At 69.9% G+C, this 43,781-nt stretch carries 43 protein-coding genes, 1 tRNA gene, 1 other RNA gene and 2 pseudogenes; 14 read left to right on the top strand and 33 right to left on the bottom strand.

Going from position 1 to position 43,781, the window contains the following annotated elements; genetic code table 11:
* From ABR571_RS03870 to ABR571_RS03850, 5 genes are all read right to left on the bottom strand, one after another.
* On the bottom strand, nucleotides 1-1,004 hold a 1,004-nt coding region (locus ABR571_RS03870), incomplete at its 3' end, for a flavin-containing monooxygenase (RefSeq protein ID WP_409451872.1).
* A gap of 77 nt (nucleotides 1,005-1,081) precedes the next feature.
* On the bottom strand, nucleotides 1,082-4,132 hold the full coding sequence (locus tag ABR571_RS03865; protein ID WP_409451871.1) for a bifunctional [glutamine synthetase] adenylyltransferase/[glutamine synthetase]-adenylyl-L-tyrosine phosphorylase: 3,051 nt from the start codon (nucleotides 4,130-4,132) through the stop codon (nucleotides 1,082-1,084).
* A complete protein-coding gene (locus ABR571_RS03860) occupies nucleotides 4,125-4,979 on the bottom strand; it encodes a type 1 glutamine amidotransferase (protein ID WP_409451870.1) in 855 nt (284 codons plus the stop codon). The genes ABR571_RS03865 and ABR571_RS03860 overlap by 8 nt, the downstream gene beginning before the upstream one ends.
* Before the next feature lie 98 nt (nucleotides 4,980-5,077).
* On the bottom strand, nucleotides 5,078-6,436 hold the full coding sequence (glnA, locus tag ABR571_RS03855; protein WP_409451869.1) for a type I glutamate--ammonia ligase: 1,359 nt from the start codon (nucleotides 6,434-6,436) through the stop codon (nucleotides 5,078-5,080).
* 116 nt (nucleotides 6,437-6,552) lie between these two features.
* A complete protein-coding gene (locus tag ABR571_RS03850) occupies nucleotides 6,553-7,842 on the bottom strand; it encodes an Ig-like domain-containing protein (RefSeq protein ID WP_409451868.1) in 1,290 nt (429 codons plus the stop codon).
* A gap of 335 nt (nucleotides 7,843-8,177) precedes the next feature.
* On the opposite strand from ABR571_RS03850, the gene ABR571_RS03845 reads away from it, so the two are divergent.
* The 5 genes from ABR571_RS03845 to panB all read left to right on the top strand — a co-directional run bounded on the left by ABR571_RS03845 (nucleotide 8,178) and on the right by panB (nucleotide 14,836).
* Complete coding sequence (locus ABR571_RS03845) at nucleotides 8,178-9,902, top strand: NAD+ synthase (protein WP_409451867.1); 1,725 nt, start codon at nucleotides 8,178-8,180, stop codon at nucleotides 9,900-9,902.
* Between the two features lie 111 nt (nucleotides 9,903-10,013).
* Nucleotides 10,014-11,690: a PEP-utilizing enzyme gene (locus tag ABR571_RS03840; RefSeq protein WP_409451866.1), complete on the top strand. Its 1,677-nt coding sequence runs from the start codon at nucleotides 10,014-10,016 to the stop codon at nucleotides 11,688-11,690.
* A complete protein-coding gene (locus ABR571_RS03835; RefSeq protein WP_409451865.1) occupies nucleotides 11,687-12,508 on the top strand; it encodes a PEP/pyruvate-binding domain-containing protein in 822 nt (273 codons plus the stop codon). Before ABR571_RS03840 ends, ABR571_RS03835 begins: the two co-directional genes overlap by 4 nt.
* Nucleotides 12,501-13,886, top strand: a complete 1,386-nt coding sequence (locus ABR571_RS03830; RefSeq protein ID WP_409451864.1) for an MFS transporter — start codon at nucleotides 12,501-12,503, stop codon at nucleotides 13,884-13,886. Before ABR571_RS03835 ends, ABR571_RS03830 begins: the two co-directional genes overlap by 8 nt.
* 113 nt (nucleotides 13,887-13,999) lie before the next feature.
* Nucleotides 14,000-14,836, top strand: coding sequence for a 3-methyl-2-oxobutanoate hydroxymethyltransferase (gene panB, locus ABR571_RS03825; RefSeq protein ID WP_409451863.1), 837 nt, complete (start codon nucleotides 14,000-14,002; stop codon nucleotides 14,834-14,836).
* Here panB and ABR571_RS03820 read toward each other — a convergent pair.
* The 3 genes from ABR571_RS03820 to ABR571_RS03810 all read right to left on the bottom strand — a co-directional run bounded on the left by ABR571_RS03820 (nucleotide 14,827) and on the right by ABR571_RS03810 (nucleotide 17,493).
* Nucleotides 14,827-16,242, bottom strand: a complete 1,416-nt coding sequence (locus tag ABR571_RS03820) for an RNB domain-containing ribonuclease (RefSeq protein WP_409451862.1) — start codon at nucleotides 16,240-16,242, stop codon at nucleotides 14,827-14,829. The two genes, panB and ABR571_RS03820, sit on opposite strands and share 10 nt — an antisense overlap.
* Before the next feature lie 32 nt (nucleotides 16,243-16,274).
* A complete protein-coding gene (locus ABR571_RS03815) occupies nucleotides 16,275-16,673 on the bottom strand; it encodes a histone H1-like repetitive region-containing protein (RefSeq protein ID WP_409451861.1) in 399 nt (132 codons plus the stop codon).
* A gap of 337 nt (nucleotides 16,674-17,010) precedes the next feature.
* Nucleotides 17,011-17,493, bottom strand: coding sequence for a MarR family winged helix-turn-helix transcriptional regulator (locus ABR571_RS03810; RefSeq protein ID WP_409451860.1), 483 nt, complete (start codon nucleotides 17,491-17,493; stop codon nucleotides 17,011-17,013).
* A gap of 136 nt (nucleotides 17,494-17,629) precedes the next feature.
* Here ABR571_RS03810 and ABR571_RS03805 point away from each other — a divergent pair, with 136 nt between their 5' ends.
* The gene (locus ABR571_RS03805; protein WP_409451859.1) at nucleotides 17,630-17,800 is read left to right on the top strand and encodes a hypothetical protein; all 171 of its coding nucleotides are present in this window, start codon (nucleotides 17,630-17,632) and stop codon (nucleotides 17,798-17,800) included.
* Between the two features lie 189 nt (nucleotides 17,801-17,989).
* Here ABR571_RS03805 and ABR571_RS03800 read toward each other — a convergent pair whose 3' ends face one another.
* The gene (locus ABR571_RS03800; RefSeq protein ID WP_409451858.1) at nucleotides 17,990-18,469 is read right to left on the bottom strand and encodes a phosphatase PAP2 family protein; all 480 of its coding nucleotides are present in this window, start codon (nucleotides 18,467-18,469) and stop codon (nucleotides 17,990-17,992) included.
* A gap of 87 nt (nucleotides 18,470-18,556) precedes the next feature.
* Here ABR571_RS03800 and ABR571_RS03795 point away from each other — a divergent pair, with 87 nt between their 5' ends.
* The gene (locus ABR571_RS03795; protein ID WP_409451857.1) at nucleotides 18,557-18,961 is read left to right on the top strand and encodes a DUF1801 domain-containing protein; all 405 of its coding nucleotides are present in this window, start codon (nucleotides 18,557-18,559) and stop codon (nucleotides 18,959-18,961) included.
* Nucleotides 18,962-18,986: 25 nt separating this feature from the next.
* On the opposite strand, the gene ABR571_RS03790 is transcribed toward ABR571_RS03795, so the two are convergent.
* The 4 genes and pseudogenes from ABR571_RS03790 to ABR571_RS03775 all read right to left on the bottom strand — a co-directional run bounded on the left by ABR571_RS03790 (nucleotide 18,987) and on the right by ABR571_RS03775 (nucleotide 21,418).
* On the bottom strand, nucleotides 18,987-19,835 hold the full coding sequence (locus tag ABR571_RS03790) for a choice-of-anchor P family protein (RefSeq protein WP_409451856.1): 849 nt from the start codon (nucleotides 19,833-19,835) through the stop codon (nucleotides 18,987-18,989).
* Between the two features lie 288 nt (nucleotides 19,836-20,123).
* A complete protein-coding gene (locus tag ABR571_RS03785; protein ID WP_409451855.1) occupies nucleotides 20,124-20,546 on the bottom strand; it encodes a hypothetical protein in 423 nt (140 codons plus the stop codon).
* Nucleotides 20,480-20,755 (bottom strand): annotated as a pseudogene (locus tag ABR571_RS03780) (hypothetical protein); the annotation flags it as partial. The gene ABR571_RS03785 and the pseudogene ABR571_RS03780, both read right to left, overlap by 67 nt.
* Before the next feature lie 99 nt (nucleotides 20,756-20,854).
* Nucleotides 20,855-21,418 (bottom strand): hypothetical protein, encoded by a 564-nt coding sequence (locus ABR571_RS03775; protein ID WP_409451854.1) that lies wholly within the window; start codon nucleotides 21,416-21,418, stop codon nucleotides 20,855-20,857.
* A gap of 66 nt (nucleotides 21,419-21,484) precedes the next feature.
* Between ABR571_RS03775 and ABR571_RS03770 the strand changes: the two genes are divergently transcribed.
* A complete protein-coding gene (locus ABR571_RS03770; RefSeq protein ID WP_409451853.1) occupies nucleotides 21,485-21,799 on the top strand; it encodes a cupin in 315 nt (104 codons plus the stop codon).
* Between the two features lie 74 nt (nucleotides 21,800-21,873).
* Here the strand turns inward: ABR571_RS03770 and rnpB are convergent.
* An RNA gene (gene rnpB / locus ABR571_RS03765) (RNase P RNA component class A) lies at nucleotides 21,874-22,292 on the bottom strand.
* A gap of 38 nt (nucleotides 22,293-22,330) precedes the next feature.
* Here rnpB and ABR571_RS03760 point away from each other — a divergent pair.
* Both ABR571_RS03760 and ABR571_RS03755 read left to right on the top strand, forming a co-directional pair.
* Nucleotides 22,331-22,846, top strand: a complete 516-nt coding sequence (locus tag ABR571_RS03760) for a VOC family protein (RefSeq protein WP_409451852.1) — start codon at nucleotides 22,331-22,333, stop codon at nucleotides 22,844-22,846.
* 42 nt (nucleotides 22,847-22,888) lie between these two features.
* The gene (locus ABR571_RS03755) at nucleotides 22,889-24,136 is read left to right on the top strand and encodes an SLC13 family permease (RefSeq protein ID WP_409451851.1); all 1,248 of its coding nucleotides are present in this window, start codon (nucleotides 22,889-22,891) and stop codon (nucleotides 24,134-24,136) included.
* A gap of 10 nt (nucleotides 24,137-24,146) precedes the next feature.
* Here ABR571_RS03755 and ABR571_RS03750 read toward each other — a convergent pair whose 3' ends face one another.
* The 3 genes from ABR571_RS03750 to ABR571_RS03740 are packed head-to-tail and all read right to left on the bottom strand — an operon-like array spanning nucleotide 24,147 to nucleotide 27,137.
* Nucleotides 24,147-25,247 carry a bifunctional RNase H/acid phosphatase gene (locus ABR571_RS03750; RefSeq protein ID WP_409451850.1) on the bottom strand — a complete coding sequence of 367 codons (1,101 nt, stop codon included), beginning with the start codon at nucleotides 25,245-25,247 and terminating at the stop codon, nucleotides 24,147-24,149.
* The gene (locus ABR571_RS03745; protein WP_409451849.1) at nucleotides 25,244-25,981 is read right to left on the bottom strand and encodes a zinc ribbon domain-containing protein; all 738 of its coding nucleotides are present in this window, start codon (nucleotides 25,979-25,981) and stop codon (nucleotides 25,244-25,246) included. Before ABR571_RS03745 ends, ABR571_RS03750 begins: the two co-directional genes overlap by 4 nt.
* Before the next feature lie 13 nt (nucleotides 25,982-25,994).
* The gene (locus ABR571_RS03740) at nucleotides 25,995-27,137 is read right to left on the bottom strand and encodes a Nif3-like dinuclear metal center hexameric protein (RefSeq protein WP_409451848.1); all 1,143 of its coding nucleotides are present in this window, start codon (nucleotides 27,135-27,137) and stop codon (nucleotides 25,995-25,997) included.
* Between the two features lie 83 nt (nucleotides 27,138-27,220).
* On the opposite strand from ABR571_RS03740, the gene ABR571_RS03735 reads away from it, so the two are divergent.
* Nucleotides 27,221-27,616 (top strand): PLDc N-terminal domain-containing protein, encoded by a 396-nt coding sequence (locus ABR571_RS03735; RefSeq protein ID WP_409451847.1) that lies wholly within the window; start codon nucleotides 27,221-27,223, stop codon nucleotides 27,614-27,616.
* Nucleotides 27,617-27,626: 10 nt separating this feature from the next.
* Here the strand turns inward: ABR571_RS03735 and ABR571_RS03730 are convergent, their stop codons facing one another.
* Together ABR571_RS03730 and ABR571_RS03725 are read right to left on the bottom strand one after the other, a co-directional pair.
* Complete coding sequence (locus ABR571_RS03730) at nucleotides 27,627-28,556, bottom strand: phosphotransferase family protein (protein ID WP_409451846.1); 930 nt, start codon at nucleotides 28,554-28,556, stop codon at nucleotides 27,627-27,629.
* A gap of 57 nt (nucleotides 28,557-28,613) precedes the next feature.
* Nucleotides 28,614-29,162 carry a TetR/AcrR family transcriptional regulator gene (locus ABR571_RS03725; RefSeq protein ID WP_409451873.1) on the bottom strand — a complete coding sequence of 183 codons (549 nt, stop codon included), beginning with the start codon at nucleotides 29,160-29,162 and terminating at the stop codon, nucleotides 28,614-28,616.
* Nucleotides 29,163-29,638: 476 nt separating this feature from the next.
* On the opposite strand from ABR571_RS03725, the gene ABR571_RS03720 reads away from it, so the two are divergent.
* Complete coding sequence (locus tag ABR571_RS03720; protein WP_409451845.1) at nucleotides 29,639-29,836, top strand: hypothetical protein; 198 nt, start codon at nucleotides 29,639-29,641, stop codon at nucleotides 29,834-29,836.
* Between the two features lie 717 nt (nucleotides 29,837-30,553).
* On the opposite strand, the gene ABR571_RS03715 is transcribed toward ABR571_RS03720, so the two are convergent.
* The 5 genes from ABR571_RS03715 to ABR571_RS03695 form a co-directional block, all read right to left on the bottom strand.
* Complete coding sequence (locus ABR571_RS03715; protein ID WP_409451844.1) at nucleotides 30,554-30,892, bottom strand: STAS domain-containing protein; 339 nt, start codon at nucleotides 30,890-30,892, stop codon at nucleotides 30,554-30,556.
* 150 nt (nucleotides 30,893-31,042) lie between these two features.
* Nucleotides 31,043-31,549 carry a hypothetical protein gene (locus ABR571_RS03710; protein WP_409451843.1) on the bottom strand — a complete coding sequence of 169 codons (507 nt, stop codon included), beginning with the start codon at nucleotides 31,547-31,549 and terminating at the stop codon, nucleotides 31,043-31,045.
* A 628-nt stretch (nucleotides 31,550-32,177) separates the two neighbouring features.
* The gene (locus tag ABR571_RS03705) at nucleotides 32,178-32,333 is read right to left on the bottom strand and encodes a hypothetical protein (protein WP_409451842.1); all 156 of its coding nucleotides are present in this window, start codon (nucleotides 32,331-32,333) and stop codon (nucleotides 32,178-32,180) included.
* A 326-nt stretch (nucleotides 32,334-32,659) separates the two neighbouring features.
* Nucleotides 32,660-32,731: transfer RNA gene (locus ABR571_RS03700), tRNA-Val, on the bottom strand.
* A gap of 42 nt (nucleotides 32,732-32,773) precedes the next feature.
* Nucleotides 32,774-34,054, bottom strand: coding sequence for an SURF1 family cytochrome oxidase biogenesis protein (locus tag ABR571_RS03695; RefSeq protein WP_409451841.1), 1,281 nt, complete (start codon nucleotides 34,052-34,054; stop codon nucleotides 32,774-32,776).
* 77 nt (nucleotides 34,055-34,131) lie between these two features.
* Here ABR571_RS03695 and ABR571_RS03690 point away from each other — a divergent pair, with 77 nt between their 5' ends.
* Complete coding sequence (locus tag ABR571_RS03690) at nucleotides 34,132-34,764, top strand: class I SAM-dependent methyltransferase (protein WP_409451840.1); 633 nt, start codon at nucleotides 34,132-34,134, stop codon at nucleotides 34,762-34,764.
* A gap of 16 nt (nucleotides 34,765-34,780) precedes the next feature.
* Here ABR571_RS03690 and ABR571_RS03685 read toward each other — a convergent pair whose 3' ends face one another.
* Together ABR571_RS03685 and ABR571_RS03680 are read right to left on the bottom strand one after the other, a co-directional pair.
* On the bottom strand, nucleotides 34,781-35,260 hold the full coding sequence (locus tag ABR571_RS03685) for a peroxiredoxin (RefSeq protein ID WP_409451839.1): 480 nt from the start codon (nucleotides 35,258-35,260) through the stop codon (nucleotides 34,781-34,783).
* Nucleotides 35,257-35,685, bottom strand: coding sequence for a DUF3052 domain-containing protein (locus ABR571_RS03680; protein ID WP_409451838.1), 429 nt, complete (start codon nucleotides 35,683-35,685; stop codon nucleotides 35,257-35,259). The genes ABR571_RS03685 and ABR571_RS03680 overlap by 4 nt, the downstream gene beginning before the upstream one ends.
* 164 nt (nucleotides 35,686-35,849) lie before the next feature.
* Between ABR571_RS03680 and aceE the strand changes: the two genes are divergently transcribed.
* Nucleotides 35,850-38,603, top strand: a complete 2,754-nt coding sequence (aceE, locus tag ABR571_RS03675; RefSeq protein WP_409451837.1) for a pyruvate dehydrogenase (acetyl-transferring), homodimeric type — start codon at nucleotides 35,850-35,852, stop codon at nucleotides 38,601-38,603.
* 94 nt (nucleotides 38,604-38,697) lie between these two features.
* On the opposite strand, the gene ABR571_RS03670 is transcribed toward aceE, so the two are convergent.
* The 7 genes and pseudogenes from ABR571_RS03670 to ABR571_RS03640 all read right to left on the bottom strand — a co-directional run.
* Nucleotides 38,698-39,582, bottom strand: a complete 885-nt coding sequence (locus tag ABR571_RS03670; protein WP_409451836.1) for an ABC transporter substrate-binding protein — start codon at nucleotides 39,580-39,582, stop codon at nucleotides 38,698-38,700.
* Nucleotides 39,583-39,591: 9 nt separating this feature from the next.
* Nucleotides 39,592-40,320 carry an endonuclease domain-containing protein gene (locus tag ABR571_RS03665; protein ID WP_409451835.1) on the bottom strand — a complete coding sequence of 243 codons (729 nt, stop codon included), beginning with the start codon at nucleotides 40,318-40,320 and terminating at the stop codon, nucleotides 39,592-39,594.
* Entirely contained in the window at nucleotides 40,317-40,739 is a 423-nt protein-coding gene (locus ABR571_RS03660) for a type IV toxin-antitoxin system AbiEi family antitoxin domain-containing protein (protein ID WP_409451834.1), read from the bottom strand. Before ABR571_RS03660 ends, ABR571_RS03665 begins: the two co-directional genes overlap by 4 nt.
* Nucleotides 40,740-40,871: 132 nt before the next feature.
* Complete coding sequence (locus ABR571_RS03655; protein WP_409451833.1) at nucleotides 40,872-41,330, bottom strand: Hsp20/alpha crystallin family protein; 459 nt, start codon at nucleotides 41,328-41,330, stop codon at nucleotides 40,872-40,874.
* 96 nt (nucleotides 41,331-41,426) lie between these two features.
* Nucleotides 41,427-42,380: an aldo/keto reductase gene (locus ABR571_RS03650; RefSeq protein WP_409451832.1), complete on the bottom strand. Its 954-nt coding sequence runs from the start codon at nucleotides 42,378-42,380 to the stop codon at nucleotides 41,427-41,429.
* A 31-nt stretch (nucleotides 42,381-42,411) separates the two neighbouring features.
* Nucleotides 42,412-43,233: a cytochrome d ubiquinol oxidase subunit II gene (locus ABR571_RS03645; RefSeq protein ID WP_409451831.1), complete on the bottom strand. Its 822-nt coding sequence runs from the start codon at nucleotides 43,231-43,233 to the stop codon at nucleotides 42,412-42,414.
* Nucleotides 43,234-43,241: 8 nt separating this feature from the next.
* Nucleotides 43,242-43,673: pseudogene (locus ABR571_RS03640) on the bottom strand (cytochrome ubiquinol oxidase subunit I); the annotation flags it as partial.
* Nucleotides 43,674-43,781: the final 108 nt, after the last annotated feature.

Below are 43,781 nucleotides of genomic sequence, written 5' to 3'. Positions count from 1 at the left end.
GTGTCGATCTCGGTCTTCGCGCCGTTGGTGGTCACGATCCCGTCGCTCTCGATCCGCGCGATGGGCGTGGTCTCGAGATGGACGTTGGGCCGGTTGAAGGTCGGGTAGTAGGTGTTGGAGAACGTCGGACGCTTGCAGCCGAAGTCGTAGTCCGGGGTGAGCTTGCGGCGCAGTTCCGGGTCGCGGATCTGGCGGTGCAGGTGGGCCTTCGCGACGAGCGCGGCGCCGCGGTTGAGCACCTGTGCCTGGCGGAAGTGCAGGACGGCGCTGACCATCATCAGTTCGAGCAGGCTCGTGTTGGCCAGGCGCGCCGCGCGTTGGGTCAGGGGCACCCGGGCGAAAAGCTTCTGTACCGGCTTGGGGATCGCGCCGTCCTGCTTGGGCGTCACCCAGATCGGGGTGCGCTGGTAGACCGTCAGCTCGTCCAGAAGCGGTGCGATCTCGGGAATCAGCTGCACAGCGGTGGCGCCGGTGCCGATGACCGCGGCCCGCTTGCCGGTGAGGTCGTAGTCGTGGTCCCAGTCAGCTGTGTGGATGATCCGCCCGGCGAAAGCGTCGATACCCGGGATGTCCGGGGTCTTCGGCTGGGAGAGGAAGCCGGTCGCGGTCAGCAGGTAGCGCGCGGATATGGTCTCGCCGCCGGCGACGGCGACCGACCAGGTGTCGGTGTCGCCGTCCCAACGGGCGCCCTCGACGGTCGTGTCGAAGCGCATGAGCTCGCGCAGTCCGTACTTGTCGGCGACGTGCGCGGCGTAGCGCTTGAGCTCGGCACCCGGGGCGAACAGCCGAGACCAGTAGGGGTTGGGCTCGAAGGAGTACGAGTACGTGACGGAGGCGATGTCCACGGCGAGTCCCGGGTACCGGTTGACGTGCCACGTCCCACCGAGGTCGCTCTCCCGCTCGAGGATCACGATGTCGTCCAGCCCGAGGCGCTTGAGCTGGATGGCCGCGCCCATGCCGCCGAATCCGGCACCGACGATCACGGCGTCGTGGATGTGTGTCATGCCGGCGTCTCCCCTGCGCGCTGGGCGATAGGTGTGACATAGCGTACCTGATACCGCGTTGGCCGCCCGTCAGCTCGTCAGCCGTAAAAGACGGTCTCGACGACGCGGCGCGCGCGGCGGGCCGCGCGGCGGTAGTCGTCGACGAGCTGGCCCGGGTCCGAGCCAGGCCGGTACCCGAGCACCCGCGCGACCGCGACGAGTTCGATCCCGGAGGTCGGCAGTTGGTCGGCCGGCTTGTCGCGCACCAACATCAGCGCGTTCCGTACCCGGGTCGCGAATCGCCACGCCGCCGCCAGGGTGTCGACCTGTTCGGACGTGACCAGACCCGCCGCTTCGGCTGCGGCGAGTGCGGCCAGGGTCTGCGTCGTCCGCAGGCCGGGAACCTCGGCGCCGGAACCGAGCTGCAGCAGCTGGATCGTCCACTCGATGTCGCCGAGCCCCCCGCGGCCGAGCTTGGTGTGCGTGGTGGGATCGGCACCGCGCGGCAGCCGCTCGCTGTCGATCCGGCCCTTGAGCCGGCGGATCTCGAGCAGGTCGGCCGGCGCGATCCCATCCGCCGGGTAACGGATCGGATCGATCATCGCGACGAACCGGGCGCCCAGGTCGGCGTCGCCCGCGACCGGGCGGGCCCGCAGCAGCGCCTGGGCCTCCCAGGCCGACGACCAGCGGGCGTAGTAACTGCGGTATGACGCCAGTGACCGGACGAGCGGGCCGCTGCGCCCCTCCGGCCGCAGGTCGGCGTCGATCGCCAGCGGTGGATCGGTGGACGAGGGCGCGGCCAGCAGCGCCCGCACCTTCGCCGCGAGCTCGGCGGCCACGCGGTTCGCCAGCTCACTCGTCGGCTCCGACCCGTCGACGTGCTCGAAGACGAACATGACGTCGGCGTCGGAGCCGTAGCCCACCTCGGCACCGCCGAGACGACCCATCGCGATGATCGAGAAGCGCACCGGCAGGTCCTCGACCGCGACGCCGTGGCTCGCGGCCACCGCCCGGACCGCGACCTGCAACGCCACCTCGAGCGTCGCCTCAGTGGTCCGGCTCAGCGCCGCGCAAACCTCGTCCACGTCGGAGATGTCGAGGAGGTCGGCGAAGGCCGTGCGCAGCAGCTCCTGCCGGCGGACGCCGCGCGCGGCGGCGACCGCCGCGGCCGGGTCGTCCTGGCGCGCCGCGGACTCACCCATCGCCGCCGCGAGTTCAGCCGGCTCGCGCGGACACAGGTTGTCCCTTGACGCGAGCATCTGCAACGCCTCGGGCGAGCGACCGAGCATGCGGGCGACGTAGCGGCTGCTGCCGAGCACGTAGGTCAGCCGGGACGCCACGGCGTCGCCGTCCCGCAGCAGCCGCAGGTACCACGGGGTGGAGCCGAGATCGTCGGACAACCGCCGGTAGGCGAACAGCCCCGCGTCGGGGTCGGGCGCGTCGGCGAAGTCGGACAGCAACACCGGCAACAGCGCACGTTGCAGCGCGGCTCGCCGGCTCAGGCCCCCGGTCAGCGACTCGATGTGCCGCAGTGCGGCCGGCGGATCGGCGAACCCGAGCGCGGCCAGCCGTCGCCGCGCCTCGTCGGGCGTCAGCCGGAGACCCTCCGACGGCACCCGCGCCACCGCCTCGAGCAGCGGACGGTAGAAGAGCTTCTCGTGCAGCCGGCGCACTTCGCGCGCATGCAGGTTCCACTCGGCCTCGAAGACCGCCCGGGCGTCGCCGCGCCGGTCCGGGCGGTAGCCCATCGCCCGGCCCAGCCAGAGCAGCTGGTCGGGTTCCTCGGGCAGGACGTGGGTGCGCCGCAGGCGCCGCAACTGCAGCCGGTGCTCGGTGGCCCGCAGGAACCGGTAGGCGTCGATCAGGCTGACCGCGTCGTCGCGGCCGACGTACCCGCCCGCCCGCAGCGCTTCGAGGGCGGGCAGCGTCTCGGGCACGCGCAGCGACTCGTCCCCACGGCCGTGGACGAGCTGGAGCAGCTGGACGGCGAACTCGACGTCGCGCAGACCGCCGCGGCCGAGCTTGATGTCGCGCTCGGCCACGCCGGCCGGGATGTGGTCGAGCACCCGCCGCCGCATCGCCCGCACATCGGCGACGAAGCCGGGGCGCGCGGCAGCCGTCCATACCAACGGCTGGATGATCTCGTCGTAGCGGCGGCCTAGTTCGAGGTCGCCCGCGACCGGTCGCGCCTTCAGCAGCGCCTGAAACTCCCATGTGCTCGCCCAGCGGTGGTAATACGCCTCGTGGCTGGCCAGGGTGCGCACGAGCGGGCCATCCTTGCCTTCGGGACGCAGGTTGGCATCCACCTCCCACGCGGCCGCGTGACAGAGGCGCATGGTTTCTCCGGCCAGCCGGGTGGCGGTGGCCAGCGCCGCGGTCGGGTCGTCGGCGGCGCCGTCGCGGTCCGCCTCGTCGGCCGCAGGCTCGCCGACGAACACGACGTCGACATCGGAGATGTAGTTGAGTTCCCGCGAGCCGGTCTTGCCCATCGCGATGATCGCGAGCCGGCACGGCGCAGCATGGTCGGACAGCCCGGCGGCGGCGGCGGCGAGGGCGGCCTGCAGGGTATGACCGGCCAGGTCCGCGAGCAGCTCGGTGACCACTTGCAGGTCGAGGTCGCCTACGAGGTCCCGGCCGGCGATCGCCAGCACCTCGCGGCGGTAGGCGTCCCGCAACGCGATCACCGCCTCCGGCCCGGTGACGGCTGCCCGCGCGCCGCCGGTGCCGGTGACGGGCCGGTCGACATCGGCGCCGACGGCAGCCGCGAGGCGGGCCGCCACTCCGACCGGGTCGAGCTCACCGAGCAGCACCTCCCAGTCGCGCGGGTGGGTGCGCAGGTGGGCGGAGAACTCGACGGACACGCCCAGGACGGCCAGCAGGCGGGCGCGCAACGGCGGCCGCGACTCCAGGGCCGCGCGCAGGTCCGCGCCGCCCGGCGCGGCCACCACGTCGGCCAGGGTCTCGAGCGCCGCATCCGGGTCGGCGCACCGGCCCAGCGCGGCGACCACGGTGGCCGCCGCGTCGCCCGTCGGACTGTTCGTGGCCGGGTCCCACCAGTGCAGCGGCGCGCCGGACAGCAGCTCAGCGGCGCGGGCGCCGTCCCGGAAGGAGAGCCGCGTCAGTCGGGCAGCGACCCGGGCCTCATTCATCGCCAGGCGGGCGGAAGGTCGGCATCGGCAGCAGCGGCATCCGGGCTGCCTGCGCCTCGGCGGCCAGCGCCTGCCGGATGGCCGCCGGGTCGGTGAGCGGCGCTGCGGTGGACGACGGCACGCCGCGCGCCGCCGGCACCGACTCCGGCGTGCGGACGATCTCGGCGAAGGCATGGGCGAACGGCCGCCACACCTCGACGAGGTCGGCGTCCAGCGCAGTCACTCGGCTCAACGTCGCGTCGAGGTCGTAACCGTCCAGCACCTCGGCGTCCTCGGCGGCCCAGGCGGCGACGATCTCGGGCGTCGTCTCGAGATGGAACTGGACGCCCCACGCGAGCCGGCCCAGGCGGAAGGCCTGGTTCTCGCACAGCGGCGAGCTCGCCAGGTTCACCGCTCCGGGCGGGAGCACGGTGACCGCGTCGAAGTGCCACTGGAGGACGTCAGGTGTGATCGGCAACGGGCCGAAGAGCGGATCGGCGCCGGCCGCCGTGCGCTTGGCGATGAGCTGGGCGCCGACTTCGGGTCCCTCGGGGTTCGGCTCCACGCGCCCGCCGTTGGCCGCTGCGAGCAGCTGCGCCCCCAGGCAGATGGCGAGCGTAGGCACCTCGGTCGCGATGGCGTCCCGGAGCAGTTGACGCTCGTGCGGCAGCCAGGGCGCGATCGCGTCGTCCATCGCGCCCATCGGGCCGCCGAGGACGACCAGGCCGGCGAAGCCGGCGAGATCGGCCGGCAGATCACGTCCGGCGCTCTCGACGAGGTCGAGACCGGCCTCGAACAGCCACGTCCCCAGCCGGGCGACCGGGTCGCCGTCGTCATTCACGACAACAAGAACCCGAGGCTTACTCACCCGAGCAACTGTAGTGAGCGCCGACTGATCACGTTTTCCTCCGCCGGCGCCGTTCCGGGCGGCGGGCAACGACGCCCACGGAGGAAAACGTGATCAGCTCAGAGAATGGGGAGGTAGCGGCGGAGCTCGAAGGGGCTGACCTCCGCGCGGTAGTCCGTCCACTCCTCGCGCTTGTTGCGCAGGAAGAAGTCGAAGACGTGCTCCCCCAGCGTCTCGGCGAGCAGCTCGGAGTCCTCCATCGTCCGCAGCGCGTCGGCCAGGTTGTGCGGCAGCTCGCCGTAGCCGAGCGCCCGGCGTTCGTTCTCCGACATCGTCCAGACGTCGTCCTCGGTGCCGGGGGGCAGCTCGTAGCCCTCCTGGATTCCCTTCATACCGGCCGCGAGCAGCACCGCGAAGGCGAGGTAGGGGTTGCAGGCGGAGTCGGGCGAGCGGATCTCGACGCGCGTCGAATTGGCCTTGCCCGGCTTGTAGCGCGGCACACGCACGAGCGCCGACCGGTTGGCCGAACCCCAGCAGATCACCGTCGGGGCCTCGACGAGCGCGCCAGGAGCGCTGAAACCCCAGAGCCGCTTGTAGGAGTTCACCCACTGGTTCGTCACCGCGGTGATCTCGCGCGCATGCGTCAGCAACCCGGCGATGAACGCCCGGGCCGTCTTCGAGAGGTTGAGCGGATCGGACGGGTCGTGGAAGGCGTTCTGGTCACCCTCGAACAGCGACAGGTGGGTGTGCATGCCGCTGCCCGGCTGATGCCGGAACGGCTTGGGCATGAAGGTCGCGTGCGCGCCATGGGCGATGGCGACCTCCTTGATGACGTGTCGGAACGTCATCAGGTTGTCGGCCATCGACAGTGCGTCCGCGTACCGGAGGTCGATCTCCTGCTGGCCGGGCGCGACCTCGTGGTGGCTGAACTCGACCGAGATGCCGAGCGATTCCAGCGCGCCGACGGCGGCCCGGCGAAAGTCGTGGGCCACGTCGTGGCTCGTCATGTCGAAGTAGCCGCCGTTGTCGATCGGCTCGGGCTCGGCGCCGTCGGACGGGCGGTTCTTAAGCAGGAAGAACTCGATCTCCGGATGCGTGTAGAACGTGAACCCGCGCTCGGCCGCCCGCGACAAGGCCCGCCGCAGCACGTAGCGCGGGTCCGCCCACGACGGCGAACCGTCAGGCATCTGGATGTCGCAGAACATCCGGGCCGAGTCGGCCGGGCTGCCGTCCTGCTCGGGCAGAATTTGGAAGGTCGACGGATCGGGTCGGGCCAGCATGTCGCTCTCGCTGGCCCGGCTGAACCCCTCGATCGCGGAACCGTCGAACCCGATGCCCTCTTCGAAGGCCCCGTCGAGTTCCGCCGGCGCGACCGCCACGGATTTGAGCATGCCGAGGACGTCGGTGAACCACAGACGCACGAAGCGGATGTTGCGCTCCTCGAGCGTGCGCAGCACGAATTCCTGCTGACGATCCAAGGTCGTGCCGCCTCCCCGGCCGTCCCGCCACCCCGGCCCTTCTCTGCTGTTGCCCGAACCAGCGCATTGTTGCGCGCCGCTGTTGCCTTTGGGTTACAGCCTACGGTTACGGGCCGCTAGAGGGCGCTGTGGGCCAGCCACTCTGACCACGGCACGTCCCACTGGCCGCCCTGCCAGAACTGGATGTGCGGCCCTCCGGAATGGATCACCTGGACGAGGTCACCGACGCGGGAGTGCTCGTAGTACCACTTCGCGTTCGTGTAGTTCAGGTTCAGGCACCCGTGGGACACGTTCGAGTGACCCTGGTAACCGACGGTGGTGTCGAGCTCGTGGAGATAGATGCCGTCCGTGCTGATCTTGGTCGCGAACGGGACCTTTTCCGGCGCGTAACCGAGTGGTGAGTTCGCCGGCAGGCCGTAGCTGTCCGACGACATGGTGGCTGGGTTCTCGTGGCCGAGGACCGTGTACGTGCCGGGCATCGTCCACAGGTAGATGGTCCCGTGGCGTCCTTGGACGGTGCCGCCCTGGCCCATCGACGTCGGCATGGTGCGCACCAGCTGGTCGCCGAAGTAGACCTTGACGTGGTGAGTGCTGGCGTCGGCGATGGACAGGCGCTTCTCGCCGATCTTGAAGGACACGCTCCGGTCGTCCTGGCCGTAGAGCCCGCTGCCGACGTCCACGCCGTAGACCTTCGCCGACACGGTCACCGTGGTGCCCGGCGTGTAGTAGTTCTGCGGCCGCCAGTAGGCGTCCTGGTCGTTGTCCCAGTACCAGCCGCCGGTCACGCTGGGGCTGGTCGTCACGTGCAGGGCCTTCTGGGCCTTGCGCCGGTTGACCGCCTCGTCGAAGTGGACCTTGACGATCATGCCGACGCCGTATGTCGCGCCGTTGTCGACGTATGACCCGTAGACGTCGTCGATGTAGGGCAGGGTCAGGTTGTTCGGCGTGACCGTGGTGACGTGCGAGGTCTTGGTGACCGGCGAACCGTCCTTGTTCTTGCCACTGGCCACGATCGTGTAGCTCTTGCTGTAGCCGAGCACCTCGGTGTTGTGCCACGACGATCCGTCGGCGGCCAGCCTGCCGGTGACCTGCTTGCCGGCCGGGCTCGTCATCGTGACGCCGGTCAGCGTGCCGTGGTCGATACCGACGGTGACCGGCTGGATCGGGCTGATGTCCGCGGCCGCCGGCATGGTGATCACGGCCGGGTCGGCCGGGGCGGAGGTCGATGTGCCGGCCGTAGTGCTGCCGGCGGAGGTGTTGTGCGAAACCGGCGACTTGCCGTTGCCCTTCCCGTTACCGCTGGTGCACGCGGCGAGGGCCAGTACGGCGACGGCCGACGCGGCGACGCCGATCGTCCGAGCGCTCGGGAACGCGCCCAGCCGTCCCGTCGTGCCTACGCGCTGCATCCGTTCCTCCGTACAAGTCGTTCAGTTCGGCCGGCGGGGCGCCTGGCGTCGCCGTGGGCTGGGTTGATCTTCTTCGATCTTCCCAGTGTCCCGCACATACCGGGACACCATGGGAAGGACGCTTCGGAATCGGCTGCCATTTCATGAGACGCAACCGGGCGGTGTCCGGTTGCCTACGTTGCGAGATCGTCACCAAAAGTCCGGCAAGTCTCAGAGTCTGCCGTATGCCACCCGGTGGCCGCGCCCGATTCGCAGCGGTTTCACATACGGTGCCCATTCCGCCTCCTGCCGCCCGCTCCGGCCGGCGCGCACCCCCGGTGCGTCACAATGGAGGGGTGACGGCGCTGCGGTTCGCTTTGGCTCAGGTGAACATGACGGTGGGCGATTTCGCCGGCAACAGCGAGACGGTCATCCGTCGTACGGCCGAGGCCGCGGCGGCCGGCGCCCAGGTCGTGACGTTCCCGGAGATGATGTTGACCGGCTACCCCGTCGAGGACCTCGTGCTGCGTCCGGCGTTCCGGGCCGCGTCGCAGGCGGCGCTGACCGGCCTGGCCGAGCAGCTCGCCGCCGCCGGCCTCGGGCACGTGGCCGTCATCGTGGGCTACGTCGACGACGACGGACTTCCGCGGGATGCCTCCGCGTTCCTTCTCGACGGGCGGGTGGTGGCTCGACAGTTCAAGCACCATCTGCCGAACTACGGCGTGTTCGACGAGCGCCGCTACTTCGCACCGGGCACGACCCTCAACGTCGTTCGCCACCTCGGCGTCGACATAGCCCTCACCGTCTGCGAGGACGCGTGGCAGGAGGGCGGACCGTTCACCGTCGCCGGCGCCGCCGATGTGGGGGTCGTCGTCAACATCAACGGCTCGCCCTACGAGCGGAACAAGGACGACGTCCGCCTACGCCTGCTGCAGCGCCGTGCGGCCGAGGCGCGAGCGCCCATCGTCTACGTCAACACCGTCGGCGGGCAGGACGAACTGGTCTTCGACGGGGACTCCATGGTGATCGCGGCCGACGGCACCACCGTCATGCGCGCTCCGCAGTTCGTCGAGGACGTCTTTCTCGTCGACGTGCCGGTGACCGACGCCCCGGATTCGCCGGCCGAGGTCACCGACGAGGTGCTCACGGTCACCCGGGTCGCCACCGGTGCATCCCCGGCGCCGCGGCGGGATCCGGAGCCGGCCGTCGTGACCGACCGTGTCCCGGACGAGGAAGAGGTCTGGGGCGCGCTCGTCGTCGGGCTGGGTGACTACGTCCACAAGAACGGCTTCCGCTCGGTCGTGCTGGGCATGTCGGGCGGCATCGACTCGGCGGTCGTGGCCGCCATCGCCGCCGATGCCATCGGCGGGGAGAACGTGTACGGCGTCTCGATGCCCAGCGCGTACTCGTCCGAGCACTCCCGGTCCGACGCCTCCGACCTGGCCCAGCGGTTGGGCGCCCATTACCGCGAGGTGCCGATCAAGGCGATCGTCGACGCCTTCATGGACCCGCTGCAGCTGACCGGACTGGCGGCGGAGAACGTGCAGGCGCGGATCCGCGGCACGACGCTGATGTCGCTGTCCAACGCCGAGGGCCACCTCGTCCTGGCCACCGGCAACAAGAGCGAGCTGGCCGTGGGCTACTCGACGATCTACGGAGACGCCGTCGGCGGGTTCGCCCCGATCAAGGACGTGCCCAAGACCTTCGTGTGGGCGCTGGCCGAGTGGCGCAACAGTCAGGCGGAGAAACGCGGCGAGACGCTGCCCATCCCGCCGAACTCCATCACGAAGCCGCCGTCGGCCGAGTTGAGCCCAGGGCAGCTGGACAGCGACTCGCTGCCCGACTACGCGGTTCTCGACGCTATCCTCGCCCGCTACGTCGACGGCGACCGCGGCGTGGACGAGATCGTGGCCGAGGGGTTCGAGGCGGACTTGGTGCAGCGGGTGGCCCGCATGGTCGACGCCGCCGAGTGGAAGCGCCGCCAGTACCCGCCGGGCAGCAAGATCAGCTTCAAGGCGTTCGGCCGGGACCGCCGGTTGCCGATCACCAACCGGTGGCGGGAAGCGCCTCGTCCGGCTTGATGCGGATTCAGCCGATTTGCCGCAGGGACTTTGTGCCCTGTCTGCGAACGACGGCGGGACGGGTGATGAACACAGAATTACGCTGTGCGCCACCTATCGAAGAGGTGGAGCATGGGGGAAGTCAGCTGGGACCCGCCCGGTAAGGGCCCGTGGGAACTCGAAGCCACACATTTCTCTCGGCCGTTGACGCACTTCGCTCAGCCCTGGTTCACCGATGCTTTCCCCCGCGCGTGGCGGGAGGGCACCGCTCGCTACGGACTGCTCCTGAGTCATCTGCAGCCCCGCTTCAGCAACAGCTTCGCCTACACCCAGCCGGTCGCTTTCGGCGCGCCGGAAGGTGCCATGGGGCCACCGCCCAAGCCGGTCCTGTGGCTGCTCCTCCGGCTGCACCCCAAGATGCGCGCCCGGCTCGCCGTCTCCGAGCGTGCCCTCGCCGATCGCCAGTGGCGAGCCGACCTCCAACAATGGGACGAGGTCGACAAGCCGGCGGCGGTAGCTCGACACCTCGAGATCCAGGCGGTCGACGTCTCGACGCTGTCCGACGCGGACCTGATCGCACACGTCGCCGAGTGTCACGAGCACGGCGCGAACATGGTCTATCAGCACCACAAGTACACGATCACCGTCATCGTTGCGATGGGCGACTTCCTCGCGGGTGCACTGGAGTGGACCGGGGCCCCGCCCGGTGAGCTTCTCGGGCTGCTCCGCGGCACGTCGCGGATCTCCCGCGGCTTCGCCGCCAACGAACTGGAGTCGGCCGGCAAGGCGATCGCCGCCGACGATGCCGCGCGCGGCACATTGACCTCGCCGGAGCCGGCGGAGGCGGTGCTGTCCGCGCTCAGCGCCAGCCCGACCGTCGGTCCTGACGTGCGCAGCTACCTCGATGCGGTCCGCTACCGCTGCGTGGGTTACGACGTCGGCGACAATAACGCCGGCGAGCTGCCCGACATCCTTCTGCAGGCGCTGCAGTCGGCCGTTGAGGGGCTGTCGGCCCCTGAAGACACCGTCGACCTCGAGCGCGTGCGGAGCCGCGTTCCGGCCGACTACCTCGACGAGTTCGACGACCGGTTCGCCGAGGCCCGGCGTGTGAACCGGCTGCGCGACGAGCGCGGCGTGTACTCCGACGGCTGGGCCAACGGTCTCGCCCGGCGGGCACTGCTCGAAGCCGGGAGCCGCCTGGCCGCCACAGACCGTCTGCACGCGGCGGATCATGCGGTGGACCTGACCATCGACGAGATCACTGATCTGCTGTCGGCCCGGCCGGGACCGAGTGCGGACGAGGTGGGCGCACGAGTGGAGTGGCGTACCACGCACACGGTCGGCGATGCGCCGCCGTTCCTGCGCGCCATGCCGACGCCGCCACCGCCCATCGATGTCCTGCCGCCCGCGGCCCGCCGGGCGGCCCGCGCGGTGGACGTGGCGCTGGCGAACCTGTTCGGCGTGCCGGAGACGCCCAATACCGACACGGTCCTCCACGGGCTGGCCGTCAACGAGGGCGTGTACGAGGGCCCGGCGCGGCTCGTCGAGAGCGCGGACGACTTCGGCCGTATCAAGAAGGGCGACGTGCTCGTGACGCGCATGACGTCGCCGTACTTCAACGTGGTGCTGCCGCTGCTGGGTGGGATCGTCACCGATCGTGGCGGTCAGCTGTGCCATGCGGCGATCGTGGCGCGGGAATACGGCATCCCCGGCATCGTCGGCACCCGCGAGGCCACGGCGAAGATCCGCGACGGCGCGCGCGTGCGAGTGGACGGCACGACCGGCGAAGTCCGTTTACTCAACCGATGAGCGGGATCTGCGCGCTGGTCGACGCCGTCGACGCCGACGCCTACGGCGGCAAGGCCGTTCAGTTGGGCGAGGCACTGCGCTGCGGCCTGCCGGTCCCCGACGGGTTCGCCGTTTCGCACGACGTCGTCTGTGCTGCCAGCTCGGGTGATGAAGGGACGGCCGTACGGCTCGCCGCCGAGCTCGAGGCGCGGTGTGCCGATTGGCCGTACTGGGCGGTCCGCTCGAGCGCCGTCGGCGAGGACTCCGCCGGCGCCAGCTTCGCCGGCATCCACAAGTCACTCCTGGGCGTGTACGGAACGGCGGCCCTGCTCGCCGCGGTGCGCGAGGTGCACGCCTCGGCCACGGACGCCGGCGCAGTGGCCTATCGCGGCCGGATGGGGCTGACGACGACGCTGCGCATGGCCGTGGTCGTCCAGCAACTCGTCGACGCCGACGTCGGCGGTGTCATGTTCACGCGCAACCCGGTCACCGGACGCGAGGAACGGGTGATCGAGGCGGCGTGGGGCCTCGGCGAGGCGGTGGTGTCCGGGATGGTGACGCCGGACCGGTACGTCGTCGACTCCGTCGGCCGGGTGGTCGAACGGCGGGTCGGCGAGAAGGACATCGCGGTGCGCGTCGCCTACGGCGGTACGCGCGAAGAGCCGGTGTCCCGAGATTCCATGTACGCGCCGTGCCTGCACGACCGTGACCTGGCCGCCCTGCACGACCTGGCGTTGCGCTGCGACAAGGCCTTCGCCGCGACCGACCATGACATCGAGTTCGCGATCGTCGCCGGAACGCTGTACCTGCTCCAGAGGCGGCCGATCACCGGTGGCTGACCCGCGGGCGACCCGCGGGCTGCTCGCCGCGTGCCTCACCGCGACACTGATGCCGCTGAACTCGACGATGATCGCAGTTGCCCTGCCGAGCATCGCCCATGCCTTCCACCACAGCTCGGCCGGCGTCACCCAGGCGGTCGTCGCCAGCTACCTCGTCGCCGCGATCGCGCTGCAGAGCGTGGGCGGCAAGCTCGGCGACCGGCTGGGTCACTGGCAGGTCGTGTCGGTCGGCCGGGCCGTCCTCGCCCTCGGGGCGTTGCTGGGCTACCTCGCGCCGAACCTGATCCTGCTGGCCTGCTCACGCGTGATCATGGCCGCCGGTGGGGCCGTCGTCGTGCCGGCCACGATGGCATTGGTGCGCGTCGAGGTCGCCGAGGAGCGGCGGGGCCGTGCGTTCGGCGCCATCGGCGCGACGATGTCGCTGGCCGCTGGTCTCGGTCCGCTCATCGGTGGCGAACTCGTGAGCCTGTTCGGCTGGCGCAGCGTATTCATGGCCAACCTTCCGGTGCTCGTGGCCGCCGCCGTCCTGGCCGGACCGAGACGGCGCAACGCGCCCAGCGGCGGTCGCCGTGGGGCGCCGTTCGACGCGGTCGGAGCGGTGTTGCTCACCGGCGCGCTCGTGGCGCTCATCGCCGGGCTGCAGGCGAAGGGCGCTGCCGAGGTCGTCCTGGTCGCGACCGGCCTGCTGCTGTTCGTGCCGTTCGCGTCCTGGGAACGGCGCGCGGCCGACCCGATCGTCGCCTTCGGTCTGTTCCGGTCAACGCGCTACAGCGCCGGTTCGCTCGTCGTCGCGCTGCTCAACCTGGTGATGTACGCCTTGCTGTTCGCGATCCCGCTGGTCACACACGCGCTGTTCCGCCTGAGCTCCGAGGCGACCGGCCGCCTGCTGATCTTCATGATGCTCGCCATGGTCGTGGCGTCGCTGATCGCCGGGCGGCTGGTCGACGCTTTGGGCGCCCGGCCGGTCGGGCTCGTCGGCACGGCCAGCAGTCTCGCCGGCGCAACGCTGCTGCTCATGCATGACCCGAGCGCACCGGGCGACTTCCGGCTGCCCCTCGCGCTGCTCGGCTTCGGGCTCGGTCTCGCGACCCCCGCCGGGCAGGCGGCATCGTTCGCCGGCGTACCGGCCGACCGCATCGGGATGGCCGCCGGCCTGGCCTCCTCGATGCGCTATCTCGGCGGCGTGGCCGGCGTGGCGATCCTGGGCCGCACCCTGCAGCTCAACGGCTCGCAGCACAGCGTGCTGGCCGCACAGCACACGATGCTCGCCCTGTTCGTCGGCGTACTCGTGGTCAGCGTCGGCTGCTCCGCACTGCTCGGCGGCCGCTTGCCCGCCGAGGAGCCGACTAACGAGGTAGTGGTCAAAAAGGCTGGGTGACTCTCATCTCACGCGCCGGGCGAGACTTACCGGCCAGTAGGTTGCACGATTGTGTCGTCCACATGACAGCCCGGGGACCGGCGCGCCGGCCTCGAGGAAGTGAGCGAGACGCTATGCCCGAGACCTCTCTGTACGGCGGCGTGACCAATCGGCGGATCACGATCCGCGACCTGCAGACAGCCAAGGAGCGCGGCGAGCGCTGGCCGATGCTGACGGCCTACGACTATTCGACGTCGCGGATCTTCGACGAGGCGGGCATCCCGGTGCTGCTCGTCGGCGACTCGGCGGCCAACGTCGTCTACGGCTACGACACGACGGTGCCGGTGTCGGTGGACGAGCTGTTGCCCTTGGTCCGCGGCGTGGTCCGCGGCAGTTCGCGCGCACTGGTCGTCGCCGATCTTCCGTTCGGCTCGTATCAAGCGTCTCCCCAGCAGGCTCTCGAGACCGCCGCGCGCTTCATGAAGGAAGGCGGCGCTCAAGCCGTCAAGCTCGAGGGCGGCCAGCGGGTCGCCGCCCAGGTCGAGATGCTGGTCTCGGCTGGCGTGCCGGTGATGGCGCACATCGGTCTCACCCCCCAGTCGGTCAACGCCTTCGGTGGTTACCGCGTCCAGGGTCGCGGCGACGAGGCCGCGCACCGGCTGCTGCAGGACGCGAAGGCGCTGCAGCACGCCGGCGCGTTCGCGGTCGTCCTCGAGGTGGTTCCCTCCGATGTCGCGGCCCAGGTCACCGCTGCGCTCACCATCCCGACGATCGGTATCGGCGCCGGCGCATCGTGCGACGCCCAGGTACTGGTCTGGCAGGACATGGCCGGACTGCGCGGCGGCGGCAAGCCGGCGAAGTTCGTCAAGGAGTACGCGAAGGTCGGCGACGTGCTGCGCGACGCGGCATCCCGCTTCGGGGCCGAGGTGTGCGACGGCGCCTACCCGTCCGCCGAATACACCTACAGCTGACTGCTGTCGGCCCGTTCGAACCTGACCTCTCGTTGGTCGACGTCGGCTGTCACCAGCCGGACCTGAATGCGCTCGCCGACCGGCAGGTCGGCGCCGGCGCAGCGAGCGCGGACGGCGGGTGAGTCCAGCACCACCGTTCCGGCCCGTTCGTCGGCGTCGATGACGACGGCCGGGAACACGTCACCGACGCGGTCGCGCAGCAGCCACGCCTCCGTTGCATCGACGACGGCGCGGTCGACTTCGTGGGCGAGGTGGTCGGCCTTCTGCATCTCCTCCGGTAGTTCGGGCAGCGCGACGCGCACCCAGTCGGGAACGGCGATACCTGCCCGCAGGGCCAAACAGATCTCGCTGCCGTAGCGGTCGACCAGTCGCCGCAGCGGCGCAGTCACATGGGCGTACGGCGCCGCGATGCCGCTGTGCAGCGGTTGGCTCGGGGGCGCGCCGTTGAACGGTGTGTAGCCCGACCCGCGGAGGAGCGCGACGGCGTGTTCGATGAACGCCACGTGACGCGGATCGGAGCGGTCGACGGAGTCGAGCACATCGCCGGCTGGCGCGCCGTCGGGCCAGCTGATGCCGAGCGCTCGCGCCGCGCGGCGAAGCGATTGCACGGCACCCTTGTCCGGCGGCGGGACGGTGCGCAGGATGCCGATCCCGCCGTCGAGCATCACCTGCGCAGCGCACATTCCGGTGAGCAACGAGATCTCGGCGTTGTACTGCTCGACCGGCAACGTGGTGCGCAACGCCAACACCCACCCGCCGGCACCGTCCCCGGTGACGGACTGTTCGGGCAGGGCGAGGTTGATGGCATGGCGTTTGCGGGCCAGCGCGAGCCGCGCGCGGCCGACATCGGGCAGCGCGGCAATCGGATCGGGCAAAGTGCCGCGGTCGAGCCCGGCTTGCACCCCGTCGTAGTCGAGCTGCGCCGTGCTGCGCACCTTGGCCCGGCGCACATCGACGCTGCGTACGGAACCGTCGCCGCTCAACTCGATTCGCCACAGGACTGCTGGGCGCACCTGGTTCGGCAGCAGGCTGGCCGCGCCCTCGCTCAGTTCGGGCGGGTGCAGCGGAACGCGCGTGTCCGGGAAGTAGAGCGTCTCGCCCCGCCGGTGGGCTTCGGAGTCGATCTCGCCGCCGGGACGGACGAAGGCAGCGACATCGGCGATCGCGTAGCTGACCAGGTGTCCGTCGCCGGACGCAGCGATGTGCAGCGCCTGGTCCAGGTCGCGGCTGCCCGCAGGGTCGATGGTGACGAACGGGACGTCAGTCGCGTCCTCGGGCGGCAGCTCGACCGTTTGCGCGCTCTGCGCGGCTTCGGCCCGGACGGCCGGAGCGAAATCGCCGGGCACCTCCAGCTGCGACCGCAAGGCCGCGAACGCCAGAGGTGCACCGGCGACTCGGTGCATCATGATTCGTTGTTCGAACTGCGGTGTTCAGTCGGTCAGCCGGACTTCTTGGCCGGTGACTTCTTGGCGGCTGACTTGCGAGCCGTCGTCTTCTTGGCGGCGGTCTTCTTGGCGGCTGCCTTCCTGGCCGGCGCCTTCTTCGCAGCTGTCTTCTTGGCGGCCGACTTCTTGGCCGGCGCCTTCTTCGCAGCTGTCTTCTTGGCGACGGACTTCTTCGCAGCCGATGCCTTCTTGGCGACGGTCTTCTTCGCAGCCGATGCCTTCTTGGCGACGGTCTTCTTCGCGGCCGTCGTCTTCTTGGCGGCGGCCTTCTTGGCCGGCGCCTTCTTGGCGGCCGACTTGCGAGCGGTCGTCTTCTTGGCGGCGGCCTTCTTGGCCGGTGCCTTCTTGGCGGCCGACTTTCTAGCCGATGCCTTCTTTGCAGGTGCGGTCATGCGGTGTGCCTCCTCGGCGGCTGTAGTCGACGAATTGCTTCGTCGCTGCGATCAAGTTGACGATGACCGCGCCTTACCGTCAACACGGCGCGCCGAATCTTTTTCTTGTGCTCATCGAGCCACATTGCGGCGCGTGACGAGCAGTGATCCGAAATTGTCGCTGATTCCCTTACTGCGTAAGGCTTTCTCCGAACGTCCACGTGCAGCGTGAGGGATTTGCGAGTGCTGCGCCAATCGAAAGTTTTTGGCGTTTCAGTGCCATACCTTTAGGTATGTTGCAGCGTTGACCGTGCTGACTCGCAGCGCCGGCTCGTTAGCACGCAAGTCGTACGCGCTGTCACAACACCGGCCACTCGTGCACGACTTGAGCATCGATCAATGGCGCGGCATGCTCAGCGAACACCTTGAACGCACGAACCGTCGCGGCTCGTTCTCCGTCGTTCAAGTGGTCGAGTATTCGTTGCACGCTGAGGCGACGACGAGCGAGCACTCGCTCCACGAGCCGGCTGCCGGGGGCCGTGACGGTGAGCAATACCTCGCGACGATTGGACGGGTTCTCCATCCGGCGCAGCAAACTGTCGGCGACGAGACGGTCGCACATCCGTGTCACGCTCGACGCCGAGGTACCGAGTCGGTCGGCCAGGTCGGCCGCCCTCATCGTGCCGACGCCGTCGAGGACGACGAGCGCGCGGAACTGGGTGAGCGAGATGCGGTCGTCGAGCTCGGCGAGTGATGCCACCGCCAACGCGACGATGGCGCGAGATGCCGAGATGAACGCGTCGATGTCGTTGTCGGGGGGCCGTGTGCCGTTCTGATCCATTGGTCCTCCGGTCGATGGTCCGGACGCGGTCAACGGGGCCGGCCAATCCTACCCGCTTGCAATGGTTGCGCGTCGCAACGGTCTGGCGCGGACTCGGAAAAGGGAAACAGACCCGCCGGCACAATGGAGGCGTGTCATGACGCACCCGAATCCCCGCCACCGGATCGCCGAACCGTGGGGCGAGCGGACTCCCTACGGATCGGGCGAGGCCTGGCCGCAGCGCGTCGACGGGCACTACGCCGACGGGGTGTCGGCCGCCGGTGTCGAGAGCTGGGCCACCTCGGCGTCGGGCGCGACCTCTACCTGATGGCCTCGGAGAACTCGTTGGCGTGGGAGATGCTCGCGCAGCACGCGCAGGCGAAGCGAGAACGCGATGTGCTGGCCGTCACCGAGCGGGGTCATCCCCCAGACGGCGCCAGGTGCGCTGGGCGAACACGATGATGAAGACGCTGTCGCCCCAAGTGCTGTCGAGCATGTAGCGAGGCGAAAGCCTCGATCAGCGCAGGGCGGGAATGCGAGATGCAGCCGCTTGAACGAGCGCGGTCGCGAGCACCGCGGCGACCGCGCCGAGGGCGAGCCCTGCCGCGACGTCCTGCAGATGGTGGACGTGCGCGGCCATCCGGGCCGCGCCGACACCGATGGCGATCAGCCACAAGAAGGCCCCGACCAGGCGATCGCGCAAGGTGACGAGCATCGCGATGAGACCCGCCGCGGCCGAGTGGTCGGAGGGGAAGCCGTTGTCCGCGCTGTGTGAGATCAGCGGATGCAGATGCGGATTCTGTACGAACGGCCTCGGGTCGGTGTGCAGCTTCGCCGCGATGAGGATGAAGAGGAGGGTCAGCCCCAACCCGACAACGGCCGACGCGGCGGCAGTCACCCTCGCCGATCCGCGCTCGCGGACGAGGCCGTGCACGAGCGCTACCGCAGCCATGATCCACAGCAGATAGTTGGCCAACCACGCGATCAATGAGTTCACTGCGCCAGCCTGCGGTACCAGCGGGCGAATCCCTCAGTCGCGTTCAGCGCCTCGACAGCCGGCAACGGCCGCTGCCAGGATCGCCGAGTGGGTTATGCGAAGGATCCGCGGGTCGACGACTACATCGATGCCCTGCCGCCGTGGCAGCAAGCGATCTGTCATCAGGTTCGCGATCTGGTGCACGCGGCCGATAGGCAGGTCGAAGAGACGATCAAGCGCAGCCGCCAGCCGTACTTCGTCCTGGCCGGCAACGTATGCGCGTTGTTGGCCGCGAAGGACCACGTCAACGTATTCCTCTACGACGGAGGAATCGTCCCCGACCCCGATGGGATCGTCACGGCCGGGCACGACAACAAGACCGCCCGTACCGTCGCTTTCCACGAAGGCGACCCCATCAACGCGCCGGCGCTCACCGCCATGGTCAAACAGATCATCGCCAACAACCGAGCGGGGGGCTGGCGCAAGCTTCAGTCCCCCCGCTCCGGCCGTTAGCTCGTTCCGGCCGTCGAGCCGCTGATCACCAGGTCGGAGCCGATCGGCAGTCCGAGGGGTTGCCCGCACCGAGCACGTACAGGTGACTGGCGTTCACGGTGATCACGTGACCGCTGCCCACGAGTTGCTCATTGATCACCAGCTGGAGCGTCCGGGTCACGTCGATCAGAACCGTGTTCGGTGCGGGATTCGCCAGCACGTTGACCAGGATCCCGCCGATCCTCAGATTGACGATCGTGCACGACCCGGTGAGCGTGGTGGTCGTCGCCGCCGCAGTCGACTCGATCGTGGTCGCGGTTAGCGCCCCGCCGAGCAGTGAAGCGCTCTCCACGTCGGCCACCGAGTGCGCCTGTCGCGGGCTCAACGTGCCGTGCGAACTGTCCGCCCCGGTCGCCGGATTGACCTGCACGATCGTCGGGCCGGTCGGGTAGGTCAGCAGTTCGTTCGCGATCACGGCAGACCCGATCATGTACGGCGCGCTGCTGGAACACCGCGTGCCGGTCGGCAACTGGGCCTTGCTCTCGGCGTGGCTCACGATGACGTCCGCCGCGCCGTTCAGCAGTCGGACCCGCAGGCCGTTGAGCCCGATGCCGCTGTTGAACAACCCGCTCTGCGGCTGTGCACCGGCGGCGCCACCGAGCGCCCCACCCGACGCGTCCACCTGCTGCAGCACGTCGACCTCGGCGCTCTGGATACCGAGCAGGTTCACCACCGAGATCACCCGCGGGCTGCTGACGTCCCCGATCGACGAGCCGTTGATCGTCAGACCAGCACCTCGGAGCCGTTCGTCGTGGACGTCGCCGTGCTGCCGGCTGCGCTGCTCTGCGACCGGGCAACGATCGCGTCGGCGTGGACCGACTCCGAGCAGGTTCACACCGATGTCCGCAGTGCTGGCAACGGCCGTATCGGTTGCCTGGGTCGATGTCACCGAATGCGAGTTGCTCGCGTTCAGGACTCCGACCGACACCACCGAACGACAGGGTCAGCAGGGATTGCGTTTCGTTACCAGTGACGTCGGGCGTCGGGCCGATAGGCAGGATGCCGAGCACGTTCGCATAGACGCCGTAGGCCCGCCCGCTCGCGCCGGCGCCCTGATTCGACACGGTGTTGTTCACCGCGTTGGACGTCGCCGACGTCTCGTTGGACGTGGTCGTCGCCGAGTTCACGAGCTGGCCGCCGGTGTTGGACGGGTTGATGCCGACGGTGAACGTCTTCGCCCCCGAGCTCGCCTTCGCCAACGTGCCGATCGTCCACGTGATGGTGGTCGATCCGCGACTCGACTCGACGAGACAACCCCTCCCCCGGCGTCGGCCACGGCCGTTCCGGCCGGGATCGTGTCCTTCAGCACCGTGTTGGTCGCCGCCGCCGATCCGGTGTTCGCGTAGCTGAGCGTGTACGAGAGCTGGCCGTTCACCGGAATCCGGTTCGTGGTGCAGGACGACTTGTTGAGCGTGAGCACCGGCATGTTGACGCAGACCGTGGCGGTCGAAGTCGTTCCGTCGGTCAGCACCGCGAGGTTCACGACCTTGAGTTGCGCGGTGGAGCAGCCCGTCCCGCCGAGCTTGCCGCTGTAGCTCGTCGGCATCTTGGCCGTGTACTGGACGGTCTGCGATTCGCTCGGCGCCAGCAGGCCCGTGGTGCAGCTGAGCGTCCCAGCGGCCAGCGTGCAGTTGCTCGGGAAGCCTGGATCTGCACGCCGGTGGTCGGAGTGTCGGTGAACGTTCCCTGGCCCGGCACCGTGCCGACGTTCGTGACGGTGACGCTGTACGTGACCACGCCGCCCGGGTCGACCGTCGCCGGACTGGCCGCCCTCGTCGAGGTGAAGTCGGGCCCGGCGTTGACGCAGACCGCAGAGGTGGTGCCCGGTGGTGCTGCCGGTCAGCTTCGCCGCGTTCAGAAAACGGAACTGGTCAGTGCTGCACGGCGCCGCGCCCTGGCCGGACGTGTCGCTGAAGCTGCTCGGCATCTTGGCCTTCTAGCTGAACGACTGGGTGCCGCCGGCCGCGATCGACGCGGTCGAGCAGGTGATCGTGCGCGTGGCGGTGTTGTCCGCGCAGCTGCTCGAAGCGACGTGTCGTCGACCACCACGCCGCTCTGGTAGGTGTCGGTGAACGACGTCGCGGCGGCGACCAAGTCGGTGTTCGTCACGGTCACCGTGTAGGTGACCGTCGCCCCGGGCGCCACGCCGTCAGAGGTGGAGTTGTTCGCCTTGCTGATGACGAAGCCCGGCCTGCGCAGGGCCGACGCCCGCGCCAGCCGACACTCGTCGAGCCCGAACTGGCCGACGACGGCGAAGGCACGAGGCAGCAGGTCGTCGAACGCCGCCGAGGTGCCGGGCGCGATCACGTCGAACTCGGCGGTCAAGGGGGCCCAGGCGCTCGGCCGGAACAGCTGCTCGAGCTGCCGGGGCGCGGCCGAGAGCAGGACGAGCGGCAGAGCCGAGCGCGGCGATGTCACCCTCGCAGTATCGCGTCGGCCCGATACTCGCTGGCGGACCCCGGGGGGGCCCGGCAGGCTCGACTCATGAGGTTCCTCGATGCCACCGACTTCACCGCCGAGCGCCCCTGGGGAGCGCTCGACCTGCTGCGGCTCGACGACGCGACCGTTCGCCTGCACTGGACGGACGCGCCCTACGTCTGGCACACGAACGACGGACCGGAGGCCTTCGTGGTGCTCGATGGCGCGGTGGACATGGCCTACCGGACAGCGGACGGCGGCGAGCGGACCGAACGGTTGACCCCGGGCCGCATCTGCATCGTCGACGTCGGCGATGAACACGTGGCCCGGCCGGCGCCGACCGCCCGCATCCTCGTCATCGAGCGAGCCGCCAGCGTGTGAGCGCCCGGCGTGAAGTTGTCCGTGCTGTACCGGGCTATGACGCCGTACAGCACGGACAACCCGCGCGGGCGGGACGGACGAGTCGACATGTAAGCCGGATCCTGTTCCCGGCACTTGCGTGCCGGGCGACGGCCATCCATCTCGGCCTGCCGTTGCCGACAGGCTCTAGCGATCTACCCGCAGGCTCGGGCGGGCCGCCCTCGAACGCCTGCGCGAGCCGGAACGAGTTCCGGCCCTTCTTGATCTTGCTCCGGGTGGGGTTTACCTAGCCGCTCCGGTCACCCGGAACGCTGGTGGTCTCTTACACCGCCGTTTCACCCTTACCGGCGGCCGGCCGAAGCCGGTCACCGGCGGTCTGTTTTCTGTGGCACTGTCCCGCGGGTCACCCCGGGTTGCCGTTAGCAACCACCCTGCCCTGTGGAGTCCGGACTTTCCTCGGCGCGACAGCCCTTCCGAAGAGTTGCCATCGCGACGCGGCCGTCCAGTCGGCTCGTCCGCCGCGCTCAGATCCTACGCGGCTAGGCTCGATCCATGCCTCAGCCCACCGGAGACGAACTGGCCGCGGTCCGAGACCGCCGCGAGAAACTGCGCGAGAAGTACCTGACCGACCGCGCGGCGCGGCCCGCCTCCACCGCCCGCGGCATCCATCACGCCGCCTTCGTCTGCAAGGACGTCGAGGAGACGGTCCGGTTCTACCAGGGGTTCCTCGGTTTCCCACTCGTCGAGCTGGTCGAGAACCGTGACTATGCCGGATCGAGCCACTTCTTCTTCGATCTGGGCAACCGGACCCTCCTCGGCTTCTTCGACTTCCCGGGCCACCCGCACGAGCAGTACTCCGAAACGATCGGCGCGCTGCAGCACATGGCGATCTCCGTGGACGCCGAGCAGTTCGCCGCCGCCAAGGCGAAGCTCGACGAAGCCGGTGTCGAGTACCTCGGCCCCGACCGCGGCGCGGACGACAGCCTCTACTTCCGCGACCCGAACGGGATGGGTCTCGAGCTGTACTGCGAAGAGCTGGGCCGCTTCGAAGGAACCGAACTTCTCTAGCCGCCGCCGCGCCGCCGACGTGTCGCACCGACACCCCACCACGTGACCGGAGCCCCCGCCGAGGTGGTCGCGGTCGCCCTGCTCGCCGCCAGCCTGGTGTTCGCCGTCCTGCGCCCGCGCGGGTTGACCGAGGCCGTCGTTGCCGTCCCGGCGGCCGGACTGGCCGTCGCCATGGGCGTCGTCCCGTTCCACGACGCGCTCCGGACGCTGCGCCAGATCGGTCCGACGGTCGGCTTCCTCGCCGCGATCCTGGTGTTCGCCCACCTCTGCGCCGAGGCCGGCGTGTTCGACTATCTGGGCGCCCGGGCCGCGGTCGCCAGCGGCGGCGACCCCCGGCGGCTGCTCGCCCTCGTCGTCGGGCTGGCCGCCGCGGTCACCGCCACTCTCACCCTCGACTCGACAGTCGTCCTGTTGACCCCTGTCGTGCTGGCCACGACCGGTCGGCTCCGCCTGGCCAGCCGGCCGTTCTCCTACGCATCGGCCCGGCTGGCCAACAGCGGTTCCCTGTTGCTACCGGTCTCGAACCTGACGAACTTGCTGGCCTTCCGGGAGTCGGGACTGTCGTTCGGACGGTTCACCGCACTCATGGCCCTGCCCTGGGTGCTCGTGTGCTGCGCCGAGTGGTTCGCCCTTCGCACGTTCTTCCGCTCCGACCTCCGGGGGGAGGCGCGCGGGACGGCCGGCCCGCCCCCGCGGGCGCCGCGGTACGCGTTGGCGGTCCTGGCCGTCACTGTCGGGTTGTTCGTCCTCGCCTCGTCGGCGCACGTCGCGCCCGCCTGGGCGGCGCTGGCCGGGTGCGCCGCGTTGCTCGTCCCCCGGCTGCGGCGGCGCGACGTCCGGGCCACCCGTCTCGTCGGCGAAGCCGGTCCGGGATTCTGCGCCTTCGTCCTCGCGCTGGCCGTCGTCGTCGACGGCGTCACCCGGCACGGACTGGGCTCCGCGCTGCGCCACGTCATCCCGTCCGGCACGTCGTTCCTCGCGCTGCTCGGCCTCGCCGCCTTGGCCGGCCTGCTGGCCAACCTGCTCAACAACCTGCCCGCGACGCTCGCGCTCGTGCCGATCGTCGGCGCCTCGCCGGTCGCGGTCCTCGCCGTCCTGGTGGGCGTGAATATCGGCCCGAACGCGACCTATCCCGGTTCGCTCGCGACCCTGCTCTGGCGGCGGCAACTGCCGGTCGGGGACAAACCTCGGGCGGCGGAGTTCCACCTGCTCGGAGTGCTGACGGTGCCGGTCCTGGTCGTGCTCGCCGTGGTCGCGCTGTGGGCAGCTGTGCAGGTCGTCGGAGTGTGAGGCCTCGGCCTCAGCGCAAGTGGCTCGTGTCGTTGACCAACTGCACCGATGAGTTGCCGTCGGCGTAGTAGTCGATGATCGACACGGACGCGGTGTCGAGGTGCAGCCGGAACATGGCCGCGGGAGGCGCGTCCAGTGTCAGCCGGACGAGCGTCTTGATCGGGGTCACGTGAGTGACGACCACGACCGTGGACTGGGGGTGCGCGGCCACCACCCTGTCGCGGCCGCGCCGCACCCGCCGCGCCACATCGGCGAACGCCTCGCCCCCGGGGGGCGCGACGCCGGGCGAGGCCAGCCATGCGTCGAGTTCGGCCGGATCCTGCGCGCGCGCCTCGGCGAACGTCAGCCCTTCCCACTTGCCGAAGTCGGTCTCGACCAGATCGTCGACGGTTTCCATTGTCAGGCCGAGGGACCCGGCGATGGCCCCGGCCGTCTCGACGGTGCGCCGTAACGGCGAACTGACCACCGCGGCGACCTCGCCGTAGGGCCTGGCGGCCAACGCGGCCGCCTGCTGCCGGCCCACGTCGTTGAGGGGCAATTCGTTGCGCCCGGAGAAGCGCCGCTCGGCCGAATGTGCGGTGGAACCGTGCCGGACGAGGACGAGCCGGGTGGCCCGAGCGGTCGGTCGCGTCCAGGTTCGGGTCATCGGGGCACCGGCGACAGCTCCGGGTGGCGCCGCCGGACCCGGCGGCACCACGGTGCCGGCGGCCCGGTCCATCGCCTCGTTGGCCAGCCGGTCGGCGTGTGCGTTCTGCGCGCGCGGAATCCACTCGAAGGTGACGTCGTCGAACTGGGCGACCAACTCGGCGGCAGTGCGAGCCAGTTCGCGAAGCGCCGGATGCTTGATCTTCCAGGCCCCGTTCATCTGCTCGACCACGAGCTTGGAATCCATCCGTACCGCGACCCGGCGCACGCCCAGTTCCTGCGCGGCGGCGAGTCCGGCGAGCAGTCCCCGGTACTCGGCGACGTTGTTGGTCGCGATGCCGATCGGCTCACCCCGCTCGGTCAGGACGGCCCGGCTCGCAGCCTCCAGGACGACCGCGCCGTAGCCGGCCGGACCCGGGTTGCCGCGCGAACCGCCGTCGGCCTCGACGACGACCGCGTCCGTCACAGACCGGACTCCGCCGTGCGGACCAGGATCGCCCGACAGTTGTCGCAGCGCATGACCGCGTCCGGGTCGGCGCTGCGCACGGCGGACAGCTCGCTGCCCGACAGCTCGATGTGGCAGGCCTCGCACCGGCGCTGGCGCAGCAGCGCCGCTCCGGTGCCGCCGTGCGCGCGAGCCTTCTCGTACAGGGCCAGCAGATCGCCCGGCAGGTCGGCCGCGAGCGCCTCGCGCTGCGGCGTACGGGCGGCGATGGCCGCATCGATCTCGGCCCAGGTGGCGTCGCGCACCGCTTCCAGCTTCTGCTGCTCGGCGGTAACCGCCTCGTGCTTCCGGGTCGCGTCGGTGAGTGCCGTCTCGGCCTCCTCGGCCCGCTCCATCACGTCGAGCAGCTCGTCCTCGAGCGTCGACTGCCGGCGCTCCAGGGTGGCGATCTCGTGCTGCAGGCTCTCCAGCTCGCGCGAGGGCAGGCCGCCGGCCTGCAGTCGCGCCTCGTCGCGGGAGCTACGGGCCCGGACGGTGTCGACGTCGCTCTCGAGTCGCTTCTGCTCGGCGGCGATGTCGCTGAGCCGGGTCTGGGCGTCGACGACCTCGTTCTGCAGCTCGGCGGCCTGGTGCGCGTGCGCGGCGATGGCCCCCAGCTCGGGCAGCGTGCGGCGGCGGTGCGCCAGCTGGGACAAGGCGGTGTCGAGCGCCTGCAGGTCGAGCAGGCGCAGCTGGGTGGCGGTGTCGGCGTTCACGTGCTGATTCGGCTCACTTCGGGGGTGACGGGACGTGCAACGTCCACGGATCGGTGACCTGGCGGGAGACTCGAACATCCACCGTAGTGCCGAACCGTTCGCGCAGTGCAGCGGCGACCGTGTCCAGCCAGGGGGCCTCGGTCGCCCAGTGCGCGGCGTCGACGAGCGCCATCGCGCCCTCGCCGAGTTCGGTGACCGCCTCGACGGCCGGGTGGTGCTTGAGATCGGCGGTGAGGAAGGCGTCCGCGCCGGCTCTGCGCGCGTCCTCGACGTGGGAAGCGCCGGACCCACCACAGACGGCGACCGTGTGAATCGGTCGGTCGGGATCGCCGGCCGCGCGCACGCCCCACTCGGTGCGGGGCAGCGCCGCGGCCGCCGTTGCGACGAACTCCCGTAAGGGCACGGTCGCGCGCAGCTCGCCCACGCGGCCGGTCCCGCGGCGGCCCGGTATCGCCGCCATGTGCAGCAGGTCGAACGCCGGCTCCTCGTAGGGGTGCACCGACCGCAGAGCCGCCACCACCTCGGCGCGGACCCGTCGGGGCACGACCATCTCGATCCGCGTCTCGGCCACCCGCTCGATCTCGCCGGCCCGGCCGATCGTCGGGTTGGCACCGTCGAGCGGTCGGAAGGTCCCGGTTCCGTCCGTCGTCCACGCGCAGCGGTCGTAGTCCCCCAGGCGGCCCGCACCTGCCGCGTCCAGCGCGTCGACAAGGCGTTCGGCATCAGCGTGCGGCGCGAACACGACGAGCTTGTCGAGCGCTTCCTCGTCCTGGGCATCCAGCGGGCGGACGTCGGCGAGCCCGAGCAGTTCGGCCAGCGCGTCCGAGACGCCCGGACGCGCGACGTCGGCGTTGGTGTGAGCGACGTAGTGCGCGACATGGTTGCGGATCATGCGGTGGACGAGCCCACCCTTGGGATCGTCGGCGGGCACGCCGTGCACCCCGGTCAGCAACAGGGGATGGTGGGTGATCAGCAGCTGGGCGCCGACGTCGATCGCCTCGCTGACGGTCGCCGGTACGGGGTCGACCGCGAGCAGCACGCGCTCGACCGGTTCGGCGGGGTCGCCACACACCAGGCCGACCGCGTCCCACGACTCGGCCCAGCGCGGATCGAACCATCCCTCGAGGACGGTGACGAGCTCGCCGAGACCGGGCACGATGGCGAACCTACCGGTAGCGAGCGGCGCACAGACCGCGCGCGTAACCTGACGGCGTCACTCCAATCCCCTGGGGGAAGCCGATGTTGTTGTTCGACGGCGGACTGGCGCTGGTCGCGTTCGCGGTCTGGGTCTTCTGCATCATCGACGTGATCACGACCCCGCCGGACGCGTGCCGCAACCTGCCCAAGCTGGTCTGGCTGCTGATCGTCGTCGTACTCGTCGACGTCGGCTCCATAGCCTGGCTCGTCGCCGGACGGTCGTGGGTGCCTAAGGCCGCCGTGCTGCAGGGCGCGGCCCGCGGCAGCGGCCACCCGTCCGCGTACGGCCGGCCGCAACGGAGCCGGCCGACGAACCCCGACGACGACGAGGAGTTTCTGGCCGGCCTGCGAGCCCGGGCGGAGGAGCAGCGCCGCCGTGCCCGCGAGGAAGGCCGCGGCGAGGCGACGGGCGACCCGGACGACGGTCCCGCTGTTTGACCGAGCGGCGCTAGGCGCGGCTGAGCAGCGCGCGCACCTGCTTGTCGTTCCACGCGAGGTCAGCCCATCGGTGCGTGGACGCGTTGTACGCGAGATGGTCGAGCCCGATGAACAGCTGGTAGGCCAGCAGGCGCCGGCTGAGGTCTGGCGTCGGCGTTCCTTGCCGGGCCCAGTGATCGCGCAGCGCGCCCTCGATGTCGATGGCCGCCCACTGCGGGTGCCAGGGCCACCAGTACACCAGCCAGGCCGCTTCGAACAGCGCGTCGCCGTACATCGCGTTGCCCCAGTCCAGCACGGCGGTGATCCGGTTGCCGGCGACCAGCACGTTGTGGTTGAGCAGGTCCCCGTGGATCAGCTGCCGATGGTTGGGCAGGCCGCCCACGAGCTCGGCCAGCTTGGCGTAGCCGAGGGTGAACGATTCCGTTCCGACGGATGACCGCTCGAGCTCCTGGCGCCAGTTGCCGATGCGCGGCCGGTCGTCGTTGATGGCCAAGAGTGCCGCGGGCCAGCTCGAATGCGAGCCCCGTCCGTCCGACGACCACCCGCCGTAACCGGTCGTCCCGGCGAGGTCCACGCCGCGGATGGCATCGAGCAGAGCGAACAGGCGGGGCAGCACCGCGCGCATCTGCGGTCCGTCCAAGGCGTCCAGGAATTCACCGCGCGCTCGCTCGGACACCGCGAAGTACCCCCACCGCGTGTCGCCGATCTCGACGACGCGCGGCACGCGCAGATCGACAAAGCCGGCGTCGCCCATGCGGGCGTCCTTCGCGAAGTCCTCCCGATGCGCGCCGAGGCGGATGACGAGTTCGCGGCGGTCGACGCGGAACGAGTAGGCCTGCGACCACTGGCCGGCCCCCAGCAGGACGGGTGTCGACGCGCGTTCGCCGTAGCGGTCGCCCACCAAGCGCGCCACGTCATCGGCCGAAGGCTGCGCGATCAACTCCTCACCCCCATCCCCGGACCGGACCGGGTGACGGGTGGAGCTTAGGACCGATGCCTACCCGCGCAGCAAGGCCCGCGCCGCGTCCGGGACGCCGGCAACCGAGCCGTGGCCGATCAGGGTCAGCTGCAGGATGTAGCCGGGCACGATCGCCAACAGCAGCCCGGCGAGCGCGTCCGCGGGCACGCCGGCCGACTGATCAGTGACCGCTCGGCGGGCAACAGCGCCGGCGAGATCGGTCCGCATTTGCGCGAGGAGGACGGCGAATCGTTCGGCGATGGCTGGGTTGCGAACCGCCTCGGCCCACACCATCAATGCGATCGAACCGAGGTCGTCGCGCTCGTTATTCTCGCTGATGAGCTCCAGCACGGTCGCGAGTGTCTCGCCGAGCGTCCCGCCGCCCGGGTTGCTGACCAGTGAGCGGATCAGGGCGCTCACCTCGCTCATGTTCTCATCGGCGATGGCGAGGATGACCTCGTCCTTGCTCGGGAAGTAGCGGTACACCGCACCGGCTGACAGCCCGGATTCGGCGAAGAGGTCTTGCATGGACGTCTCATGGAAGCCGTTGCGGGCGAAGCACCGCCTGGCGGCATCGAAGGCGCGCAGTGCGAAGGAGCTGGCGCCCGGCGACCAGAGCGAAGTGGGCCTCCGCTTCCATCTCGTGAAACGGCCAGGAGTCCGCCGGCGTGTGCACGGCCCGTCCCCTCACCTGTTCAGTCGACGCCGGTGCGCGGAACCGCGCCTTGCGAAGCGTGCCAACGACCACCCCGAGGACGTGTGACCAGCGCATGGCCCGGTAGTGCGCATCAATCTGCGCGTCCGTGGCAGGCACGCCGACAAGACTGGATCCGTCGCCGTCGGGGCTTACCGTGTATTTCGATGCCCGCCACCCGTCTCGACGAGCGCGGCCAGGTGGTCGAAATCCCGCCGGCCGTCCTCGCATGCGGTTGCCGGTTCGGGTCGGGCGTAGCCGTGATCGGCTACAACCCGCACCCGTCCGGCGCCGGCCGCGCCCCGTTCCTACTGGTGCCGCGAGCACCGCGTCTGGACGGGGGAAGAGCCGCACGCGCAAGCTTGACCGCATGGCACAGGTGGCGTACATCGACATCACGATGACCGAGGCGCACCTGGTGGTCGGCGTTTCCTCCGCTGTCACGCTGTGCGGCCGGGTGGCGCTGCTGCACGGCGACTGGCTGCCTGTCTCGACGAAGAGGTGGCCAAAGCTGCCGTGGTGCCAGCCGTGCCGCGACGCATACCGGGCCACGCCCCCGCTGCGGTAACGATCATGGCTCGAGCGACGCTCTCGGAGTGCGAGGTCCGGTCCGGACTGCCCCCCAGGCCGGACCTCGCCTGATGTGCAATTTCCGCCGCCTTTACGCTGCCTTGACTTTCGTGAAGCGGGCGTGTGATGGTGAGACGAGCGGGGCTTCACTTGGCTTCGCAAGTCGAAGAGCCGGCTCTGCCACCCCCCTATAGGCAGAGCCTGCTCTTCGACACAGCGCGAAGGAGCGGGGACGGTGTTACCCGGCAGCCGCACGCACGAGGACGAAGGTGGCTGGATCTGTCTGCTGGCGCTATTTGTAGCGTCGCTCCTCCACCGAGATACACGGCCGCCACCCACGGTGACGAGCGAACGGCCAGGCCCGGCACTCCATGCTGTCCCGCCGCGTCTCCTTCTCAGGTCAGCCGCGCCCAGCCAGCCGAGATCAAGCCGGCGCCGTCCGACCGTCACACAGTGTGTCCGGTCTCCGGATGCGCGCCCGGCGCCGCGGCCAGGCCACCGATCCCGATAAACCTCTCGTAGCCCGACCCGAAAACGCCGCTGGCCCAGCCGGACCGATTTTGGCTTCGGCGGCGGTTGCGCTCTCGAGGATTTGGAGGATCGTGAGGGCTGCTCGACGCGTCGCCCTATCCCCCTGGGGCGGCGGCCGGCTCCCGCGTTCCAGGCTGAGAAGCCAGCTTCGGGAGCAGGTCCGGACGCCCGCCGGGCCACGCTTCTAACTTGGTTCGCGTCGCCCCCTCAGCCCCAGAACCTCGGCCAGACCCGCGAGCTCGATGACTCGTGCGCAGCGCGCGCCGACGTTCACCAGGCGAAACCTCGCTCGTTGCTCGCCCGCCAGCCTCGATATCGCGATCAGGAAGCTTAAGCCGCTGCAGTCGATGAAGGTGACGGCGCCCAGGTCAACAGTGACGCTGCGGCAGTCTCGCCTGCCGATCTCCACCTCGACGATTGGGCGCATCTCTGAGACGAGGTCTAGGTCGATCTCGCCGGCAAGTCTGAGGATGATCGCGTCGCCGTCGGTGTCGAGGTGGGCGCCGCGAGCGTCTCGCTCCACGGTTTGAACGCTGACACAACCGGTCACCCACGCCGAGGGCCCAAGGTCCCGATACTGCTCGATGCGAACAGCGCCAGCTAGGCAGATTTCATCGAGAGCCCCGGCTGAAGGGATTCAGCCGGGGCAGCGTTCAGTTTGCTTACGTCCGGATCAGGTGCAGGTAATCCACATCTTGTCGAAGCTGACGACGGGTTGGTCGCTGACGGCATTCCAGGCCATGTGTGCGACCTCGTGCCCTATCTCGGTGTGCACGACCCCATCGGGGCCGGTCGCGCTGAGCCGGAAGCTGTCGGTGAAGGTGTTGTTCTGGTTCTGCTTGTTGATGTTGATGTTGCCCCAGATGGTGATGTGGCCGCTGTAGCTCAGACCGCTTTTAAGGACGGCTTGCGCGGTACCTGTCTCGGTGAAGGTGCCCCACACCTCGTCGCCGCCGGGGAAGAACGTGACGTGTTGGACGGCGTTGCCGGTGATCGTCACGGCGATGGTCTCGCCGGTGCAGAAGTCGGTGTCACCGGGCTCCAGCCAGGTTCCGTGCTGGGTGTCGGTCTGAGTGACGGTGTGACCGGTGCCTCCCGCTGCGGCCAGTGCGCTCGACATGGGGAGCGCGATGACGGCCGCGACCGCGACCGGTAGCGTCCAAAGCAGTCTCTTGTGCATTGCTGTGATTCCCTCCGGATAGAGCCGCCGTGCAAAATGCGCGGCGGCCGGCGTCCAGAACCACCACGGTGCCGAAACGCTGCCGCTAGCGTGAAGGCGCGCCCGGCCTAGCGCCAGGGACCAAGGTCCACAACGATGGACACACAACAGGCGTATCTTCCGCACACCAGGCGGAAACGACGCGACGAAGGTAACCGGACGCGCGCGTCTAAGCGCGACGCCGCTGCCCGGGCCAGACGAATCCGACGGGGGCAGCGGGTAGCGCCGTTTCACCAGCGGCCGGGGTACACCTCGATCCGCTTCTCGTCGATGTAGTCGAGCATCCATGCCCTCTCACGGATCCAGTCAGCGAACCGGCGCAGACCTTCGGCGTCCAATGTCGTCTGGTCGTTCGTCCTCGAAGAGACTCAGCTCGAGCATCACGGCGTGCTGCCTTCCCTTTTCGTCCGTGTGCTGGATCAGGCGAGAGGCGACCGGCGCCAGTGTGTAGGTCCGCTCATCGAGTCGCGGAACTCGAGCAGAGGCAGCAGCCTGTCGCTGCTCTGGTGGAACGCATAAAGCTCGCCATCGTGAGGGTCACCGTTTCCGTGGTCCTCACACCAGCGAACACCGTTCGGGCACAGAGCAGTCATCGTCCGACCTCGATCCGCCCGAGGAGCAACTGCAGCGCGTGGGACAGCTCGAGCGCCTTGCGGGGGGTGAACCTGAGACTCAGGTTCGGCCCCTCTTTGTGGTCGGCCCAGATCGAGATGCAGGCCTCGGTTTCGTAGCCGTTCTGCCGCACGTCGACGTTGATGTAATCCGGACCGGGACGTACTCGCCGCGCGTCTCGTCGTAGTAACTCTCGGCGACCGGGTCGTGGCGCAGCAACTCGACCCGCAACTGTCCGCTGTAGCAGTTCTGGTCGCAGCGGTGGAGGTCGTTTACGTGTCCATCCTGATATCCACGGCTGGCACTGCACGGGCGGGAGCGTTCGCCGGTAGGTTGTTGCGGTCATGCTGGCCTCCAGGGCCTCGCGTAACGCCGCCGAATCGCACGGGGATCGCACGCGCATCTCTCGCGTCATGCGATCTGCCGCTTAATCCCTTTGTTTGTCGGGATTCTGATCGGTGGGCGTTACTGGGATCGAACCAGTGACCGCTCGGGTGTAAACCGAGTGCTCTCCCGCTGAGCTAAACGCCCGTCGTTCTGACGGCGTCGATCAGGCTACCGGTCGGTGTGCGGTTACTTCCCCTCGTCGGCGTCGTCGGGGACCGGCTCGACGTCGATGGGTGCCGCGAGCGCCGGGGGCCGCGGGCCGGCCGCCGCGTCCTCCTTCGGCATCACGACGGCCAGCTCGCCGTCGGCCAGCGCGAGCTGCCAGAGGTAGTCGTTGTAGCTGCCGTGGTAGCTGTCGGGGCTGCGGTGCGGACCGGTCGGAGCCGAGTTGGGCGGCCCGTCGGGAACGCCGCCGATGCGTGGCCGCGCGACCGGCGCAGGTGCCTCGCGCTCGGCCACGGTGGGAGTGCTCGGGCCCAGCGTCCGGCCGTACCGGTCGGCGAGCCGCGACGCGCGCTGCCAGCGCTGGGGCGTCACCGCACCTCGTTCGGCGACTGCCGCACCACGGCGGGCCTCGAGAGCGGCAGCGGGCGACGAGCCGGCGTCCGGATCGTCGCCGGCCGTGAGGGCGGGGCGCCCTCCCCCGCCGGACGGCAGCTCGAGCTCGCGGGTGCCGGGGTCGATCCCGAGGAACTGCCGCTGCGCCTCGCGCGCCTCGGCCCGCGCGAACAGGAACGGCGCGGCCAGGGCGAGCAGCATGAACGCGTACCACTGGACGACGTAGGAGAGCAGCTGCAGTTCACCGGCCCCGCCGGTCGGGTTGGACAGGCTCGGCCGCGGCACGGCCTCCAGCCCGGACGTCCCCGGCTGGCCGGCCGCGAGGGTCAGGTACGCGTCGAACATCGGCTGCGCCAGTTGCCGGCTCTGCTGCCCCGGGTTGACGGAGGTGATCTCGCCGCGCGGGAGCCGGCCCAACTGGTCGTCGGCCGTCTGCGCCGGCCGCAGCCACCCGGTGACCTCGACCGGCCCGGTCGGGGCGGGCGTCACTGACTTCGGCCGCATTCCCGACGGCGTGGCGGCCACGAAACCGCGGGCCACGAGCAGCGTGCCCGCCGCCGTCCGCAGCGGGGTGAGCGCGTAGAACCCCTGCCGGCCGCCCTGCGACTGGTCGTCCACGTACAGCTCCTTGCGCGTCAGGTAGGTCCCCGACACCCGGACCGTCCGGTAGCGGAAGGTCGAGCCGCCGGCTGCCCCGCCCTGACCGACCAACGGCACCAGGGCCGTTGCCAGCGGCCTCACCGCGGCATGGGCATTCGTGCGCAGCGCGCCGTTGTCGTGCCGCTTCTGCTGGAGGCGGTGTATCTCGAAGGTGCCCAGGCCGGCGCAGACCACTGCGATGAGCGCCATGAAGCCGGCCAGCGCGCGGTAGCGCCGCTCTCGCAGCGGCCAGAGCGCTCCGCGAAACACCTGGTCACTCTACGCGCGCGGGCGCTTGCTCCTCTTCGTCGAAGCGCCCCGGCGCCGTAGGCTGTCGCGATGTCGAAGTGGTCCTGCCGCAGCACGGCGGCCCGTTGATGGACGCCGCTGGATGGGACGAGCGGTACCGCGCGGCCGACACCGTGTGGGGCGTGGCGCCCAACCGCTGGGTCGAGCAGGAGACCGGTCCTCTGCCGCCGGGCGTCGCCCTCGACCTGGCCTGCGGCGAGGGCCGAAACGCGATCTGGCTGGCTGGCCGAGGGTGGCGCGTTCACGCCGTGGATTTCTCGCCCGTCGCTGTCGAGAAGGGCGCTGAGCTCGAACGCCGCACGCTGGGTGAGTCGCGCATCGAGTGGGTCGAGGCCGACGCGACCAGCTACAACTCACCGGAACCGGTTGACCTCGCGGTGCTGTGTTACCTGCAGTTGCCCGCCGCCGAGCGCCGCGCCGCGGTCCGCCAGGCGGCGAGCGCCCTGGCCTCCGGCGGCGTGCTCCTCGTGATCGGCCACGACTCGCGCAATCTGACTGACGGCACGGGCGGCCCGCAGGACCCGGCCGTTCTGTTCACCGCGGCCGACGTGGCCACCGACCTGGCCGGTGCCGGCGTGACGATCGAGCGGGCCGACGAGGTGCTGCGTCCGGTCGAGGGCGCCGACCGGCCCGCGATCGACGCGCTGCTGCGCGCCGTCAAAGTGCCCTGAGTCGGAACGCCCTGAGTCAGAGTGCCTTGATCGCGGCGACCCAGGCGGCGGGGTCGCGTCCGTCGCCGGGGTTGTTCATTTCGGCGAACCGGACGATGCCGCTCCTGTCCACGAGGAACGTGCCGCGGTTGGCGAACCCGGTGGTCTCGTTGAAGACTCCGTAGGCCTGGGCCACGCCGCCGTGCGGCCAGAAGTCGGAAAGCAACGGGAAGTCGTAGCCCTCCTTCTCGCTGAAGATCTTGTGCGAGTACGGCGAGTCCACGCTGATGGTGACGACCTGGACGTCGTCGTTCTGGAAGGTCGGCAGGTCGTCGCGTACGCGGCACAGTTCGCCGGTGCAGATGCCGGTGAAGGCGAGCGGGTAGAAGACGATCAGCACCGCCTTCTCGCCGCGGAAGAACGAGAGGGTGAACTCCTCATTGTTCTGATCGCGCAGCGTGAAGTCCGGCGCCTCGTCCCCCACTGCGACGAGGTGCTCGGTCTGGGTCTCGGTCACCGCTTGCCTCCGGATGACTTACGGCCGACGAGCCGCGCCGCGGCCCACTCGTGTCCGATGGTGGCGATCGACGTCTGCGACAGGCCGGCGATCGACGCCGCTTCGGCGATGTCCGACGGCTCGACGTAGTTGTCGCGGCCGCGCTTGGGGGTCAACAGCCAGATGTAGCCGTCGTCGGCCAGCGGCGAGATCGAGTCCACGAGCACGTCGGTGAGATCACCGTCGCCGTCGCGGTACCAGAGCAGAACCACGTCGACCACCTCGTCGGTGTCCTCGTCGACCATGTCGTCGCCGATGCGCTCGGCGATCTCGTCGCGCAGGTCCTCGTCGACGTCGTCGTCGTAACCGGACTCCATGACGATCATGCCGGGCTTGAGGCCCAAGCGCTCGGCGATCCCCGTGTCTGACGGGGGGGTCGGGCTCACGACCGCGTCCTCCTCGGTAGGCGTGCTCGGTTTCGCGGGTAATCCTGCAGTACCGCGAAGTAACTCTCTAGCCGACCCTAGTGGCTGGCAAGGGTGTTCACTGGACGATGGAGCCATACGCCACAAGCGTTCAGTAGTGCGTTTCAGTTGTGAGGGAGTACCGCGTGACCCGGGACCGGTTCAGCATCATCACCGATGGTCTACCCAGCCAGCTGCCGGATATAGACCGGGAAGAGACCCGCGAGTGGCTGGAGTCGCTCGACGCCGCCATCGACTCCGACGGGCGGCAGCGGGCCCGGTTCCTGATGCTGAAGCTGCTCGAACGGGCGCGGGAACGGCAGGTCGGCGTGCCGGCGCTGCGCAGCACCGACTACATCAACTCGATCCCACCCGAGCGCGAGCCCTGGTTCCCGGGCGACGAGGACATCGAGCGCCGCATCCGGGCCTACATCCGGTGGAACGCGGCCATCATGGTGTCGCGCGCCAACAAGACGGTCGGCGTGGGTGGCCACATCGCCACCTACGCGTCGGCCGCCTCGCTGTACGAGGTCGGCTTCAACCACTTCTTCCGCGGCAAGGACCTCGCCTCGGGTACGGGCGACCAGGTCTACTTCCAGGGGCACGCGGCGCCGGGCATCTACGCCCGGGCTTTTCTCGAGGGCCGGCTCACCGACGAGCACCTCGACGGCTTTCGGCAGGAGGTCTCCCGAGCGCCGCACGGCCTGTCGTCCTATCCGCACCCCCGGCTGATGCCCGAGTTCTGGGAGTTCCCCACCGTGTCGATGGGGCTCGGCCCGATCGGCGCGATCTACCAGGCGCGGTTCAACCGGTACCTCAGCGCCCGCGGGCTGGCCGACACGTCCAACTCCCACGTCTGGGCGTTCCTCGGCGACGGCGAGATGGACGAGGTCGAGTCACTCGGCGCGATCGGCGTGGCGGCCCGCGAGGAACTCGACAACCTGACTTTCGGCATCAACTGCAACCTGCAGCGACTCGACGGTCCGGTGCGCGGCAACGGCAAGATCATCCAGGAGCTGGAGTCGTACTTCCGCGGCGCCGGCTGGAACGTGATCAAGGTCGTCTGGGGACGGGACTGGGACCGGCTGCTGGCCCGCGACGCCGACGGCGTCCTCGTCAATCAGATGAACCAGACGCCCGACGGCCAGTACCAGACCTACACGGTCGAGAGCGGCGCCTACATTCGCGAGCACTTCTTCGGCGGCGACCCGCGGCTGCGCAAGATGGTCGAGGACCTGTCCGACGACGACCTGCGCAAGCTGTCGCGCGGCGGGCACGACTACCGCAAGGTGTACGCGGCGTTCGAGGCGGCGCGGGCGCACACCGGCCAGCCGACGGTCATCCTGGCCAAGACCGTCAAGGGCTGGACGCTCGAGTCCTTCGAGGGCCGCAACGCCACGCACCAGATGAAGAAGCTGACCACCGCCGACCTCAAGGCCTTCCGCGACCGCCTCTACCTGCCGATCACGGACAAGGAGCTCGAGGCCGACCTGCCGCCGTACTACCACCCGGGCGAGAAGTCCGACGAGATCCAGTACATGAAGGAGCGCCGGGCCGCGCTCGGCGGCGCGTTGCCCAAGCGCGTCGTACGGGCCAAGCCGCTGACCCAGCCCGGCGACAAGGCCTATGCCGAGTTCCGCGGCGGATCGGGCAAGCAGCAGGTCGCGACCACCATGGCCACGGTCCGCCTCTTCAAGGACCTGATGAAGGACAAGGAGATCGGCGCGCGGTTCGTCCCGATCATCCCGGACGAGGCGCGGACGTTCGGCCTCGACGCGATCTTCCCGACGGCCAAGATCTACTCGCCGCACGGGCAGGAGTACGACGCCGTCGACCGGGACATGCTGCTGTCCTACAAGGAGTCGACGAAGGGCCAGATCCTGCACGAGGGGATCTCCGAGGCGGGTTCGATGGCCTCGTTGATCGCGGCCGGGTCGGCGTACGCGACCCACGCGACCCCGATGATCCCGTTCTACATCTTCTACTCGATGTTCGGTTTCCAGCGCACGGGTGATCAGTTCTGGCAGCTGGCCGACCAGCTCGGCCGCGGCTTCGTCCTTGGCGCGACGGCCGGGCGGACGACGCTGACCGGCGAGGGTTTGCAGCACGCCGACGGCCACTCACCGCTGCTGGCCTCGTCCAACCCGGCGTGCGTCGCGTACGACCCGGCATTCGCCTTCGAGGTCGCGCACATCGTTCGCGCCGGCCTCGCCCGGATGTACGGCATCGGCGCCTTCGACGGCGCCGAGGTCTCCGACCGCGACGTCTTCTACTACCTGACGATCTACAACGAGCCGCTCATCCAGCCGAAGGAACCGGACAACCTCGATGTCGACGCGCTGATGAAGGGGATGTACCGCTACTCCCCCGCACTCGACGGGACGGGCCGGCCGCGGTGCCAGGTGCTGGCCTCCGGCGTCGGCATGCCGTGGGCGCTGGACGCGCAACGGATTCTCGGCGAGGAATGGGGCGTGGACGCCGACGTCTGGTCGGTGACCTCGTGGAACGAGCTGCGCCGCGATGCCGTCGAGTGCGAGCAGCACTCGCTGATGCATCCCGGCGAGGAGCCGCCGGTGCCGTTCGTGACCTCGCAGCTGGCCGACGCCCAGGGGCCGGTTGTCGCGGTGTCGGACTACATGCGCGCGGTTCCCGACCAGATCTCGCGGTGGGTACCGAACGACTACACCTCGTTGGGGACGGACGGGTTCGGCTTCGCCGACACGCGCGGCGCGGCGCGGCGGTTCTTCCACATCGACGCGGAGTCGATCGTGGTCGCCGTCCTCGAACAGCTGGCCCGGCGCGGTGAGATCAAGCCCGAGGTGCCGCGCGAGGCGTTCGACCGCTATCAGCTGAACGATGTGCGGGCCGCCGGCCACGGAACGATCGGCGGCGACTCCTAGGTTCGCCCGGCCGTCCGCTTCCCGCCTGGTGTGGTTGATTTCCACCCCGATTTGCAACCACACGGGGTGGGAAGGCGCTGCGTGGGAAGCGCGGTCAGGCCACGCGCGCGATGCGTCCCGCAGGGGGCGCCGGCACGACGTCGGGATGCAGGATCGCGGCGATCGCCTCGACACCGTCGACCAACCGCGGGCCGGGACGGACGACGATCCCGTCCGCGTCGATGGCCCACACCGGCAGGCCGGGCAGCGCCGCGACGACCGCCTCGGCGTGCGCCACTGCGCCGCCCAGATGGAAGCCGCACGGCGACACGATCGCCACGTCGGGCTGCGCGGCCGCGATCTCATCCCACGTCGTCGCCACCGACATCGCACGCGGTCGGGCGGCGACCGGCCGGCCGCCGGCCGCCGTCACGAGATCGGGCACCCAGTGGCCGGCCGTGAACGGCGGGTCGACCCACTCGACGATCACCACGTTCGGAGCCGGCCGGCCCTGGACGGCGGCGGAGACGGCGGCCAGGCGCTCCCGCGCCCGGGCGACCACCGTCTCGGCCCGGTCGCGGACGCCGGCTCGTTCGCCGACGGCGAGGAAGGTTGCGAGCACGTCGTCGAGCGAGTGCGGGTCGAGGGACACCACGTCCGCCCCGCAGCCGAGGTAGTCCAGCGCGTCTTCGACCCGGTCGGTGGGCAGCGCGCACACCCGGCAGAGGTCCTGGGTGAGGATCAGCTCAGGGGCGAGGCCGGCCAGGGCTTCCGCGTGCAGTGTGTACAGGTCCTCGCCGGATGCCAGTTGCGCGCGCACGTAGGCGTCGATCGCGTCCGGCGCCATGTCGGAGGTGTCGCGACCACCGACGACCACCGTCTTCTCGACGCGGGCGGTGGGCGGCTCGTCGCACTCGAACGTCACGCCGACCAGGTCGTCGCCCAGACCCAGCGCGTAGACGATCTCGGTGGCCGAGGGCAACATCGACACGATTCTCACGCGGCGACGCTACCGCTCGACGCGTGCGCTTCGCGCCTGCCGTGGTTGATTCTCGCGCTGAATCTCAACCACATCAGGCGGGAGGCGCAGAGTCGCGAGGAGCCGCCGGCGCGTCTCGGGCCAGCGACGCACCACGTCCTCCCACAGCAAGCGCTCGACGCGGTAGCCGAGCGCACGCAGCCGCGTCTCACGCCGCTTCTCCGCCCACAGCTCGTCGCCCGAGTACTTCTCCCGCCCGTCAGCCTCGATGATCAATCGATGGCCGGGCAGCAGCATGTCGACGCGGTAGGACGTGCCCGGGATCCACACGTGCCGCGCCGGCTGCGGCAGGCCCGCGTCGTGCAGTCGCAGCCGCACCAGCGATTCCAGCGGCGATTCCGAGAGTGGCGACGCGAGGGCCAGCACCGATCTCGCGCGCCGAATGCCGGGCCAGCCACGTGCCGTGGCGAGCGCGGCGTCGAGCGCGGACGTCTCTACCAGCTGCTCGTGCAGCGCCGCATCGCCGGCCATCACCCCGTCGACGCGGTCATGTCGGGCCAGGTCAACCACGGTGCGGGCAACGGATGTCACCGGCACCCCGAACCAGGTGGTGACGTCGTCGTCGCGCAATCCGGCCAGCCGAACCGTCGTGGTCCCTCGGTGCCCCAGCCCGACCGGCTCGCGCGACGTCAGGACCGGCAATGGCGGCACTGCGAAGGTCGGCAACCCGTGCAGTACCGCCGCGCTGCGGCCGCTCACGACATGGTCCGGGCGTAAGAGCGCCGGCGCCGCAGCAGCCAGGGCGTGCGGAGGCGAGCGGTCAGCAGCGGGCTCGCGCGTGGCTCGGCGACCGCCAGCGGCGCAACCACACCTCGTGCCGGCGCGATCCAGCGGCCCCGGCGAATCGCGGTCCGGATCGGTTGCCGCGCCACGTCGAGCGCGACCAGCTGCGCCGCCGTGAGGACGAAGCCTTGGCGGGCGGCCGTTGCGACGACGGTGTCGCCCTCGCCGGCCCGCTCACGCCACCAGGCCGTCCAGTGCCGAGCCGTCCAGTGCCGCGCCGTCCAGTGCCGAGCCGCCCCCTGCTCGGCCGCGCCGGACGACAGCGTGCCACTGCGAGGAGTGGCGTCGACCAGCACGTGGTCGAGGTACAGGTCGGAATCGCGCAGGCCACCCATGCCCCGATGGTCGCGACGGAACCGGGGGAAACGGGTTGTCCACAGGCGACGATCCACCTTCCCGCCTGGTGTGGTTGCTTTGGGACGAGATTTCCAACCACATCAGGCGGGAAGCGAACCAGGCAGACCGGATCAGGCGGAGATTTCCGCCTGCTGATTGCGGGTCTCTACCGACGTGCTGGTGTCGTCGACCGATACCGAGACCCGGCGCGGCTTGGCCTTCTCGGCGACCGGCAGGGTCACCGTGAGCACGCCGTTCGCGTACGTCGCGCTGATCTTTTCGGCGTCGATGCCGTCACCGAGCGCGAGCTGACGCATGTAGGCGCCGGTGAACCGCTCGCTCGAGATCCACTGCACGTCGTCCTCGGTGCGCTCGCTGCGCGCGGCCTTGATCGTCAGCGTGTTGTTCTCGACGCCGATGTCCACCGACCCGGGGTCGACGCCCGGCAGATCGGCGTGCAAAACGTAGTGGTCACCGGACCGGTACAGGTCCATCGGCATGAAGCGGGGTGCCCGAGCGGAGCCCGATGGCACGCCCAGGAACTGCTCGGTCAGCCTGTCAACGTCACGGAAGGGGTCGAAGCGAAGCACGGCTCTCACCTCCTCGCACACCGCCCGCCGCCTTGACGGGCGACATCAACCGTGCACTTGATGTTTTAGCACTCTCACACCGCGAGTGCCAAGTCCCTAATAGCGCCCGCCGACGACAATTTCAGCGAGCGGATCGAGCTGGGCGTAGTCGTCCTCAGTGAGTTGCACGTCCACTGCCGCGACGTTCTGCTCGAGCCACTTGACGCGCTTCGTGCCGGGGATCGGCACGACAGAAACGCCGAGCCGGGCGGCCTGTCCGTGCACCCAGGCGAGCGCCACCTGGGCGGCGGCCACCCCCTTCGCCGCGGCGACGGCGGCCACCGCGTCGGCGATGCGCCGATTCGCCGCACCCGCGTCGCCGGCGAAGCGCGGATTGCCGGCCCGGAAGTCCTTGTCGCCGAAGGTGGACGGGTCGACGGTCCCGGTGAGGAAGCCGCGGCCCAGCGGCGAGAACGGGACGAGGCCGATGCCCAGCTCGCGCAGCGCCTCGAGCACGGTCGTCTCCGGATCGCGCGTCCACAGCGAGTACTCGCTCTGCACGGCAGCGATCGGGTGCACCGCGGAGGCCCGACGCAGCAGCGCGTCGTCGACCTCGGACAGGCCCAGATGCAGGACCTTGCCTTCCTGTACGAGCTCGGCCATCGCGCCGACCGTCTCCTCGATCTCGGCGTCCTGCGGCGGCCGGTGCAGGTAGTACAGATCGATGTGATCGACGCCGAGCCGCAGCAGCGAGTCCTCGCAGGCCGCATGCACGTACGAGCGCTTGCCGTGCACCTGCCGCTGATCCGATGCGACGTCACGGTCGATGCCGAACTTCGTCGCAAGCTGGACCTCGTCGCGGCGGCCGACCAGCGCGCGTCCGACGAGGACCTCATTGTGCCCGGCGCCGTACACGTTCGCTGTGTCGAGGAGCGTCACGCCCAGGTCGATCGCGCGATTGATCGTCGCGATCGACTCGTCCCAATCGGTCGGTCCGTAACTCTGACTCATGCCCATGCAGCCGAGGCCCTGTGCCGAGACCGTCAACCCGCCAAGTGTCGCTGTCCGCATGTCCTCACCCTAGGAGGCGGGCGCACGCCGCTTATTCCAACCGGGCGCGCTGTTGCAGCACGAACAGCAGCGCGATCGAGGGCACGACGAGCAGGGCAGCCAGTCCGGTGACGACGGCCAACGCGCCCGGGGTCGCCGTCCGTGCGGCCGCGGCGCCGATGCTCAGATGCGTCCCGAGCAGGTAGGGGTACTGGGCCACGCCCCAGCCGAGGACGATGGCGCCGACGGCCACGACCGCGAGAACGCGCACGACCCGTGGCGCGCCGCGCCGCAGGAGCACCAGAGCCGCCGACCCGCTCAGGACGGAGACGACGACGAGCGGCACCGCCGCGTGCAGCAAGTGCGTCCATAGCCGGTGCGCGTCCGAGTGCAGAACGAAGAGTCCGGCGAGCGACAGTGCGCCGGACGTTACCGCCGCGCTGACGGCCCGTCGGCGGGCCCAGTCCACCAGGTCGTCCTCGCCACGGACCCGCGCGTCCTCGCTGAGGAAGGCCGCCGCGAGGTACGCGCACACGGTCACTGCGATTGCTCCGCCGAGCAGCGAGGTCGGATTGAGGCAGCTCCGCACCGCGTCGCCGTTCCCGGCCGTCGGAACCCGCCCGGAGGCGACGCCACCGGCGACGGTGCCGAAGAAGAACGGCGTGGTGATGGACGAGACGGCGAACGCGGCACCGTTGACGCGGGTGTCGGGTGAGCGCTCCAGCACCTTGGCGAACGCGAAGCCCGCTCCGCGCAGGACGATGCCGAGCTGCGCATCGTGATTCCGCCCGGCTGGTTCATCCAGGAGTTCGCCGCCACGACGGACAACGTCGCGACCGCGTCGCGGGTGAGCACGAGCCCCACGACCGTCCACGGCTGGCGGCCGACCTCGGTCACCACCCAGCCTCATTCCAGCGAGATGACCGCGAAGACGCCGCTGATCGCCGTCGCGCGCAGGAACCACCGGTTCGTCGGCACCTCGCGGCGGCGCCACCACGCGATCGCGAACCACAGCGCCAGACCGAGCAGCGCGAAGGCCGTGCCGACCATCAGGTCGAACGACAGGTGGACGATGTCGACCTGCCGCTCGGTCGGGCGAACCTGCGGCGGTATCGCGTCCAGCCCGGCGATGCGGGTGCTCGGACGGAACCCGGACAGCAGCGAGGCCCCGTGATCGCTGTGAAGGCGACACCGAAGGGCACCAGGATGATGTGGAAGCCCAGCGTTAACGCCATCTGTTCGCGGGCCGGAAGCAGCTGCGAAGGCTCGGCGAGGACCGCACGGGCTGCCGCGGCGATGATCACCATGGTTCATCATGACGCGGGCACACCGGACGCGGACGGCCGGGGCGGCAGGGCGTGATCAGCGCAATTCCAGGACCAGGAGCTGTCCGTCGCCGGTGATCGTCAGCGCTTCGCCGGT

This window comes from Jatrophihabitans sp., assembly GCF_046262535.1.
GTDB lineage: Bacteria > Actinomycetota > Actinomycetes > Mycobacteriales > Jatrophihabitantaceae > Jatrophihabitans.
Note: the sequence above shows the minus strand (reverse complement) of the source record. Positions and strands in the feature narration are given on the sequence as shown.

Coding starts and splice junctions, on each gene's coding strand:
- ABR571_RS03865 (WP_409451871.1), bottom strand. CDS start 4,132: ATGAATGAGGCCCGGGTCGCTGCCCGACTGACGCGGCTCTCCTTCCGG.
- ABR571_RS03850 (WP_409451868.1), bottom strand. CDS start 7,842: ATGCAGCGCGTAGGCACGACGGGACGGCTGGGCGCGTTCCCGAGCGCT.
- ABR571_RS03840 (WP_409451866.1), top strand. CDS start 10,014: ATGGGGGAAGTCAGCTGGGACCCGCCCGGTAAGGGCCCGTGGGAACTC.
- ABR571_RS03835 (WP_409451865.1), top strand. CDS start 11,687: ATGAGCGGGATCTGCGCGCTGGTCGACGCCGTCGACGCCGACGCCTAC.
- panB (WP_409451863.1), top strand. CDS start 14,000: ATGCCCGAGACCTCTCTGTACGGCGGCGTGACCAATCGGCGGATCACG.
- ABR571_RS03820 (WP_409451862.1), bottom strand. CDS start 16,242: ATGATGCACCGAGTCGCCGGTGCACCTCTGGCGTTCGCGGCCTTGCGG.
- ABR571_RS03815 (WP_409451861.1), bottom strand. CDS start 16,673: ATGACCGCACCTGCAAAGAAGGCATCGGCTAGAAAGTCGGCCGCCAAG.
- ABR571_RS03810 (WP_409451860.1), bottom strand. CDS start 17,493: ATGGATCAGAACGGCACACGGCCCCCCGACAACGACATCGACGCGTTC.
- ABR571_RS03805 (WP_409451859.1), top strand. CDS start 17,630: ATGACGCACCCGAATCCCCGCCACCGGATCGCCGAACCGTGGGGCGAG.
- ABR571_RS03785 (WP_409451855.1), bottom strand. CDS start 20,546: ATGCCGACGAGCTACAGCGGCAAGCTCGGCGGGACGGGCTGCTCCACC.
- ABR571_RS03770 (WP_409451853.1), top strand. CDS start 21,485: ATGAGGTTCCTCGATGCCACCGACTTCACCGCCGAGCGCCCCTGGGGA.
- ABR571_RS03760 (WP_409451852.1), top strand. CDS start 22,331: ATGCCTCAGCCCACCGGAGACGAACTGGCCGCGGTCCGAGACCGCCGC.
- ABR571_RS03735 (WP_409451847.1), top strand. CDS start 27,221: ATGTTGTTGTTCGACGGCGGACTGGCGCTGGTCGCGTTCGCGGTCTGG.
- ABR571_RS03720 (WP_409451845.1), top strand. CDS start 29,639: ATGGCACAGGTGGCGTACATCGACATCACGATGACCGAGGCGCACCTG.
- ABR571_RS03710 (WP_409451843.1), bottom strand. CDS start 31,549: ATGCACAAGAGACTGCTTTGGACGCTACCGGTCGCGGTCGCGGCCGTC.
- ABR571_RS03660 (WP_409451834.1), bottom strand. CDS start 40,739: ATGGGTGGCCTGCGCGATTCCGACCTGTACCTCGACCACGTGCTGGTC.
- ABR571_RS03650 (WP_409451832.1), bottom strand. CDS start 42,380: ATGCGGACAGCGACACTTGGCGGGTTGACGGTCTCGGCACAGGGCCTC.